Annotated in this window: 64 protein-coding genes, 2 tRNA genes, 1 other RNA gene and 4 pseudogenes (1 of these 71 cut by a window edge); 37 read left to right on the forward strand and 34 right to left on the reverse strand. The window is 52.1% G+C overall.

Annotated features, from left to right (window positions below; translation table 11 throughout):
- Positions 1–1,250, forward strand: the 3' portion of a protein-coding gene (locus TON_RS06120; RefSeq protein WP_012572168.1) for a hypothetical protein. 289 nt of this gene lie to the left of the window's left edge; the window shows 1,250 of its 1,539 coding nt (coding positions 290–1,539); its start codon lies beyond the left edge, outside the window; the stop codon is at positions 1,248–1,250.
- 4 nt (positions 1,251–1,254) lie between these two features.
- Positions 1,255–1,659, forward strand: a complete 405-nt coding sequence (locus tag TON_RS06125; RefSeq protein ID WP_012572169.1) for a ribonuclease P protein component 4 — start codon at positions 1,255–1,257, stop codon at positions 1,657–1,659.
- A gap of 4 nt (positions 1,660–1,663) precedes the next feature.
- On the opposite strand, the gene TON_RS06130 is transcribed toward TON_RS06125, so the two are convergent.
- Entirely contained in the window at positions 1,664–2,812 is a 1,149-nt protein-coding gene (locus TON_RS06130) for a cell wall-binding repeat-containing protein (RefSeq protein WP_012572170.1), read from the reverse strand.
- A gap of 229 nt (positions 2,813–3,041) precedes the next feature.
- Complete coding sequence (locus TON_RS06135; protein ID WP_012572171.1) at positions 3,042–3,611, reverse strand: cyclase family protein; 570 nt, start codon at positions 3,609–3,611, stop codon at positions 3,042–3,044.
- 54 nt (positions 3,612–3,665) lie between these two features.
- On the opposite strand from TON_RS06135, the gene TON_RS06140 reads away from it, so the two are divergent.
- From TON_RS06140 to tsaA, 3 genes are all read left to right on the forward strand, one after another.
- The gene (locus TON_RS06140) at positions 3,666–4,931 is read left to right on the forward strand and encodes an adenosylhomocysteinase (protein ID WP_012572172.1); all 1,266 of its coding nucleotides are present in this window, start codon (positions 3,666–3,668) and stop codon (positions 4,929–4,931) included.
- Between the two features lie 167 nt (positions 4,932–5,098).
- Positions 5,099–6,037 carry a caspase family protein gene (locus TON_RS06145; RefSeq protein ID WP_012572173.1) on the forward strand — a complete coding sequence of 313 codons (939 nt, stop codon included), beginning with the start codon at positions 5,099–5,101 and terminating at the stop codon, positions 6,035–6,037.
- Between the two features lie 41 nt (positions 6,038–6,078).
- Entirely contained in the window at positions 6,079–6,738 is a 660-nt protein-coding gene (tsaA, locus tag TON_RS06150; RefSeq protein ID WP_012572174.1) for a tRNA (N6-threonylcarbamoyladenosine(37)-N6)-methyltransferase TrmO, read from the forward strand.
- 154 nt (positions 6,739–6,892) lie between these two features.
- Here tsaA and TON_RS06155 read toward each other — a convergent pair whose 3' ends face one another.
- Positions 6,893–7,447 (reverse strand): HD domain-containing protein, encoded by a 555-nt coding sequence (locus tag TON_RS06155; protein ID WP_048055081.1) that lies wholly within the window; start codon positions 7,445–7,447, stop codon positions 6,893–6,895.
- 2 nt (positions 7,448–7,449) lie between these two features.
- Positions 7,450–7,764, reverse strand: a complete 315-nt coding sequence (locus tag TON_RS06160) for a hypothetical protein (RefSeq protein ID WP_012572176.1) — start codon at positions 7,762–7,764, stop codon at positions 7,450–7,452.
- Between the two features lie 51 nt (positions 7,765–7,815).
- On the opposite strand from TON_RS06160, the gene TON_RS06165 reads away from it, so the two are divergent.
- Positions 7,816–8,373: an Era-like GTP-binding protein gene (locus tag TON_RS06165; protein ID WP_012572177.1), complete on the forward strand. Its 558-nt coding sequence runs from the start codon at positions 7,816–7,818 to the stop codon at positions 8,371–8,373.
- On the opposite strand, the gene TON_RS06170 is transcribed toward TON_RS06165, so the two are convergent.
- From TON_RS06170 to TON_RS06180, 3 genes are read right to left on the reverse strand one after another with little or no spacing between them, the layout of a single operon-like run.
- Positions 8,374–8,778, reverse strand: coding sequence for a secondary thiamine-phosphate synthase enzyme YjbQ (locus tag TON_RS06170; protein WP_012572178.1), 405 nt, complete (start codon positions 8,776–8,778; stop codon positions 8,374–8,376).
- On the reverse strand, positions 8,779–9,072 hold the full coding sequence (locus TON_RS06175; RefSeq protein WP_012572179.1) for a hypothetical protein: 294 nt from the start codon (positions 9,070–9,072) through the stop codon (positions 8,779–8,781).
- Positions 9,051–10,334: a hypothetical protein gene (locus tag TON_RS06180; protein ID WP_012572180.1), complete on the reverse strand. Its 1,284-nt coding sequence runs from the start codon at positions 10,332–10,334 to the stop codon at positions 9,051–9,053. Before TON_RS06180 ends, TON_RS06175 begins: the two co-directional genes overlap by 22 nt.
- 115 nt (positions 10,335–10,449) lie before the next feature.
- Here TON_RS06180 and TON_RS06185 point away from each other — a divergent pair, with 115 nt between their 5' ends.
- Positions 10,450–11,544 carry a TRM11 family SAM-dependent methyltransferase gene (locus tag TON_RS06185; RefSeq protein ID WP_012572181.1) on the forward strand — a complete coding sequence of 365 codons (1,095 nt, stop codon included), beginning with the start codon at positions 10,450–10,452 and terminating at the stop codon, positions 11,542–11,544.
- Here TON_RS06185 and TON_RS06190 read toward each other — a convergent pair.
- Positions 11,541–11,848 (reverse strand): annotated as a pseudogene (locus TON_RS06190) (CoA-binding protein). The gene TON_RS06185 and the pseudogene TON_RS06190 overlap by 4 nt on opposite strands.
- Positions 11,849–12,038: 190 nt before the next feature.
- Between TON_RS06190 and TON_RS06195 the strand changes: the two are divergent.
- Complete coding sequence (locus TON_RS06195; RefSeq protein WP_012572183.1) at positions 12,039–12,476, forward strand: hypothetical protein; 438 nt, start codon at positions 12,039–12,041, stop codon at positions 12,474–12,476.
- On the opposite strand, the gene TON_RS06200 is transcribed toward TON_RS06195, so the two are convergent.
- Positions 12,448–12,831, reverse strand: coding sequence for an NfeD family protein (locus tag TON_RS06200; RefSeq protein ID WP_012572184.1), 384 nt, complete (start codon positions 12,829–12,831; stop codon positions 12,448–12,450). The genes TON_RS06195 and TON_RS06200 overlap by 29 nt on opposite strands.
- Positions 12,828–13,475: a M48 family metallopeptidase gene (locus tag TON_RS06205; RefSeq protein ID WP_012572185.1), complete on the reverse strand. Its 648-nt coding sequence runs from the start codon at positions 13,473–13,475 to the stop codon at positions 12,828–12,830. Before TON_RS06205 ends, TON_RS06200 begins: the two co-directional genes overlap by 4 nt.
- Before the next feature lie 37 nt (positions 13,476–13,512).
- Here TON_RS06205 and TON_RS06210 point away from each other — a divergent pair.
- Positions 13,513–14,312: pseudogene (locus tag TON_RS06210) on the forward strand (radical SAM protein).
- Here the strand turns inward: TON_RS06210 and TON_RS06215 are convergent.
- The 4 genes and pseudogenes from TON_RS06215 to TON_RS06225 form a co-directional block, all read right to left on the reverse strand.
- Positions 14,313–14,945 (reverse strand): diacylglycerol/polyprenol kinase family protein, encoded by a 633-nt coding sequence (locus TON_RS06215; protein WP_012572187.1) that lies wholly within the window; start codon positions 14,943–14,945, stop codon positions 14,313–14,315.
- A 41-nt stretch (positions 14,946–14,986) separates the two neighbouring features.
- Positions 14,987–16,267 (reverse strand): glycerate kinase type-2 family protein, encoded by a 1,281-nt coding sequence (locus tag TON_RS06220; protein WP_394295145.1) that lies wholly within the window; start codon positions 16,265–16,267, stop codon positions 14,987–14,989.
- 3 nt (positions 16,268–16,270) lie between these two features.
- A pseudogene (locus tag TON_RS10475) lies at positions 16,271–16,470 on the reverse strand (UPF0128 family protein); the annotation flags it as partial.
- Between the two features lie 89 nt (positions 16,471–16,559).
- Positions 16,560–16,979, reverse strand: coding sequence for a DUF371 domain-containing protein (locus TON_RS06225; protein ID WP_012572189.1), 420 nt, complete (start codon positions 16,977–16,979; stop codon positions 16,560–16,562).
- Positions 16,980–17,089: 110 nt separating this feature from the next.
- Between TON_RS06225 and TON_RS06230 the strand changes: the two genes are divergently transcribed.
- The gene (locus tag TON_RS06230; protein ID WP_012572190.1) at positions 17,090–17,293 is read left to right on the forward strand and encodes a 30S ribosomal protein S17e; all 204 of its coding nucleotides are present in this window, start codon (positions 17,090–17,092) and stop codon (positions 17,291–17,293) included.
- Positions 17,294–17,347: 54 nt separating this feature from the next.
- On the opposite strand, the gene TON_RS06235 is transcribed toward TON_RS06230, so the two are convergent.
- The gene (locus TON_RS06235) at positions 17,348–17,944 is read right to left on the reverse strand and encodes an ArsR/SmtB family transcription factor (RefSeq protein WP_012572191.1); all 597 of its coding nucleotides are present in this window, start codon (positions 17,942–17,944) and stop codon (positions 17,348–17,350) included.
- Between the two features lie 113 nt (positions 17,945–18,057).
- Here TON_RS06235 and thrC point away from each other — a divergent pair, with 113 nt between their 5' ends.
- Positions 18,058–19,227 (forward strand): threonine synthase, encoded by a 1,170-nt coding sequence (gene thrC / locus TON_RS06240; protein ID WP_012572192.1) that lies wholly within the window; start codon positions 18,058–18,060, stop codon positions 19,225–19,227.
- Here thrC and TON_RS06245 read toward each other — a convergent pair.
- Together TON_RS06245 and rbcL are read right to left on the reverse strand one after the other, a co-directional pair.
- Positions 19,224–19,802 (reverse strand): thymidine kinase, encoded by a 579-nt coding sequence (locus TON_RS06245; RefSeq protein WP_012572193.1) that lies wholly within the window; start codon positions 19,800–19,802, stop codon positions 19,224–19,226. The genes thrC and TON_RS06245 overlap by 4 nt on opposite strands.
- A gap of 97 nt (positions 19,803–19,899) precedes the next feature.
- On the reverse strand, positions 19,900–21,234 hold the full coding sequence (rbcL, locus tag TON_RS06250; RefSeq protein WP_012572194.1) for a type III ribulose-bisphosphate carboxylase: 1,335 nt from the start codon (positions 21,232–21,234) through the stop codon (positions 19,900–19,902).
- A 391-nt stretch (positions 21,235–21,625) separates the two neighbouring features.
- Here rbcL and hpkB point away from each other — a divergent pair, with 391 nt between their 5' ends.
- A complete protein-coding gene (gene hpkB, locus TON_RS06255) occupies positions 21,626–21,829 on the forward strand; it encodes an archaeal histone HpkB (RefSeq protein WP_012572195.1) in 204 nt (67 codons plus the stop codon).
- Positions 21,830–21,857: 28 nt separating this feature from the next.
- Here hpkB and TON_RS06260 read toward each other — a convergent pair whose 3' ends face one another.
- The 3 genes from TON_RS06260 to TON_RS06270 are packed head-to-tail and all read right to left on the reverse strand — an operon-like array spanning position 21,858 to position 23,591.
- A complete protein-coding gene (locus tag TON_RS06260; protein ID WP_012572196.1) occupies positions 21,858–22,352 on the reverse strand; it encodes a metallophosphoesterase in 495 nt (164 codons plus the stop codon).
- A gap of 9 nt (positions 22,353–22,361) precedes the next feature.
- Positions 22,362–23,273: a transcription initiation factor IIB gene (locus TON_RS06265; RefSeq protein ID WP_012572197.1), complete on the reverse strand. Its 912-nt coding sequence runs from the start codon at positions 23,271–23,273 to the stop codon at positions 22,362–22,364.
- Between the two features lie 6 nt (positions 23,274–23,279).
- On the reverse strand, positions 23,280–23,591 hold the full coding sequence (locus tag TON_RS06270) for a Gar1/Naf1 family protein (protein ID WP_012572198.1): 312 nt from the start codon (positions 23,589–23,591) through the stop codon (positions 23,280–23,282).
- A gap of 123 nt (positions 23,592–23,714) precedes the next feature.
- On the opposite strand from TON_RS06270, the gene TON_RS06275 reads away from it, so the two are divergent.
- The 3 genes from TON_RS06275 to TON_RS06285 all read left to right on the forward strand — a co-directional run bounded on the left by TON_RS06275 (position 23,715) and on the right by TON_RS06285 (position 25,522).
- The gene (locus TON_RS06275) at positions 23,715–24,554 is read left to right on the forward strand and encodes a carbohydrate kinase family protein (protein WP_012572199.1); all 840 of its coding nucleotides are present in this window, start codon (positions 23,715–23,717) and stop codon (positions 24,552–24,554) included.
- Between the two features lie 100 nt (positions 24,555–24,654).
- Positions 24,655–25,164 (forward strand): NUDIX domain-containing protein, encoded by a 510-nt coding sequence (locus TON_RS06280; protein WP_012572200.1) that lies wholly within the window; start codon positions 24,655–24,657, stop codon positions 25,162–25,164.
- Positions 25,165–25,168: 4 nt separating this feature from the next.
- On the forward strand, positions 25,169–25,522 hold the full coding sequence (locus tag TON_RS06285; protein WP_012572201.1) for an Mth938-like domain-containing protein: 354 nt from the start codon (positions 25,169–25,171) through the stop codon (positions 25,520–25,522).
- Here TON_RS06285 and TON_RS06290 read toward each other — a convergent pair.
- The 4 genes from TON_RS06290 to TON_RS10480 form a co-directional block, all read right to left on the reverse strand.
- Positions 25,512–26,975: a membrane protein gene (locus tag TON_RS06290; protein WP_012572202.1), complete on the reverse strand. Its 1,464-nt coding sequence runs from the start codon at positions 26,973–26,975 to the stop codon at positions 25,512–25,514. The genes TON_RS06285 and TON_RS06290 overlap by 11 nt on opposite strands.
- A gap of 8 nt (positions 26,976–26,983) precedes the next feature.
- The gene (locus TON_RS06295) at positions 26,984–27,745 is read right to left on the reverse strand and encodes an ABC transporter ATP-binding protein (protein WP_012572203.1); all 762 of its coding nucleotides are present in this window, start codon (positions 27,743–27,745) and stop codon (positions 26,984–26,986) included.
- An 84-nt stretch (positions 27,746–27,829) separates the two neighbouring features.
- Positions 27,830–29,140 carry an RNA-guided endonuclease InsQ/TnpB family protein gene (locus tag TON_RS06300; RefSeq protein WP_012572204.1) on the reverse strand — a complete coding sequence of 437 codons (1,311 nt, stop codon included), beginning with the start codon at positions 29,138–29,140 and terminating at the stop codon, positions 27,830–27,832.
- Entirely contained in the window at positions 29,137–29,292 is a 156-nt protein-coding gene (locus TON_RS10480; RefSeq protein WP_167899418.1) for a hypothetical protein, read from the reverse strand. Before TON_RS10480 ends, TON_RS06300 begins: the two co-directional genes overlap by 4 nt.
- Before the next feature lie 375 nt (positions 29,293–29,667).
- Between TON_RS10480 and TON_RS06305 the strand changes: the two genes are divergently transcribed.
- Entirely contained in the window at positions 29,668–29,970 is a 303-nt protein-coding gene (locus tag TON_RS06305; protein WP_012572206.1) for a hypothetical protein, read from the forward strand.
- Positions 29,971–30,008: 38 nt separating this feature from the next.
- Here the strand turns inward: TON_RS06305 and TON_RS06310 are convergent, their stop codons facing one another.
- Entirely contained in the window at positions 30,009–30,686 is a 678-nt protein-coding gene (locus TON_RS06310) for a diphthine--ammonia ligase (protein ID WP_012572207.1), read from the reverse strand.
- 93 nt (positions 30,687–30,779) lie between these two features.
- Between TON_RS06310 and TON_RS06315 the strand changes: the two genes are divergently transcribed.
- The 6 genes from TON_RS06315 (at position 30,780) to TON_RS06340 (ending at position 35,560) form a co-directional block, all read left to right on the forward strand.
- Positions 30,780–32,057, forward strand: a complete 1,278-nt coding sequence (locus tag TON_RS06315) for a bifunctional L-myo-inositol-1-phosphate cytidylyltransferase/CDP-L-myo-inositol myo-inositolphosphotransferase (RefSeq protein WP_012572208.1) — start codon at positions 30,780–30,782, stop codon at positions 32,055–32,057.
- 60 nt (positions 32,058–32,117) lie between these two features.
- The gene (locus tag TON_RS06320) at positions 32,118–33,266 is read left to right on the forward strand and encodes an inositol-3-phosphate synthase (protein ID WP_012572209.1); all 1,149 of its coding nucleotides are present in this window, start codon (positions 32,118–32,120) and stop codon (positions 33,264–33,266) included.
- A gap of 64 nt (positions 33,267–33,330) precedes the next feature.
- Positions 33,331–33,933 (forward strand): DUF4443 domain-containing protein, encoded by a 603-nt coding sequence (locus tag TON_RS06325; RefSeq protein WP_012572210.1) that lies wholly within the window; start codon positions 33,331–33,333, stop codon positions 33,931–33,933.
- A gap of 4 nt (positions 33,934–33,937) precedes the next feature.
- On the forward strand, positions 33,938–34,585 hold the full coding sequence (pyrF, locus tag TON_RS06330; protein WP_012572211.1) for an orotidine-5'-phosphate decarboxylase: 648 nt from the start codon (positions 33,938–33,940) through the stop codon (positions 34,583–34,585).
- A 2-nt stretch (positions 34,586–34,587) separates the two neighbouring features.
- Positions 34,588–35,106 (forward strand): RNA-binding protein, encoded by a 519-nt coding sequence (locus TON_RS06335; protein ID WP_012572212.1) that lies wholly within the window; start codon positions 34,588–34,590, stop codon positions 35,104–35,106.
- A gap of 1 nt (position 35,107) precedes the next feature.
- Positions 35,108–35,560 carry an adenylyltransferase/cytidyltransferase family protein gene (locus tag TON_RS06340; protein ID WP_012572213.1) on the forward strand — a complete coding sequence of 151 codons (453 nt, stop codon included), beginning with the start codon at positions 35,108–35,110 and terminating at the stop codon, positions 35,558–35,560.
- Positions 35,561–35,656: 96 nt separating this feature from the next.
- On the opposite strand, the gene TON_RS06345 is transcribed toward TON_RS06340, so the two are convergent.
- The 4 genes from TON_RS06345 to TON_RS06360 all read right to left on the reverse strand — a co-directional run bounded on the left by TON_RS06345 (position 35,657) and on the right by TON_RS06360 (position 38,299).
- Entirely contained in the window at positions 35,657–36,001 is a 345-nt protein-coding gene (locus TON_RS06345; protein WP_012572214.1) for a hypothetical protein, read from the reverse strand.
- Positions 35,988–36,758, reverse strand: a complete 771-nt coding sequence (locus tag TON_RS06350; RefSeq protein WP_012572215.1) for a ParA family protein — start codon at positions 36,756–36,758, stop codon at positions 35,988–35,990. The genes TON_RS06345 and TON_RS06350 overlap by 14 nt, the downstream gene beginning before the upstream one ends.
- Positions 36,759–36,791: 33 nt before the next feature.
- Positions 36,792–38,042, reverse strand: a complete 1,251-nt coding sequence (ftsZ, locus tag TON_RS06355; RefSeq protein WP_012572216.1) for a cell division protein FtsZ — start codon at positions 38,040–38,042, stop codon at positions 36,792–36,794.
- Between the two features lie 65 nt (positions 38,043–38,107).
- Positions 38,108–38,299, reverse strand: a complete 192-nt coding sequence (locus TON_RS06360; protein WP_012572217.1) for a ribbon-helix-helix domain-containing protein — start codon at positions 38,297–38,299, stop codon at positions 38,108–38,110.
- A gap of 209 nt (positions 38,300–38,508) precedes the next feature.
- Here TON_RS06360 and cgi121 point away from each other — a divergent pair, with 209 nt between their 5' ends.
- The 5 genes from cgi121 (at position 38,509) to TON_RS06385 (ending at position 41,991) form a co-directional block, all read left to right on the forward strand.
- On the forward strand, positions 38,509–38,916 hold the full coding sequence (gene cgi121 / locus TON_RS06365; protein WP_012572218.1) for a KEOPS complex subunit Cgi121: 408 nt from the start codon (positions 38,509–38,511) through the stop codon (positions 38,914–38,916).
- 85 nt (positions 38,917–39,001) lie between these two features.
- Entirely contained in the window at positions 39,002–40,180 is a 1,179-nt protein-coding gene (locus TON_RS06370) for a pyridoxal phosphate-dependent aminotransferase (protein WP_012572219.1), read from the forward strand.
- 13 nt (positions 40,181–40,193) lie between these two features.
- Positions 40,194–40,457, forward strand: coding sequence for a TMEM165/GDT1 family protein (locus TON_RS06375; protein ID WP_012572220.1), 264 nt, complete (start codon positions 40,194–40,196; stop codon positions 40,455–40,457).
- Positions 40,458–40,469: 12 nt separating this feature from the next.
- Complete coding sequence (locus TON_RS06380) at positions 40,470–41,675, forward strand: MFS transporter (protein WP_012572221.1); 1,206 nt, start codon at positions 40,470–40,472, stop codon at positions 41,673–41,675.
- Complete coding sequence (locus TON_RS06385) at positions 41,665–41,991, forward strand: hypothetical protein (protein WP_012572222.1); 327 nt, start codon at positions 41,665–41,667, stop codon at positions 41,989–41,991. The genes TON_RS06380 and TON_RS06385 overlap by 11 nt, the downstream gene beginning before the upstream one ends.
- A 518-nt stretch (positions 41,992–42,509) precedes the next feature.
- Here TON_RS06385 and TON_RS06390 read toward each other — a convergent pair.
- From TON_RS06390 to ffs, 5 genes are all read right to left on the reverse strand, one after another.
- Positions 42,510–42,587 (reverse strand) — tRNA-Gly (locus TON_RS06390).
- A 12-nt stretch (positions 42,588–42,599) separates the two neighbouring features.
- Positions 42,600–42,676 (reverse strand) — tRNA-Phe (locus TON_RS06395).
- A 93-nt stretch (positions 42,677–42,769) separates the two neighbouring features.
- The gene (gene queC / locus TON_RS06400; protein ID WP_012572223.1) at positions 42,770–43,489 is read right to left on the reverse strand and encodes a 7-cyano-7-deazaguanine synthase QueC; all 720 of its coding nucleotides are present in this window, start codon (positions 43,487–43,489) and stop codon (positions 42,770–42,772) included.
- Positions 43,490–43,534: 45 nt separating this feature from the next.
- On the reverse strand, positions 43,535–44,437 hold the full coding sequence (locus TON_RS06405) for a dihydroorotate dehydrogenase (RefSeq protein WP_012572224.1): 903 nt from the start codon (positions 44,435–44,437) through the stop codon (positions 43,535–43,537).
- A 63-nt stretch (positions 44,438–44,500) separates the two neighbouring features.
- An RNA gene (ffs, locus tag TON_RS10290) (signal recognition particle sRNA) lies at positions 44,501–44,814 on the reverse strand.
- Between the two features lie 124 nt (positions 44,815–44,938).
- Here ffs and TON_RS06410 point away from each other — a divergent pair.
- The 10 genes and pseudogenes from TON_RS06410 to TON_RS10640 all read left to right on the forward strand — a co-directional run.
- A complete protein-coding gene (locus TON_RS06410; protein ID WP_012572225.1) occupies positions 44,939–46,375 on the forward strand; it encodes an FAD-dependent oxidoreductase in 1,437 nt (478 codons plus the stop codon).
- A complete protein-coding gene (locus TON_RS06415) occupies positions 46,372–46,878 on the forward strand; it encodes a 4Fe-4S dicluster domain-containing protein (RefSeq protein WP_012572226.1) in 507 nt (168 codons plus the stop codon). Before TON_RS06410 ends, TON_RS06415 begins: the two co-directional genes overlap by 4 nt.
- 205 nt (positions 46,879–47,083) lie before the next feature.
- On the forward strand, positions 47,084–47,356 hold the full coding sequence (locus tag TON_RS06425; RefSeq protein ID WP_012572227.1) for a (2Fe-2S)-binding protein: 273 nt from the start codon (positions 47,084–47,086) through the stop codon (positions 47,354–47,356).
- A complete protein-coding gene (locus tag TON_RS06430) occupies positions 47,349–48,515 on the forward strand; it encodes an NAD(P)/FAD-dependent oxidoreductase (RefSeq protein WP_012572228.1) in 1,167 nt (388 codons plus the stop codon). Before TON_RS06425 ends, TON_RS06430 begins: the two co-directional genes overlap by 8 nt.
- 162 nt (positions 48,516–48,677) lie before the next feature.
- Complete coding sequence (locus tag TON_RS06435) at positions 48,678–50,588, forward strand: KamA family radical SAM protein (RefSeq protein WP_012572229.1); 1,911 nt, start codon at positions 48,678–48,680, stop codon at positions 50,586–50,588.
- A 78-nt stretch (positions 50,589–50,666) separates the two neighbouring features.
- Positions 50,667–51,344: a UMP kinase gene (pyrH, locus tag TON_RS06440; RefSeq protein WP_012572230.1), complete on the forward strand. Its 678-nt coding sequence runs from the start codon at positions 50,667–50,669 to the stop codon at positions 51,342–51,344.
- A 143-nt stretch (positions 51,345–51,487) separates the two neighbouring features.
- Positions 51,488–52,807 (forward strand): NAD(P)/FAD-dependent oxidoreductase, encoded by a 1,320-nt coding sequence (locus TON_RS06445; protein WP_012572231.1) that lies wholly within the window; start codon positions 51,488–51,490, stop codon positions 52,805–52,807.
- A gap of 65 nt (positions 52,808–52,872) precedes the next feature.
- The gene (locus tag TON_RS10630) at positions 52,873–53,067 is read left to right on the forward strand and encodes a hypothetical protein (protein ID WP_012572232.1); all 195 of its coding nucleotides are present in this window, start codon (positions 52,873–52,875) and stop codon (positions 53,065–53,067) included.
- Entirely contained in the window at positions 53,064–53,393 is a 330-nt protein-coding gene (locus TON_RS10635; protein ID WP_238516381.1) for a hypothetical protein, read from the forward strand. Before TON_RS10630 ends, TON_RS10635 begins: the two co-directional genes overlap by 4 nt.
- Before the next feature lie 115 nt (positions 53,394–53,508).
- Positions 53,509–53,922: pseudogene (locus tag TON_RS10640) on the forward strand (endonuclease/exonuclease/phosphatase family protein); the annotation flags it as partial.
- Positions 53,923–53,925: the final 3 nt, after the last annotated feature.

Consider the following 53,925-nt stretch of genomic DNA (forward strand, 5'->3'; position numbering starts at 1 on the left):
AAGTCAGGCCCGGGAGTTATGTGCTTGTCAGAGGCGTCATGGACGCGTATCCTCTGGGCAACCTAAGGATGATCCACGCGAGCTCCATTGAGGGAAAAGACTACTCGGACTACTGGAAGGACTACCGCGAGTTCGCCCTCAGCAGGCGCGAGGTCGTTGAGCTTTTTGAAAGGACGATCTACGTCCGTGACGACATGAGGAAGGCCCTCATATACTCCCTCTACGGTGTCCCCTACATCCTCTGGGGAAGCGGAGTATCCCAGTGGGGCGAGGGCTTTGAGTACACGGTCTACAAGCACAGGGAGAACATGGGGCTCCTGGCCCTCTGGAAGGCCCTCAAGTACCTCCAGTCGAGCCTGCCCTGGGAGCTCAGGCTCGGAAAAGAAACCTCCCTCGAGATAATCGACCCCATGCTGGACATAGACTTTCGAACCCGCAACCCCAACAGGAGCGATATGAAATACTATACTCCCCCATCGAAGAGGGGCCTGGTCAGGATTCCGAAGTGGACTGAGAAGTACCTTATGAACAAGAGGGCGATCGGTCTTCTCCCCCAGGACGTGGAGGCAGACCCCACCGACGCACTGGCCAAGATCTCCGAGACGCCTTTTGTCCTCATGCCCTGGGAGGAGAAGCCGTACTTCGAAGAGAACAGGGAGTTCAGGCAGCTGATCCCCAATCTGCTCGTGACGATCTTCATCAACAGGGAGCGCTTTCGCTCCATGAGCCACGATGAGCTCGGCAGGCTGAGGGAGGAGCACCTAAAATGGCGTCGGTGGGGCAGGGAGGAGTACAGCGAGACCTTTGGAAAGCTGACGACGCCGAGCGGGGTGTTCCACCTCGGAATGAGGTTCTACCTCGACGCCAGGCTCTTCGGGGCCATCACAAGGTTCTACGGAAAAATCACAGACAAGGCTGTAAAGGACGTTAGGGAGATCGACGACACCATACTGAATGAATGGAACGTGGTTCTCGACGAGATTATCAGGAAACGGCCTGAGGTCATAATGAAGCTTGAGAAAGAGTACGAGCATTACATCCCCCGTGACGTCAGGGCCCAAAAGGCCCTCCAGATTTTCCATGACCTGGCATCAACAAGCCCGAACGGCGAGGTTACCAGGGAGGAGTTCCTGAGGGAGATGATGAGGGGCGGCTTCAACGAGCGGGACGCCCTCGACATGATTGAAAGGTTTATAGCCACCGGCTACATTTACGAGCCATTTCCCGGAAAGCTGAGGCTGGTACGGTGATACCATGTCAAAAAAGAAGTTCATACGCCAGAGAGAGCAGCGGGAGAAGAAGAGAATAGCGAGGGAGAGAGTCAACATTCTCTTCACACTCGCCGAGCGCGTCTTTCCCTACGAGCCTGAATTAGCCAACCGCTACGTCGAAATAGCCCTGGCCGTCCAGCAGAAGGCCAAGATAAGGATGCCAAAGAAATGGAAGAGACGCTACTGCAAGAAATGCCATTCCTTCCTCGTTCCCGGCGTCAACGCTCGTGTGAGACTGAGGAGGAAAAGGATGCCTCACGTTGTGGTTAAATGCCTCAACTGCGGGCACATCATGAGGTATCCCTACCTGAAGGAGCAGAAGGAAAAACGAAGGAAAAATACCGAGAAAAGGAAACTGTTGATGGTGGTGCCCAACGTTAAACAATGAAAGTTCAAGGCCTTCGAGGCCTCTCTCTTGGGGCATTCCTTATGGCGTCCCTGCCGTTCCTGTAGGCTTCCTGGATCATGCTCTTTATCTGGTTCATAAGCTGCTTTGCCACGTCATACTGGCCGTTCTGGATGGCAATCCTGAGCTGCTCCATGAGGGGATTGACCTGGCTTACATCAATGCCTGCATTCTCCATAACCCGTATCTGAGCTTCAAGCTTCACGAGCTCCCTCTCGAGGGCCATCTTCTCGCTGTTCTTTATTGCTATCCTCATCTCGCCGGTCGCTGCCTTGAGGCTGAACTGGGTCCTGACCTGGAGCTCGAGCATAAGCTGATAGGCGTAGGTGTAGTTGCCGGCCTGAAGGGCCTGGTTGGCCTTCTCCATGGCCATCTCCATGACGCGAACCTGCTCCATGAGCTGGGTGGCGTTGGTGGCATTGGCGATCTCCTCAATGGCCCTGAGTCTCTCCCTGACCTGAATCATCAGCTGGAGCACGGTCTCCTTGGTAACGTTGACCTGGACTTCGTTTGTGGTGCAGTTGCACTCCTTGAGCTGCTTCCTAACCAGCTCCATGGTCATTTCAGAGGCATGGGTGTGAACCATGGTCATGTTCCTTATCTGGAACCTCTCCATCAGCAGGGTAATGTTCGTGGTCTTGTTAACGTAGAGTATTATAGCCCTGTTCTGAACCGCTATCCTGAGGGCGTTCTGAATTGCCAGGCTGTCGTTTCCAGCTACCACAACGCTTCCATTGAACTTAAGGCCGAACTTGATTTGGGCTTGGGTCATGACCATGAGGTTTGTCTCGTACCTGTTTTGACCACCCCAGCGCTCCACCGTAATACCCAGCTCTTGAAGATCATTAACGTACTCCTCCACCACTGCCTCAGGACCACCTATTATTATGACCTCATCCGGAGCGTAGCTCATAATCTCAGCAGTTACGTTCGGATCGTAAACACCCCACGTAGTCATCACAACAACCGCACCCGTCTCGTTGGCCAAGTACTCCGCTATACACTTATCTGCAGCGTTGTCGCTGACGAGTATCACTGTGACGCTTTCGGTGGCCGCGCTGACGCCTGTGAAGCTTACTGGCATTGCTAACATCAGCAATCCGAACAGGATTGCAAGGACTTTCTTTCCTATCATAACACTTCACCCCAGTTATCTTTATGAAAAAGGATATATTTAAGCTTTTTTAAGGAAATCGTCCAGTTGTGTTACCCATTGTTTAGAAAAAAGTGTTGAGATCAGATTTTTATCCAGTAACCGTTAACAAAGGTTTCTCAATGTTTAGCTGCGTTTAAAAATCAAGGATTCACCGCCAAATCTAGAAAACGGCTGAGATGTGGAAGGCCAAACAGATATCAGCATGGACTTATTTGGTTATAGCAACTGCTCGGACTGGACTACCCGAACCCGTCCTAACTTTCAGTGGAAATGCTATGAATGTGAACTCTTCCCCCACCAAAAGCTCGAGATTGGTAAGGTTCTCGAAGATAGGTACCTCCTCACTGAGGAGTATCCTGTGCACGGCATCATCCCCTATGCTCATGGCATCTGTTCCAACAGCTCTAGCCCCCTCCGCAACAAGGAACAGGGCGACTTCAGGTGATAATTCCCTTCCTCCAGTGAGAAACAGAACGATCCTCCCCAGGAATCCAGAGTCAGGCACCTCTTCAAGCCCTACCAGTCCTTCACCGCTCCGGACATCGATAACGAGACCGGGGCCCATAAACTTCTCAAGGGGAAGCTCATCAACTGTTTTTCCCCCGGGTATGAAGTGCGCCGGCGCATCGACATGGGTCCCGCTGTGCTCACCCAGCTTTAAGACGTTCATGTAGTAGCCGTCACGTTCTATAACCGCCCAGGGCTTTATCCGTACCTCCGGGTCTCCAGGATAAACCCGGGTCTCCTCGGAGAGGGAAAGGGAAAGGTCGATTATCATGGAACCACCAATGGACTTTTAACGTTAAAGGATTAAAACCCTGCGGTGATAACGATGGACTGCACGAAGGATTACTGCGTCAAGGACATCAACCTGGCACCCAGCGGGGAGAAGAAGATAGACTGGGTATCCCGCTTTATGCCGGTTCTCCAGAATATAAGGAATGATTTCGAGAAGAGGCAGCCCTTCAAAGGGGTTAGAATCGCGGCAACACTCCACCTCGAAATGAAAACGGCATTTTTACTGCTCACCCTCAAGGCAGCCGGTGCAGAAGTTTCGGCCGCGGCGAGCAATCCACTTTCAACCCAAGACGACGTTGTTGCGGCTTTGGCCAAGGCTGGCGTTAAGGTCTACGCGGTGAGGGGCGAGAGCCGGGAGGAGTACTACGAGAACATGCATAGAGCGCTGGATATTAGGCCGAACATAATAATAGACGATGGGGCAGACATGATAAGCGTTGTCCACCGCGAAAGGACGGAGCTGATAGACGAGGTTTGGGGTGCCAGTGAAGAGACTACGACCGGCGTTATAAGACTCCGCGCAATGGAGAAGGACGGCGTGCTGAGGTTCCCGATAATAGCTGTGAACGATAGCTACACCAAATATCTCTTCGACAACCGCTACGGAACGGGCCAGTCCACGTGGGATGGCATACTAAGAACTACCAACCTACTTATAGCCGGGAAAAATGTCGTCGTTGTCGGCTATGGCTGGTGCGGAAGAGGCATAGCTATGAGAGCCCGGGGACTCGGAGCAACCGTTATCGTTGTCGAAGTTGACCCGATCAGGGCTCTCGAGGCAAGAATGGACGGCTTCATGGTCACGAACATGCTCGAGGCTGCAAAAATTGGCGATATCTTCATTACGGCAACCGGAGACATCAACTGTATCCGCAAAGAACACTTCGAACTCATGAAGGACGGTGTTATCCTTGCCAACGCCGGCCATTTCGACGTTGAGATAAGCAAACCCGACCTAGAGGCACTGGCTGTAGAGATAAACCAGCCGAGGCCAAACATCACCGAGTACAAGCTCGCCGATGGAAGAAGGCTCTATCTCCTCGCGGAGGGTAGACTCGTCAATCTGGCTGCGGCAGATGGCCACCCTGCCGAGATAATGGATATGAGCTTTGCTCTGCAAGCTAAGGCGGCCGAATATATCAGAAATAACCACAAGAAGCTTGAGCCCAAAGTCTATGTGCTCCCAAGAGAGATAGATGAGATGGTAGCAAGGATTAAACTCAAGGCAATGGGCATCGAGATTGAAAAACTCACGCAGGAGCAGAGAAAGTACCTTGAGAGCTGGGAACACGGCACATAAGGGGCAACGTTGATTTTTACTCACACAGATAATACAGAAGCCCTGCCGAATTTTATTCATTTTTGAAAACTCTTTTGTTGCTACTTGTAACGATAAGGGCTGCCATCAAGGCAAAATCTGAGGAAAATCTTTTATACATAAATCCATATTCCGCTGCGGTGGTACCCATGAAGAAGTTTTCAACCATATTCGTGGTGTTAGTAGTACTGCTTAGTCTACCCATGGCTGCCTCTGTCCAGCAGAGGCACGGCATAGACTACTCCAAGCCACTCTATGCAGAGGACGTAAAGATAGGATATAAAATGACCGTAGACTATATTCCAAGGGCCGCAGGATTCCGGGGCGGACAAGGCGGTGGAACCAGTGTCACAACGACAGCTACGGGCATTCTTGGAGCCCCCGTCGAGGGAGAGAAGTACGCGATAGTCATAGGCATCGCCGATTACCCAGGTACTTCAAGCGACCTTCAGTATACTGACGATGACGCTCAGCTTGTCTATGACACTCTGATTAACGTCTATGGGTTCAAACCAGAGAACATAATATTACTTCTAAACATGGACGCTAGCTTCTACAACATATATAACGCAGTCATGGAGCTTAAATCAAAGGTTCAGCCTGGCGATGAGGTTGTCTTCTACTTCAGCGGACACGGTTCAAACGGAAGGGCAGAGGATGGAGATGATGAAATAATCGACGAAGCACTCGTTACCCATGACGGCAATCCAGACGGAAGCTTCATCCTTATATGGGACGGCCAGCTCAAAGCGTGGTTCGAGGACTTCCCAACCGACAGGATAATATTCATCTTCGACAGCTGCTACTCCGGAGGAATGACCGACCTAGCTGCCGAGGGTAGGATTGTGGTCATGGCTTCCGGAGAGAGGGAGTTCTCACTTGAGAGCTCTGAATGGCAGCACGGCCAGTTCACGTACTACTTCTTCCTTGAGGGCATAAACTACGGCTACGCTGATGTCTACGACCACGATGGAGACCCCACCACCCCGGACGTCACCGTCGAGGAGGCCTTTGACTACACCCTAGCCAACTGCGAGCAACAGACACCAGTCATCGTGGACGGCTTTACCAACGATCTCCTTCCGTAAAGCGTTTTAACTCCCTCTTCTTTTCTTATTCTGGTGGTGTTATGGACTTTGGGTCCCTTAAGATTATTCCCGTTGGCAGAGTCAGGAAAGAAAACGAGAAAACTTGGCTTGAACTCTATCCCGAGTTCAGCGAAGCCGTAGAAGGGCTTCGAGAGGGAGATTGGATAAAGCTCATCCTCTGGTTCCATGAAAGCGACACGCCCGAACGGAAGAGCGTCTTGAAAGTTCATCCCTACAACAACACTAAAAATCCCCTCAAGGGCGTCTTCGCCACCCGCTCTCCCATTAGGCCAAACCCTCTGGCAATTTATGCGGTCAAAATCCATAGAATAAAAGGAAACAGGCTGTACATAGACTGGATTGACGCCCACGACGGAACGCCAATAGCCGACATCAAAATACTCGTCGAGAGGCTCGACTGTCCAAAGGAAATGCCCATCGAGGAGTGGGAACTCGACATCAAGAAATCGCGACAGGTGGGAGAGATAAACCTGATTCCGAGGAAGGACGAGCACCTCGACGAGCTGGAGGAAGTTTCTCCGGATGAATACGACGCTCTTGTGGTCGAAATCGGACCGAAGACGACGGTTCTAACTGCGGAAGAACTCGTAAAGCTCATTGAAGTGTTGGAGGAGTTCTACGATAAACTGCCCGTGGAAATTAAAGACAAGCTCAGAAGACACGAAGGGCGCTCTCATTGAGGCTCACGTAGATCTCTTTCCTTTTTTTCAATTCCTATCACCAACATACAAAGAGCTTAAAGATAGAACTCTTCAACTGGACTCCGTATTTCACTGAAACTATCAGAGGAATGCCTAAAAGCGATTATTTAAAATGTTTAAGCAAACAGAGACGTTAAAGTTTTTGTTTGTGCAGCCTTGCAAGCCCTTCCACCAACTCCTTGAAGTACTCGTAAAACTCGCTCTCCCTCAACTTTTCAAGAGCGCTCCAGAACTCGTCGAGATTCTTAAAGCCCGTCTGCTCGTATTCCAGTGCCTGAATCAACATCTCCAGCTTGTCGGCGAACTTAACGAGTCTGCCCTCAAGGCTGAGCCCTTCCTCGTACTCGCGCCAGAGCCTGAAGTACTCCTTTGCCAAGGATCCGGCCTTAATGAACATCTCCATTGCAGCTTTCTTCTCAGCTTTTCCCTTATCAAGGTAGTACTGGGCAGTTAGGGGAACGTCCGTTATTCTTGCCTCTGCCAGATCGTGGAGTATTGCTATCTTGAGGGCCCGCTCAACATCTATCTCAATCCCATTTTCCTTCAAAGAATCTGCCAGGAAAAGGGTTATCAGGGCCACACGGTAGCTGTGGTCAGCTATGCTCTCCGGGTTTGAAACACCCCTCAGAAGCCAGCCCGTTCTCGGCAGCTTCTTGAGGTTCCCTGCTTCAAAAAACAGATCGAGCATGCTCACTCCTCCGTGATGAAAACGGCTTTTTCGGTCTCTATCGCGCTCGCCATTATGCAGTCGCCCAAGAACCTTCCGTAAACCCTCACCCACTCCCCTTTACCCAGACATGGGCTTCCGGAGAACTCGACCCTGATGCCGGAAACTTTAAACGTGGCTCTGTATCCAGGAAGTTCCATGGGGAGGAACTCAATCAAAGGCTTGTCCTCAATAGTACCCTCGATGACAACGTTCTTGCCCCTGAAACCCCTGGCATGGAGCTCATCAACCGTAACGATGTAATAATAATGATGACCGAGTTTCATCCTCTTGGGCATACTTCATCACCTTTATAGCCCGACTTCGAGTACTATCTGTGGGGTGAGGATATGATAAAGGTTGCGATTATAGGAGCCGAAAACGTCGGTAAATCAACGCTCATGAACGCCCTCATTGGGGGCAAAATTTCAGAGGTGGAGAACCTTCCGGGAACTACAAAGGGAACCATAAGGCGGCGCTTCGGCAAGCTGAAGATACCGAAGAGCATGAAGAACCCGATGGGCGGTGCAGATGAGTTTGTCCTCATAGACACGGCCGGACTCTTCGATCCACAGAGGGAGCTCAGAGGGAAGGTCCTCAGTGAGGAAAAGTTCAGGGAGATTATAGAGGAGATAATATCATCGGACATCGTCATCCACATGGTTGATGCGACGGTCGGCCTCCACAGGGGTATGGAAAAGCTCCACCACATGCTCAAGTTCAGATACGAGAAGCCAATAATAGTGGTCATCAACAAGACAGACCTTGTCCCAAGGGAGCGGGTCGAGGAGCTGAGAAGGATAATAAAGAAGCGCCTTGAACAGGAGGCCATCCCTCTCTCGCTGGTCACCTACGAAGGCTTCAACGACCTGCTGAAGGCGTTAGCCTATTACGCCCAGTACGTCTGATCAGCACTTGCATATCTTTACCAGAACTTTTCTGTGCCTCGGCCCATCGAGTTCGACGAAGAGTATCCTCTGCCAAGTTCCAAGCAGAAGTTCTCCCTCGTCTACAGGCACGACGATCTCTGGGCTGAGGAAGAGGCTCGCCCTTATATGGGAGTGGGCGTTGCTGTCTATTGAGTCATGACCGTAGCCGGCCCCTTTGGGAACAAGTTCCTTCATCTTGGCCTTTATATCCTGGAGGAGCCTCTCCTCATTCTCATTTATTAAGAGGCCCGTCGTCGTGTGCTTGGTAAAAACAACGACGATGCCGCTCGTGACGTCACTCCTCCAGACGAGGTGCTGAATCTCCTTCGTTATGTCTATTATCTGAAATCTCTCCTTCGTGGGCACCTCAATCTCGAAGAGCATTTACTTCACCACGCGGAGGTTCTTCCGGATATCAATAAGGACTTCCTCCGGACTTTTAATATCCCCAGAGACTATGGCCCTTAAAAGGACTGCCTTCTCATAAGCCCTAACGAGCTCGATTCTGCCGTTATCAATAACCTCCGAGCGCAGCGTGTTGTATATCTCCTCGACGGCGTCCCTGAACAGAAGTTCGTCCGAGTAAACATCATTGTCGGTTAGGAGAAGGGTTATGAAGTCGCCTATGAACTCAACTTTACTCTCCTTCCGCCCGATCAGTGCTTTGAGCCGTTCCATGACCTAACCCTCCCCGGAAGCTCACGCTCAAGCGCTTTGATGAGTATCTCCGAGATGAGTACTGAAGAGAACTTTGGATCCCTGACTTCAACGGCGGCGTCAATGGCCTTCTCAACCTCACCATTCTTGACCAGATGATGGGCTATGTCCGCCATCACTATTGAGCGAAGCTTTCTGTCCTGGATGAGTGTCCCAACTTTCATTGCTCCCTCGAGCTTCCCAACGAGGACGTAGTAACGGGCTATCTTGGCCCATACTTCTTCGCTTGGTGTGCTCTTCCCTATTGCATTAACGATTTCCCAGCTCCCCTTTTCCGGCCTCTCGAGGATCCTGTTCATCACAGCCTTACCAACAGCATCCGCTTCCTCTTCATTCAGCGCGGATATGAACTTAGGAAGGACGTCATGGTCTCTTTCCAGAAGTTCCAGAGCCATCTTCACGAGAAGCGACTCACTGTCCTCGAGACGCCTGATGAGCTTGACAGCCGGAATACCCTCACCGGTGAGGGCAAAAGCAAGGGCAAGCTCCACAGTGAACTCCTTCCCAAAGCGGTCTATGAGCTCGTTGGCCACCTCCTCGAGAGAATCTATGTAATGGCCAAGAACCTCCTTATCCTTCAGGTAGAAGGAAACCTCCTTAAAGGCCTGTCTAGCCCACTCTTTAACACTGATTCCTCTGATGAGGGTTATCCCGTTCTCATAGCTTCCAAGAATCATATAGGCCTTAATCAGCTCAAGAAGGGCCTTGGAGCGATAGGGTTCAGAATCAATATACTCCAGGGCAAGCTTACTTCTCCTGAGGCGGTAAGCGACTTTCAGCTGCTCTTTTCCAATCATCCGGGTGTTAGTGCGTATTATTTCTAGTAAAACCTCGTTCCTAAGCTTCCTATTACTGATTTCGAGGGCATACGTCACGGCCTCACCTATTTCGCCGAGGAAAAGCATGTAAGTGGCAGCGCTCTGCATTATTAAATCCCGCTGAGGAGCTGGAAGAACGCGGGAATCCTCGAGGACCTCTTGGTATATCCTCTTGGCGGATTTGAGGCCAGCCTTGCTGAGAGAGTAGCCAACCGAGAGAAGTGCTCGGAACATTTTAACAGGCTCGTCGATTTCCTTTGTAGTCTCCACGGCCCTCAAAAAGGCAGTCTTGTAGTTGTTGTCCTTCGCCTTTGCCAGCCTCTCGCCGATTTTAGCGTAGGTAATCGATTTGATATAGGGATCCTGAATTATTTCAACAGAGTCGAGTATCTCCTTAACTAGCATATCCTTCACCCGTAAGAGTAAATTACCCGGGGCTCATTTCACCAAAAATACACGTTCGATGTTATTAAACCTAACCCTCGGAACTTTTTTAAGAGTTTGACTCCATGAAGAGACCATGTACGCAGTAATATTCGGTAAGAATCCCCGTCTCAGCGAGGCAGAGTTTCACTCCTTCGCGAGGAGGTTTCATCTAAAGGTTAGGCCAGTCGAGAGCGGGAGGGACTGGCTGGTTTTCGAGGCTGATCCCAACGTAGAAAGATATTTTAGGTGGCTCGGAGGCTCGCTGAAGCTGGTTAAGATACTTGGTGAGGGAGAGGGAACTATACGGGAGTTTGAATACTCAAAGCTTTTCACAGTGAGCCTCTACGGGAAGAGCGACTGGAAGCTCTGGCGGAAGCTTGGGAGCGAGATAAAGAAGGAGTTCAAAGTCGAAGGTCCCTCAAAGTTCTTCAAACCGGCCAAAGTTTACGCCATGCCGGCCGAGCTCATCCTCAAGGGATTTCCAGAAACTAAGGACTTTGTATTCCTCTTCGGCGAGAGTCTCTGGGTTGGAGAGACGATTAAGGTCACTGACCCCTTTGAGCTGAAAAAGCTTGACGTCGAAAGGCCGATTCAGAGGCCGATACTATCCATTCCACCCAGACTGGCGAGGATAATGGTGAACCTGAGCGGGGTGAGAAAAGGCAACTTCCTCGATCCCTTCTGTGGCATAGGAACGATAGTCCAGGAGTTCGTCCTCCAGGGGCTTTCAGCTTACGGAAGCGACAGGGACGAGAAAGCCATTAGAGACGCCAAGAAAAACTTAACGTGGCTTAGGAAGGAGTTCCACCTTAAGAACTCGGCCCACCTTGAGGTCTGTGACGCTAGGAAGCTGAGGAGGTGCCTCAGGACAAGGTTTGACGCCATAGTCACAGAACCCTACCTCGGCAAGCCTCTCAAGAGGAACCCGAGCAGAGGGGAGGCGATAAAGCTCACCAACGAGCTTGATCGCTTCTATTATCCGGTCTTCGAGAGCTTCAGTGAGGTTCTCAAGAGGAATGGAAAGGTTGTCTTCGTCTTCCCAGCATACAGGCTTTCCAGCGGTGGAATCTATAGAAAAGACAGGAAGTGGCTCGGGAAACTCGGCTTTGAGGTCCTGGGCAAATACACCGACTATGAAGAGAGGCACAAACTGGTCAGAGACATTCACGTGCTGAGATACAGAGGTTAATCCCCAAGCAGCCTCACGTGCTCCTGCTTTATGTAACGGTGGGCAACTGCTATAAGTCCCGCTTCTTTCGCCTTTTTGAAGGCATCCCTGTTGTAGGTTCTAAACTGGAACCAGACGACCTTGGCGCCCTTCTCTATCGCCTGCTCAACGTAGTCCATCGTGAACTCCGGTCTGACGAAGAGGTCGACGATTTCAATATCATCGGGAATGTCAAGAACGCTCGGATAGCACTTTCTGCCGAGACCTCCTCGTAGCGCGGGTTCACCGGATAGACCTCGTAGCCACGTTCAAGCAGATAGCGCATGACGTCGTTCGCATCGCGCCCCGGCCCCGGAGAAACTCCAACGAGAGCTATCCTCCTTTACTTGGTAAGTATCTCCTTAATGTCGTCATCAGTCAGTCTGTCGACGGGCATTACCCTTACCATGCTACCACCGGAGAAACCTAGAAGTGAACCTTTAAAGGGGTAGTGGGAAAGTTCCTTTGGTGGGAAGATGTCCCTTTACGAAGAAACTGTATCGAGCAGGATGTTCCAGCTCCTGATGATCCTCCCCATGGCGGCAATGCTCTGGGGAACGTACCAGACGTACCAAGCCGGGGAAGGGTTCGAGATAATGGCGGCCTCCACCATCGGGGCTCTTATAATCCTGCTGGACGTCATGGCAATTAGGATTGAGATAGACGACCGTGAGCTGAGGATACGTGGTGTTCTGGGGCTCTTGGTCAGAAAGACGATCTCATTGGAGAACATCGCGAGCTTTAGAGTTGGTAAGAGCTGGACCCTGTGCTACGGAATGATACACTTCAACCTTCCCGCCAAAGGCTGCGTTACGATACGCCAGAAACATGGCTGGAGCGTTTCCTTCACAACGAACAGACCAGAGGAAGTCGCGATGGTTCTCTCTACTCTGGGCATTCCACGAGAACCTTAGTGCCCTCAACGGCAACGACTTTCACTTCCTCACCCCTCCTAGCAGTTCCATTTATGCATTCTGCCTTCCAGAGCCCGCCTTCGAGCTTGACAAGACCTTCGGACGTTAAATCCTCAACAACCACTGCAGTCCTGCCTATCAACACCTCAACGCCGACTTCCACCTTTCTGTCGAAGGTATTGAGAAGGAACGGGGCGATGACTATGTCCTTGATCAGGAGTACTCCCAAGATAACCAGCACACCCCTGGTGGGAACGTTTATGCCCATTGCGGGGAGGACGATTAAGAGCAGAACGGCCACAATAAGTTCGTCCGCCATCAATGCGAGAAGCTTGAGAATATTTCCCTTTTTCATTCCCTTCCCTCCAGCCAGCGCCAGTATTCGTTCAGCTCAACCACGCGCCACCAGTGTTTGAGCTCCCTTCTGGCGGTTTTGTAGTCAGGATAAAACCTTCCGACGAGTTCCCAGAAGGCCTTTGAGTGGTTGAGATACCTCAGGTGAGCAAGCTCGTGAACAACAACGTATCGCTTCAGATTTTCTGGAACGACTATGAGACGGAGGTTGAAGCTCAGGTTTTTCCTCGAAGAGCAGCTTCCCCACTTGCTCCTGCCGAGCCTCACGTAGATCTTTCCGGGTTCGACGCCCATCTTCCGGGAGTACTCACCGATAAGCTCGTGGAGTTCCCTCCTGAGGCGCTCTCTGAGGAGCGAGATCATCTGTTCGGGCATCGGAGGGAGGACGACCGTCCCGAACCGGTCGTGTATCTTCGGCTTTCTACCATGGATGACGTGGTAGAACCTGCCATCGAGGGGAAAACCCTTTTCCGCCTCTTTCCGGGCTTTTTCAACCCCAGCAAGTTTTTTCTCAAGCCACTTCCTGTGATTCTCAATAAAGGAATCAACGTCAAAGCCGAACGGGGCCGTAACAACTACCTTTCCATCCGGCCTGACCTCAAGCCGGGCGTACTTTACCGGCCTCACGCGGAGCTCGTAGTCCATCCCGCTCACCTTTAAGGAAAAGTAAGAAGCTGAGCTTATGAAAGTTGAGGTTCTCAAGAGAAAAGCCAAGAGCATCTACACCCGCTCGAAGATTCCAGGAGTTAACTGGACGGTGAACCAGTACGTCGGCTGTGCCTTCGCCTGCAGGTACTGCTACGCCAAGTTTCTGTGCCGGTGGAGGGACTATGGGGAGTGGGGAAGCTGGGTGGAGGTAAAGACCAACGCACCGGAGCTCACCAAGAAGCGGGTGCGAGGGAGCGTTGTGATGTCAACCGTCAGCGACCCCTACCAGCCAATAGAAGCTGAACTGAAGCTAACTAGGCGGGTTCTCCGCTACATGGACAAGAGAAACGAGCTGTCCATATTGACGAGGTCACCGTTGGTCACCCGCGACATAGACTTATTCCGGGAGTTCCGCTCGATAGAAGTTGGCCTGACGATTAACGGCGTTGATGGGAGGGAAAAGAGGCTCTTTGAACCGCTGGCACCTCTGCATAAGGCGAGAGTAAACGCGCTCCAGACGCTTTACGATGAGAGCGTAAGAACCTACGTCTTCGTGAGCCCAATAATCCCAGGAGTTACCGATGTCAGAACCATCGTAGAGGAGACACGGGGCTTGGCTGACTACTACTTCTTCGAAGTTCTCAACCTCCGCGCTGCCGGGAGGGAGTTTGAGAGACTTTTGATGGAGGAGTATTCCGAGAGCTATGAGGTCCTGACCGACAACGAGAAGTTTGAGAGCTTCATAGGAGCGCTGAAAAAGGAGATAAAGGCGCTGAAGGTTCGAGCGGAGGGGTAGAGACCCACAGGAAGGGGTGGGAGTTCGTCCCGCTATGATCACCACGTCACACCAAGCAGTTCTCCACCATAGGCGAGCCATATCAGGAGGGCAGTTGCAAATGGAACCGTGAACTCGTCGTAGGCCGACGGGATGGGAAGGCTCTCCAGAAATACCGCAATCATGGCCACCAATCCCAGGAACGGGAGGGAATACTGCATACCAAGGACTCTGTGGGCAAAAACCAGCATGACCAGAGATACACCGAACATTGTGGCACTTCCAATGATGGTCTTTCTTTTATTCCACGGAATCTTCGGGCCACCAACCGCCTGGCCGATTATTGCATTGAAGCAGTCGCCGAAGGTCGAGACCCACAGTGCCGAGAGGGCGGCTATCTTCGGAAAGATTGAACATATCATTGCCATCGTAACCCAGAAGAGGAAGCTCCCCAGATAGTTGTCGACTTCGTCCTCCCTCGCCATCTGGCGGTAGCTTATATCGGCTATCGGAACCGTGAATTTCCAGCCGCGCCTCAGCTTGAGATGCTGGAGAGTGTAGAGGAATGCTAAACCCCACACCACCAAGAGCGTTACCCACCTTGGCGTGAAGACTATTATTGGAGCACCAAGTATTCCCGGTGAGATATGCCAAGCCTTTCTTATCAGCTCCCTTCGAGATATACGGTTCATGATTTCACCCTTCTAGAGTTCAGCAGAAGGATTTATATCTTCTACGGAATCACCGCTATCACCAGCGAGTTGACGTTCGTTCCGGTCGGGCCGGTTTTGAGGAGCGCACCTACTTTTTCGAGGGCCCTGTAGACGTCGTGTTTCTTAAGGACTTCCTCCACACCTATTCCAGCCGTTTTGAGATTTTCAAGGGTGGATCCGTCAACAATTCCCCCGGAGGCATCGGTGGGACCGTCGGTTCCGTCGGTGTCAAGAGCCAAAACTACGGCGTTTAAGCCAGCTATCTTCCTCGCTATGCTCAGCGCGAACTCCTGGTTCGGGCCGCCGAGACCAGCTTCCCCTTCAATCGTGACTGTCCACTCACCACCGGCTATCAGAACAGCGGGCCTCTCAAAGGGCCGGTTTCTCGAGGCTATCTCCTGAATCAGCGAGCCGATTGCGAGCGCTACCTCCCTTGCCTTGCCTTCAAGGGTGGTCGTCAGGATGTGGGCATTAAAACCGAGCTCTTCGGCCTTTCTCTTTGCGGCCTCACACGCTATAGCCCCGCTCCCCACTATGAAGTTGTGAACGTTGGGCAGATCTTCTTTGAGGGTCTCCTCTGCTTCCCCCCGGAGGCCTTTTTCTATGTGCTTCCTAACACTCTCCGGGAGCTTGTCCCACACACCGTAGAGCCTCAGAACCCTGTGAGCGTCTTCAAAGGTTGTGGGGTCACTCACAGTTGGTCCAGAGGCTATGGCCTCCAAGGGGTCACCGACGACATCCGAGAGGATTAAACTTACAACCGTCCCCTTCACAAGCTTTGCCAGTTTTCCGCCCTTCACCTTTGAGATGTGCTTCCTAACGGTGTTTATCTCGTAAATCTTCGCCCCACTTTTCAAAAGAAGCTCGTTCGTCTGTATCTTGTCGTCAAGGCTTATGCCGTCCTCGGGTAGAGTAAAGAGAGCCGAACCTCCACCTGAAATCAGGACAAGAAGTAAATCCTCTTCCCCAACTTTTTCCGCGAGCTCAACGCCAGCCAGTGCGCCTCTCATAGAGTTCTCGTCGGGAACTGGATGACCCGCCTCGATTACCGTAATTTTCGAGTCGTCCACGCAATTTGCAGCGTATCCATATTTTGTGACGATGAGGCCTTCTGCTATCTTCTCACCGAGAACCTCATAAGCAGCTTTAGCCATCGCACAGGCAGCCTTGCCGAAAGCGAGGAGGTAAATTTTTCCAGAAACCCTAAATTTCTCCTCTTTAACAATCAGCCACTCCCCATCAAAGCCGAAGGAGTTTTTCACTGCCATATAAGGATCAGCCGCTTTGAGGGCGGCGTTCATTATTTCGAAGGCGATGGTCTTGGTGTCTCCAATCATCATTTCCTTCCCCCGCAACCGGCCAGCCTTTGAGACAAAGTAAGCACTTTCGCCTTCTATCGTTCCGAGGTGGAGGTCGTAACCCCAGGCCTTGAGATCCTTAAAGCGGAACCTCCTTTCGGCAGGACAACGCCAGAGTTTTCAACTATGTAGTACCCTTCGAGCATTTTCATCACCAAAAGTTAATAAAATAGCCAAGAGTATTTAAAGGTTTATTCCCAGTGCTAGAGCATGGAGAAAGAAGCACAGGATACCCTCAGTCGAGGATAATCAGCTCTATCTCAGCAACAGTTTTTGGGTTCTTTAGAAGCTCAACGATGCGCCTGTCTATGTCTCTAGCGGCTTTGTTCGCTTTTATCGCAAGGGTTCTTCCATCGATGTAGTCGCTCTTCCTGACGACCATGGAGTAGGGATGTTCGAGAATCAGCCTGGGGCTCCCCTCGGCGAGAACTTCGTCGATAAGGTCAGCGATTTTTATCCTTATGAGGAGCCTCTTTCCTTCTTTCAGCGCTCGCTTAAACTCCTCACTCAGGTCGTTTATTCCTTTGTCAGCTTCAATACAGAGTATGCAATCTCCTCTCGGGGTCAGGTAGTCCTCCTTTGTAAACTCAAGCGTGGACTTGTGAGTGGCCCTAACGTTCTCGTGACCCCGGCAGCGGATGATTTCCCTGAGCATGGTTCAGGTTTTGAGAGAGGGTTTATAAGCCTGAGCCGGGGAAAAGTTTTAAAACAGCTTTCGAGATTGGGCATATGGTTGTCAAACTCAAGCTAACGGGGGGATTGATGATGGGAAACATCAGGCAGACGTTCATTAAGAGGGTTGCAAGGGAGCTCTTTGACCGCTATCCAGACCAGTTCACCAAGGACTTCGAGCACAACAAGAAGAAGGTCGGGGAGCTGACCAACGTTACCAGTAAGACCATCAGGAACAGGATAGCGGGCTACATCACCAGGCTCGTGAGAATGAAAGAAGAGGGCAAGATGCTCTGAATGCCCTATCCCTCGTTTTTCTGAGCTTTAACTTTCTCCTTCTCCAGCCGCTTTCTAAAAGTCGTCGAGGTCTTCCAGTATCTTCCTAGGGAGCCTCGGGCCAAACTCGCGCATGAGTCTCTCGAATTCGCGCTCGTTCTCCTGGGCTATTCTCCGCAGGAGATTCTCTATGTAGGTCTCGGTGATAAGGCGGACCTCTTCAAGCTCCTGCTTTGTCATTATGAGCTCCTCAATCCTTTCCTGAATCTCGGCGAGGAACATCACGAGCTCTCTAATCTTGTCCTCCACTGGCTCGGTAGACTTTATCAGCGCCCTCGCCTGAGCATACTCGCGGGTGGGCCTTGGCGCCTTTGGCTCGTACATCTCTGTTCCAAAGGCATACGGCGTCAGGAGAACCTCTAAACGGAAGCCGCGCTTTATCGTGTAGTACTTCCTCGGTCTGCCACGCGGGATCTTCTCCACCCTACCTTCAATCAGTCCCGCACTCTCAAGTATTCTGAGGTGCTCCAAAACGGCCTTCTGGCCAACACCAAGCTCCTGACTAAGCTCGCTCACAAAGTACGGCCTCCTGGTGAGCAGGATGAGTATCCTTCTTCGCGTCTCGTTTCCTAGTATGTCAAGCAATCGTCCCATGTTCTTATTTGACTCCATGCTCTCACCCCCTTATCTTTCCCTAACTTAATGTAAGAAAAGGCCACTTTAAGCTTTTCGGTTTGGATGCCCAACTTTAAAAGGCATCGAAAGAATTACCAGCGGTGGTCCCAATGTTCGCAGCGAAGCTGGTCTGCACAAAGTGTGGTGAGGAGTACTCCCTAGCATGTGGAGTTTATAAGTGCACCAAATGTGGTTCACCCCTAGATGTTCGCTATCATTACGACGATATAGCAGACCTCATCCAGGATAACGACCCCTGGTTCAGGGAGCATCCGCACGTCTGGAAGTACTGGATGTTCCTTCCAGTCTCCAATCTTAAAAAAGCGGTTACGCTCAATGAAGGCGGTACAAGACTTTACAGGGCAAAAAGGCTTGAGGAAAAAATAGGCATCTCGAAGCTGTACATCAAGAACGAAGGCGAGAACCCGACTGGGGCTTTTAAAGACAGAGGCTCAAGTGTCGAAATTACAAAAGCCCTCGAGTTTCACGCGCAGAAAGTGATAGTAGCTTCAACCGGCAACATGGCGGCGTCAATAAGTGCATACGGGGCAAAAGCTGGCCTCAAAGTCACTATAGTAGTTCCCGAGGGAACCCCAGAGGGCAAGCTCGTCCAGGCCAAGATGTATGGAGCAAACGTTGAGGTTTTCGGAAAGACGTACGATGAAGCGCTGGCAGAGGCAGAGAGAAGGGCGCTTGAGGATGGCTACTACCTGACCGGCAACTACCACTACCGTGTCGAGGGACAGAAGACGACGGGCTTTGAAATCATCGATCAGCTCCACTTCAACGTCCCCGACTGGATAGTAGTGCCCATAGGAGCCGGAACACACCTCAGGGCAATCTGGAAGGGCCTAAAAGAGTTTTATCGGATTGGCCTCATCAGTGAGCTTCCAAGGATAGCGGGCGTCCAAATTGAGGGCTATGACTCAATAGTTAGAGCTTGGAAGACCAGCAAACCCATTGAAAAGATAACAAAAAAGGTCCCAACAATCGCCAGTGCAATAGCCGTCAAGGCCCCAGTTGATGGAGAGAACGTTCTCAAGGCAGTAAAGGAGAGCAACGGATACCTCGATACAGTTACCAATGAAGAAACAGCCGCTGCTGGCCTTCTCCTCGGAAGGGAAGGACTCTTTGTTGAGCCCTCCTCCGCAACCTCCCTGGCCCTTGCTCAGAAAATGAGGGAAGAGGGAATAATAGACAAAGGCGAAAGCGTAGTTATCATCGCAACCGGCCACGGACTCAAAGACATCAACACCTGGAGCAAAGTGCTGACGAGCTAAGGCACCTCGTGATGGAGCCTGCATCTAGCCTCGTAGCTCTCCCTTCCTCCAACTAGGATTACCGGGGAATCCCTGGGAGCAGGCTTTCCATCGATAAGCCTCTGACTTCGGGTCGCAGGCCTCCCACAGACAGTGCAGACAGCGGTTAGGTAGACTATGTTGTCAGCCCTGACAAGAAGTTCCCTAGTTACAGGGAACGGGTCTCCCTTGAAGTCGAGATTCAGGCCACTCGCTATGACGTAAACACCATCATCGGCAAGCCTGTCGAGTGTTTCAACGATGCTCATCGGAAAGAACTGCACCTCGTCAATTCCTATGACCTCAAAGTTCTCTCTCTTGGTTATTTCTCCTATCGTTCTCACACCCTCTTCATCCGTCGGTATGACAAAAGCTTCGTAGCGCAGCCCGTTGTGGGCAACGATCTCATCCTCGCTGTACCTGTTGTCTATGGCAGGTTTGAAGAGCGCTGCCTTTCTTTTTGCAAACATCTGGCGTTCTATGCGCTTAATCAGCTCCGTTGTTTTACCCGCAAACATTGGACCCGTGATGACTTCCAAGAACCCTCCCGGATGCATGGTCTCACCGAAGAACCAAGAACCTTGGGGTTAAAATTACCTGCGGAAGAAAAGTTGAACGGAAGACGAAAATGGGAAGAAAAAGCCGTCAGAGCGGTCAGATTGGGGTGACGTGGCCCCACTTCTCCAATGCCCTTGCGAGCTCCTTGTGGGTCTTGGCGTACTCGTCGAGCGGTATACCCTGGACGAGGGCATCGATAGCCTGCCTCACTGCTCTCGCTCCAGCGGCAGGCCCGTCCGGATGGCCGAGGGTTCCACCGCCGAGCTGGAGGACTATGTCGGTTCCAAGGGCGTCTATGACTATCGGCAGGTTGCCCGGGTGCAGGCCGCCTGAGCTGGTCGGGAAGGCTGGCTTTATGCTGTAGAACTTCTGCTCCAGGTGGAAGACGTCGTTCTCGTCGGGCTTGTAGTGCTCCTCCCTAAGGATTCTGGCGTTCTGTATGACGTCCCACTTGCCACCCTCAAGCTTGCCAGCTCCAGCGGTTCCAACGTGGAGCTGGTCGATACCGATGAGCCTGTAGAGCTTCGCCAGGACGAACATCGAGATGCCGTGGTAGGGGTTCCTGGTGAAGGTCGCGTGCATTGCCCTGTGGCCGTGAATGGCCAGACCGTAGTCTGCCGCGAGGTCGCGGATGTATTCAAGGGCTCCCCAACCGGTTATGACGACGTCAACCATCGCGTGCTTGAGGCCGAGGTCAGCCAAGATTTCCAGCCTGCGCTCCATCTCCCTAACGTCAGCTGTTATGTTGGCGAACCAAGTCTTCTTCTCGCCGGTCTCGCTCTCAACCTTCTCGATGATCTTGGCGATGGTCTCAGCCCTCTCCTCAAAGCGGTTGTACCATGGGCTGGTGAGGTTCTCGTCGTCCTTCATGTAGTCGGCCCCATTGAGAAGAAGCTCATAGGAAAGCTTCTCAAACTCCTCCGGGGAGTAGCCGACCTTCGGCTTGGGAACGACACCGTAGATGGGCCGGTCCTTGATCTCAAGCATCTTCCTGACGCCCTCGATACCAAAAGCCGGACCGCTGAACTCTCTGATGAGCTTCTCCGGGAAGTACATGTCCTCAAGGCGCAGCCCCTTGGCACGCCTCATTCCAAAGACGTTTCCGGCTATGCTCGCGAGAAGTCCCGGAAGGTTGGCCTCCTCGAAGGCGTGGAACGGATAAGCGATCTTAACTATCCATGAGCCGTCACCCATGTCAATGAAGTCATAGGCCTTAGCTGAAAGGTCGGCCCAGCGCTCCTCCTCGTACCAGTTGTAGAGCGTCGTCCAAGTTCCCGTCGAGCTTTCGGCGGCCACACCTCCGGCCACCTGCTCGATGGTATATCCCTCAGCAGGGGTTATGCGGAATACGGCTATGATGTCCCTCTTCTTGTTGGGTTCGTAGCTCTTGTCCACGTAGTAGTCATATATCTTGTCAAACTTCTCTACCATCCTTTCACCTCCTTGGTAACCTAAAGGTTGCATAAATCCCTATAAAAATGCTATGGTTCAATTTTGGGACATTGATGCCTCTATGTGCGTATTAAGGGCGCTTTTCCTTCGCCAGCGACCCAAACTCCCATCCCCTTTTGGGAAATCAGAACAACAAGCAGTAGGTAAACCTGATTTAAAGGCCTAAAATCGACTTTCGAAACTTCGCCCTGAAGTTAGTATTGAGCCGTTTATAAGTCACAGACCCAATGATGCCCAATTTCTCAATACCCCACTGAAAAATGGCCGAGTATTGCCTCCAGAGTGCCCCATTTCCGAAAAGTTTATATAGCTCCTTGTTCTTAGAATAGAACGCAGATGCCTGCAAAACAACGTTTAGGAGGTTGGGAAAATGGCTGAGTTGCCGATTGCCCCAGTTGACAGGTTGATAAGGAAGGCTGGCGCTGCCCGCGTCAGCGAGGACGCTGCCAAGCTCCTCGCCGAGCACCTTGAGGAGAAGGCTCTTGAGATCGCCAAGAAGGCGGTCGACCTTGCCCACCACGCTGGCAGGAAGACCGTCAAGGCCGAAGACATCAAGCTTGCCATCAAGGCCTGAAGGCCTTTCTTCTTGCTTTTCGACTTTTCTACCAGAACTTAACGCGCTCCACCGAGACTTTATTGCCCTCCACTTTGATAAAGGCAAAACCTGCCGAGTCCATTCTCGGGAAAGTCGGAGAACCCGGATTGAGAAGGACAACCTTCTGGCCGTGAATCGAGTATGTGTCATAATAATACATATGAGTATGACCAAAAATAAGTACATCAGCCTCCATGTCAAGGGCCTTAAGGGTCAAGAACTGTGCATTGAGACTGAAGAATTGATGACCATGCAGAAGGCCGATTTTAACGTCCTCGGCATCAACGACCTGCTCCTCAGGCAGTCCTAGGTGGTCGGCATTTCCCCTGACTGCAATTACAGGGGCAAACTCCTCCAGCCTTTCGAGGAATCCCGGAGAAGTAACGTCGCCAGCGTGAAGAATAAGGTCTGGCCCTCTCTTCTCAAGCTCTCGGAAAAGAAGGGAAGGGAAATTTCTTGTCTTGTCGCCGTAGTGTGTGTCGCTCATCACCGCTATCAGCAAGGCCATCCCTCAGATCGGGACGTTTATGCCGAGCTTCTCGACGAGCTCCTTGTAGCGGTTCCTGACAGTAACTTCGGTCACGTGGGCTACCTCGGCTACCTCGCGCTGGGTCTTCTTCTCCCCCTCGAGGAGTGAGGCAACGTACAGAGCCGCGGCAGCTAAACCAGTTGGTCCTTTTCCACTTGTTATTCCCCTCTTGATGGCCTCCTGAAGTATCTCCTTGGCGCGCTTCTTGGTTCTCTGACTCACGTCGAGGGAATCGCCGAAGCGGTCAATGTACTCGATCGGACTCGTCGGCCTAAGGTTCAGCCCAAGGCCTCTAGCCAAGAAGCGGTAGCTCCTTCCTATCTCCTTCTTGGTTACCTTCGAAACTGCAGCAATCTCGTCGAGCGTCCTTGGAATGCCCTCCATCCTGCAGGCGGCATAGAGGGCAGCCGAGACCATTCCCTCGATTGACCTTCCGCGGATGAGCTTCTTCATGACGGCTTTCCTGTAGAGCGAGGCGGCCACCTCCTTAACGCGCCTCGGCAGCATCATCTGGGCAGCCATCCTGTCAAGCTCGCTCAGGGCGAATGCCAAGTTACGCTCGGCGGCGTCGTTTATTCTCATCCTGCGCTGCCACATCCTGAGCCTGCGCATCTTGGTACGATACATTCCCGTAATCTGGTTGCCGTGAATGTCCCTATCGCGCCAGTCTATATCGGTGGAGAGGCCCTTATCGTGGATCATCAATGTCATGGGCGCGCCGGTCCTGGCGCGCTTTGTCCTTTGATCGGGGTCAAAGGCGCGCCATTCGGGACCCTCATCGATAACATTCTGCTGAACGACATAACCGCAGACAGAACAGACGATCTCGCCCCTCCGCGGATCGTAGAACAGCTTATCGGAACCACAAACCGGACAGATGTTCTTATCAGCCAAAAGTTCTCACCCCCTTTTTCTGGGGGCAGGGCGTCTACCCGTTCCGCCCTTAGCTCTTCGCTTCTTCCCGTGATTCGGCTTGGTCTTTTTGCGCTTGGTATCGACGTAGAGCAAAGCCCCAACGTACTCCCCAGGGTTCTTGACACGCGGTTTAACAGCCACGTATGGCCTTTTAACCGGCCCGAAAACATCCTTCACTACCCCGACCATGGTGAGATTCTTATCCACAACCGGTTCATTGAGCGATGGAACCCAGTCTGTACGCAGAATTAAGAACCCCTGCTTTGCATAGTGAGAAACCTTGCCCAGGCGCTTCATAGCCCCACCCCAAAAGGATATATCCTTTTAAGCTTTTCGCTTTTACACTTATAAACTTTTCGGTGAATTTCCAAAAGGTTTTTATTTAAGGCGCTCTCTATATCCAGAGTTAGGCGGGGTAAAATGAAGTGCCTTCTCGTGGGTCACATTGTCATTGACATCGTGGTCAGAGGTTTGAAGTCCGAAATCCGAATTGGGGGAGGAGCCTACTACTCAGCCCTCGCGTTGGCGAAGTTCTGCGACGTTGAGATTCTCACGAGCGTGGGGAAAGACTTTCCAGAGAAATGGCTCGAGGAACTCGAGGAGATGGGAATAAAACTCAACGTCGTTTCCTCAAAAACCAGTACGGCCTACGAGCTCAGATACCTGGACGGAAACACGAGAACGCTGAGGCTTCTCGCTAGGGCCGAGCAAATAACAGAAGTCCCAGATAAGCGCTATGACATGGTGATCCTCAACCCCGTTGCCAACGAGATTCCTCCCGAAACGGTCGCAGCGTTCAAGGAAAGAACAGACTTTCTGGCGGCCGACGTCCAGGGGTTCATTCGAAAACCTCGGCCCGGGATGGTAGAACTTATCGAGAGGAAAACCTCCTTCCTCAAGGGCCTCAAGGTGCTCCACGCTGACCTATCAGAGCTTCCGTACCTTCAGAACCTTCAGCCCGAGGACGTTGAGGTTCTCCTCGCTTCCAACGGACCGGAACCTGGAAGGGCATATCTGAGAGGCAGGGAGTACATCTACCGGCCGGTTAGGGTTGAGGTCGAGGAATCCACCGGTGCAGGGGACGTTTTTCTCGCCGCGTTCAGCTACTTCTACAAGAGCTGTCCGTTCATTCAGGCGCTCAAGAGGGCAAATGCATTCACTGGGCTGTTCCTGGAGAGGAGGAGCTTCGACTTCTCCATGGAAGATGTGGACGAGCTGGCGATGAGGGTGAAAGTCGAAAGGAGCGAGGACGCTTCTTAACATTGAAAACTATAAAAGCCCCAGCGGAAACTATTATCGACCGATGATGAAACGTCAGCATGCTGAAGATTATGAGAAGGGACTTCCCTGAGGTGGTGATATGGACAGGTACGTTCTCCTCGTTAAAGCTCCAAAGGGGGTGGATATCTCCCCCATAAAGGAGGAGCTGAAGGAGTTCCTCAGCGAGAGGCATCCTGAACTCAAGGTCGAGCTTCACAGATGCATAGGCCTCACTGTTGATTTGGTAATTCTCTATCGTGAGGGCGTTGTGCTCATAAAGAGGAAGCATGAGCCGTTTAAGGATCACTTTGCCCTGCCGGGGGGCTTCGTTGAGTACGGTGAGCCCGTTGAGGATGCTGCAGTAAGAGAAGCGAAGGAGGAAACGGGGCTCGACGTCAGACTATTGCGGCTGATTGGAGTTTACTCAGACCCCAACAGGGACCCGAGAGGACACACGGTAACTGTGGCGTTTCTTGCTCTGGGAACCGGTGAGCTGAAGGCAGGAGACGACGCCAAGGACGTCATGGTAGTCCCGATAGATGAGGTTAATGAAATCCCATTGGCGTTTGATCATGAGAAAATCTTGAGAGACGCCCTTGAACTGAGGTGAGGATATGATAGAAGTCCCCGAGTTCGGTCGGATAATCGTTGATGAAAAGGAGTACGCTCACGACATCGTGATCTATCCCAGTGGAAAGATAGAGACGAGAAAGAAGTGGATAAGCAAGGAGAAGCACGGGACAAGCCACAAGCTCGATCCAGAGGAGCTAAGGAAGTACCTGAGAGAGGACTTTGACGTTCTCGTTGTTGGGACTGGCCTCTGGGGTATGCTCTCCCTTCTGCCGGAGAGCAAGGAGCTGGTCAAGGACAAAGAAATCATCGAAATACCAACGCCAGAGGCGGCCGAGCTCTTCGAGAAGCTAAGAAAGGAGAAAAGAGTCCTTGGGATATTCCACGTCACCTGCTAACCGCTTTCAGGAAAACAAAAACTCCTAAAATAGAAAGCCCCATGGCGTAGGGATAGCCTAGGAGGAACCAGACTCCTGCAACGATTCCGAGGGTTATTCCGTTGAGTATCATCAGGGCTATGACATGCCCAAAGTTCGTCTCCGGGAGGGATAGCTCTTTTTCCCCGTGATAGAAGAAGGTCATCGCCAGTGATGACGTCAGAAGAGGCAGAACTATTGCAGCGGGAACTAGTTTCAGGAGGTAGGGGTTGAGATAGGAAGCAACGAGCACGAGGACTACTCCAGCGGATATTGGAACTGCGTTCATAGTTATCAGCTTCCCCCTCACGAACTGACCAAGGGTTATCGGCAGGCTTCTTAGGAACTCGAACTCCAAGCCGTCTATTTTGAGAACAGTGTCAATTCCGACGGAGGCCATCCATGCTATCATGAAGAGAACCGAAACAACGGCCCATTCACTGACCTTTCTCGAACTCAGTACACTGATGGCTGTCGGAAGGACAATAAAGAGGGGAAGTAAAAGCCCAACGAACAGGGAGCTCTTCCTGAAAATTATCCTGAGGTCCTTCATTGTTAGCGCCAGCACCGGGGACAGGATTTTGGCCCTGAACTTGGAAACGACAGTGCGAGAGGTCTTGAGGTTCTCACCCATCCTTTCCCACAGCCTACGAATAACTACCAGGTATAAGGGAGCAAGGATGGCAATGTAGCCGAGCAGTATTAAAACCGAGATAATGGGTTCGAGTATTGACGTCACAGAGAACGGGTATGCTATGGAATAGCGCGAAAAAACCGGGATAAGCTCCTTATAGTGTTCAGAAACGTAGGCCTGGATGTAGTTGAGGGCGTAAAACATGCTGATGAATAGCAGTACCCCCATCGTTCTCGCAAGGGTCTTCAGGCTTGAGAACCTTCCGTCGACACTGGCGGAGCCGAAGAATCTGAATATCACCAGGCCCAGAACGTGGCCGAGGAACGCACCAATGGTTATCCAGAGGAGACCCAGGATGCCTGTGAGGCCGTAGTTGAGAGCCAAAACCCCGACTGACGGAAGCATGGCGACCAGGGCCGGAACGTTGTCAATCATGAGAAGCAGGCTGAGATATTTGGCCCCGGTTTTTATTGGGAGCGGCTTCAACGGCTCAAAAATTCCCATAGAGGTAGTGTAGGAAGCGTTGACTGCAGTTGTGTAGAGAGCCATCACAAAGGGAAGCATTGCGTATGTTGAGAACATTATAACTGCCTTGGTTTTGTCTCCGGTTGATTTTATGGCCATCGCCATCATGAAACCAAAGAAGAGGAACGCAATGGACTGGAAAAGAATGCCCCGGATTATGTCCCCGCTGGTTTTAAGCTGCTTCTCGAACTTTTTGGGATCGCTTGCTATCTGAGGGTTACTTTTGAGCCGTCTGTAGTGCAGCTCCCGGTAGAGTATCCTCACAACCTCGAACATGCTCCCACCTAAAGCCTCTCCTTCAGTGCCTGAACTACGGCAAAAATCTCGTCCTGGCTCTCGGTCAGTTTGAGGAAGACATCCTCCAAGCTCTCCTCATGGGCGAACTTCTTGAGTTCGTCAACCGTTCCCTCGGCAATTATTTCGCCGTTGTAGATAACGCCAACACGATCGCAGATCATCTCCGCCAGCTGGAGCACGTGGGTGGAGAATACAATGCTCCTGCCCTCCCCTTTGAACTGAAGGAGAAGTTCCCTGAGAATGCGAGCGCTTTTAGGGTCGAGGCCGTTCATGGCCTCATCAAGGATAAGGACTTTTGGATCATGGAGGAGGGCGCTTATGAGGGAAACCTTCTGCTTGGTTCCGAAGCTGAGGGAGCCTATCAGCTCACCGAGGTATTTCTCTATCCCAAAGGCCTTCACAAGGGTCTCGACCATCTCATTGAGCCTTTCTCCTGGAATCCGTCTCACACTCCCGATGAAGTTGAAGAACTCGATTGGGGTGAGGCTTTCATAGAGAACGGGAGTTTCGGGGACGTAGCCGGTGATCTCTTTCACTTTGATTGGATTTTCCGATACATTAACACCATCAACGAGAACCCTCCCGGAGGTGGGTCTCAGGATCCCCGCAAGGATTTTCATCGTCGTTGACTTTCCACTACCGTTGGGACCAAGAAGGCCGTATATCTCGCCATTTTTTACCGTGAAGCTGATTCCCCTAAGGGCGTGAGTGGAACCAAAGGTCTTGACGAGGTTCTCGGCTTCAATCACCCTACCACCCGGGATAAAATTTCACCCACCGCTAATAAGTCTTGTCCATTGACTGACCTCCCTCCCTGCATTGAAGGGCGAGGATTAACCCCTCGCCAGTGACAGGGAGGTTTGGGGGGCTTCATTCAAACCCACTAAAAAGTGGGTTTTCAACCCCTCGGGGAGAGCCTTCCCCCCATTACCCCTCACCCGGAAGGCTCTCAAACCCTCAAGGCTCGGGGTTATCGTTTTTACCTTCTTCAAAATATTAAATGCCCCAACCAAGTCGGCATTAAACACAAGCCCCGTTGTGGGACACGAATAAAGACCACGAACAAATCTCGCCCCTTTATGAGGCTTCCCGCAAACGGGGCAGGTTTTAGAAGTGAAAGCCTCATCAACGACCTCAACAAGGATACCATACTCTTCGGCAACTTCCTTAAGACGTTTGATAACATAATTAAACCGCCAGACGTGAGAGAGGAGAAAATTTTGCTTCCTTCTCTTCTCAGAGTTTCTTGCTATTCCCTTTGGGTAACCAACGACGATTTTAGAAACACCCAAATCGTAAAGCCTCCTAACTGTTTGTCTTACCACCGTGTTAATGTAGTGCTTCGCCTGAAGTTTGGCCTTTTCATGCATTCTTTTGAGTTTCCTGCTCTTTTTAGCCCCGCTTTTGCTGAGTTTCGACTGATAATCCGCAATCCTCCTCTGCCAGTAGAAGGCTATTGATTTTAGTGGTTTTCCATTCACCAAGAAGCTTTCCCCGTTCTCGACATAAACGGCCATTAAGTTGTTCACTCCTAAGTCAATCCCTGCTGTGAGTCTTCCTTTTGGTGTTCTTGGAACGCTGATCCATTCGTTTTTGATTAGCTTTTTCTCAACGGTGAAGCTGACATGAGCATACCATTTTTGCTTAGCATTATCATAGATGATTTCTAATCTTCCCTGCTTGCCCCTCAAGTGTATTCTCCCCTTAAACTGTATTTCGAGGCGTTTGAATTTGCCGAGACCCATTAAAATAAGCTTATTTCCTTCAATGCGGTATTGAGTGTTTCTCAGAACGATGAAGAGCTTTCTCTTCCCGTTTTCTTTGAGGTAGTTTGGTGGTTTTGGTTTTAACCAAGTGGGGAGTTCTCCGTTCCTCTTCTTCCTGAGGAGGGAGAAGAAGCCCCGCCAAGCTTCAGCGTTTTTCCTCGCTATTGTTTGGACGGTTGCAGAACCGATTTCTTTCTTGAACTCTTCGTAAACGATTTTCTGAGTTTTCAAAAAGTCTATTGGTTTTCCTTGGAAGTATTCCTGCCGTCTAAGGTAGTTTACTCTATTCCATGCTCTGGAACTTAGGTCAGCCAACTGAAAGAGAGCCTTTTCTTGCTCTTTTGAGGGCTGGAGTTTGAGTGTCAATGTTCTCTTCATTTTTCCTCGCTTTCTACTTTTTTAATCCAGAGTTTCATGGCTTCAGTTACTGCAACGCCTAAAGCTCCCCTGATTTTCCCGTATTTCTTTTCCACGAGTTCCCTGAATTTTCTTTCGACTTCATCATCAACGGAAATTGTCATGACCCCCAAGCTCTCACCATTAATTATTAGCATTGCTTAGTATTTAAGCTTTTCTTTGAGTGCTTTCTCGGTATGAGGGTCATTGGGTGGTTTATTGAATCCTCGCCCTAAGGAGCGAAGTTTTCAAAAGAAAAAAGATAAACCATCCAGAAACTCTTAAATATGAAGAGGGCCAAATTATAAAAAATCCAAACCCTTGTATTGGGCCTAATTTCGTTTCTTGCCTCCAAGGGTTTGGATTTGGAGGCGCCTTCATGAGAGAGACATCAAAGGTTCTAATTTTTGTATTCCTGACGTTATTAGTCATTATCAGCGGATGTGCGAGTAATACCCCCACATCAACATCAACGGGAACGAGTCGGGGCGAACGACCACAGCAGGCTTTTGTATCACGACGATAGGGCGATAAGCGTAAACTGGCCCTACATCAACGGCTATCCTGTCTTTGTGATGCCGCTCGACGAGGCCCGGAAGTACAGGAGGATTCTGATCAAAACCACCGGGTGGGACAACGACGACCCGGTGGGCATCGTGGGGATAACGATCCTGCTCGACGACGACTACTTCGACTGGGACGTTTTCTCCGGAATCCCGACCAAGGAGTGGGGCCTGGATTTCAACGTCTGCGGCGTCAGCGGAGGCTGCGGTAAGGCTTGGCTGTGGGTAAGGGTGAAGCCAGAGGGCTAAGGCTTTCCCTTCTTTTCCAAATTTTAAAAGGTGAAGAATCACTCTTTTGGCTCCAGATGCGCCCTCTTAACCTCAAGAACGCCGGAATAGCTGCACTCGTCCCACCGCTTTTCTACCTCATCGAAGACTATCCTGGCTTTGAAGAAGGGCGCATCGCGAACGAAGGTCTCAAACTCGCCACCCTCGCCAGCGACGTGAATGCTGTACTTTTCGTGAATTTTGATAAGCTCTTCTAAAGCTTTCTCGTCTATCCTCCTTCCGAGCCACTTCTGGTCGAGGCCGTAAGCGGAAACGCCGACCATCACGATGTCAAAGATGTTTATCAGCTCGCGCATGTAGTCAACCGGATCGCGATGCCAGGCGGGAGCGAAGCTCTCAAGTCCGAGCTCTTCTGCAACCCTATCAACCCTCTTCTTCTGGTACTCGCTCGCTAAAGCTCCAGCAACGATGCCGTCTACCTTCAGCCCCTCAAGGACGGCCTTCATGTCTTCGACTTCCTTCTCCTTCTCGCCGCTGGTGAAGCCCTTAATGAGGGGTATTCCAATCGCTTTGGCCTGAAGCTCGGTCAGGTGAATGTTCGGCACGTGGTACATGTAGCTCTCGTCGCTCTCGCTAACCATGCTGACAAGATATTTGACCTCAAAGCCCTGCTTCAGAGCCCAGTATAGGGCATAGTTCGAATCCTTACCGCCGGAGTAGAGCACTGCAACGCGCATCTCTCTCACCCGAAAGTTTTAAATCACCTTCAGTTAATTTAATTTCAGACTTCTAATCCAACGCACTTGAAATGCCTTAAAAAGGTGATGCCCATGGTTCCAACTACGGCAGTGATTCTGGCAGCTGGCCTCGGGACAAGGATCGGCGGAAGGCCCAAAGGACTGCTCAAGGTAGCAGGAAGAGAAATACTCTACCGCACCATGAAGCTTCTGAGCAATGAGGGAGTCAAGAGGTTTGTTATAGTCACCAACGAGCACTATGTCGAGCTTTACAGAGAGTTCATCGAAAAACACGGCTTCAATGCAGAGTTCGTGACAAACCCCACCCCGAAGCGAGGAAACGGCTACTCCCTTCATCTCGCGAGGGGAAGGGTTAGTGGAAGGTTTGTCCTCGTAATGAGCGACCACGTATATTCGGAAGCCTTCGTCAGGGGAGCAGTGAAGGGTAAAGGACTCATAGCGGATAGGAAACCAGAATGGGCCGACGTTGAAGAGGCCACCAAGGTAAAGGTCGAGAACGGAAAAGTGACGAGAATCGGGAAGGATCTCCCGAGGTGGGATGCCGTAGATACCGGTTTCTTCGTCCTCGAGGAGGATATCTTTGAAGTCACATCCTCACTAGTCATGGAGAAGGACAGCTTTGAGCTTAGGGAGGTTGTTGAAAGGGCAAAGCTGAAAGTTACCTTCGTTGACGGCCTTCCATGGATCGATGTGGACACTCCAGAGGACGTCAAGCGCGCCAGGAGGATGCTTATTAAGAGCGCTGTTAAAGAAACTGGCGATGGTTTCATCAGCAGGCATCTGAACAGGAAGATTTCAACCGAGATGAGCATACTGCTGATCGAGTACGTCAGCCCAAACTTAATGACCGTCGTTACGTTCCTCTTTGGCCTGCTCTCGGCACTGCTAAACCTCTGGAATCCAGCGGTAGCTGGAATTCTGTACCAGCTCAGTTCAATCCTTGACGGGATGGACGGTGAACTGGCTCGAGCGAGACTGCAGACAAGCCGCTTTGGGGGCTATGTTGATTCCCTCCTCGACCGCTACGTGGATGGAGCATTTTTGGCCCTACTCGCATACTCAACGCTAAGCGAACCAGTCTGGTGGCTCGTAGCTCTGTTGGCCTTGTTAGGCTCAGTGATGGTGAGCTACTCCACAGAGCGCTTTAAAGCGGCCTACTGCAAGGATGCTTACAGAGCCGTTCCAACGCTTCGATATCTGCCGGGCAAGAGAGATGAGAGGATATTTTTAACGATGATCCTGCTCCTTCCCGGCCAGGTTAAGGCTCTCTTTGCTCTCCTGGCAGTTTTGACGAACCTCCGGGTTGCACTTACCCTCTACCTCGTTAAGAAAAACCTCCCAAGAATTTAACGGGCGAAAACTATTTAACTGCCATAAAATATCTCATAAACAAGCAAAGGAGGTGGAAGGATGGTTAGGGTTGTAATCCTCGGACAGGGCTACGTTGCCAGCATCTTTGCGAGCGGTCTTGAGAAGATAAAGGCCGGAAAGCTTGAGCCCTACGGCGTCCCCCTGGCCGACGAGCTTCCAATTAAGATAAAGGACATTGAAATAGTTGGCTCCTACGACGTCGATGCCTCTAAGGTTGGCAAGGACCTCTACGAGGTCGTCAAGGCCTACGATCCAGAGGCGCCAGAGAGCCTCAGAGGAATAACCGTGAGGAAGGGAATCCACCTGAGGAGCCTCAAGAACCTGCCGATTGAGGCCGTTGGTCTGGAGGACGAGATGAGCCTTAAGGACGCCATTGAACACCTCGTAAACGAGTGGAAGGAGCTCAGGGCTGAGGTCTTCATCAACGTCTGCACCACCGAGGCCTTCGTTCCCTTCGAGAGCAGGGAGGAGCTTGAGAAGGCCATCGAGGAAGACAACAGGGACAGGCTCACGGCAACGCAGGTCTACGCCTACGCCATTGCCCAGTACGCCAAGGAGGTCGGCGGCGCTGCCTTTGTCAACGCTATTCCGACCCTCATCGCCAACGACCCGGTCTTTGTAGAACTCGCCAAGGATAGCAACATGGTCATCTTTGGTGACGACGGTGCCACCGGTGCAACCCCATTCACCGCCGACGTACTCAGCCACCTCGCCCAGAGGAACCGCTACGTTCTCGACATAGCCCAGTTCAACATCGGTGGAAACAACGACTTCCTGGCCCTCACCGACAAGGAGAGGAACAAGAGCAAGGAGTTCACCAAGAGCTCCATCGTCAAGGATCTGCTCGGCTACGACGCGCCGCACTACATCAAGCCGACCGGCTTCCTCGAACCGCTCGGCGACAAGAAGTTCATCGCCATGCACATCGAGTACGTCAGCTTCAACGGCGCCCATGACGAGCTCGTCATAACTGGAAGGATAAACGACAGCCCTGCTCTGGCCGGCCTGCTCGTTGACCTCGCCAGGCTCGGCAAGATAGCCCTCGACAAGAAGGCCTACGGAACCGTCTACGAGGTCAACGCCTTCTACATGAAGAACCCGGGACCGAAGGAGAAGGGCAACATCCCGAGGATCATCGCCCACGAGAAGATGCGCATGTGGGCCGGTCTCGAACCCAAGTGGCTCTGAGCCTTTCTCCCTTTTTCCAATAAAGTTTTAATCCCCTTGCCCTACTTTTCTCGGAGGGAAGCCGATGAGCTGGAAGAGGGGAGCCTATCCAGAGTTCACGCTCGAGGATGTCATTGCGGTTCTGTTTATGCTGAGAAATCCAGCGGGTAGAAAAACTATCTCGGAGGTTCTCGACCTCGGTGAGGGGAGTGTTAGAACTCTCTTGAAGAAGCTTGCCGGTCTCGAAGTCATTGAGTCGACTCAGAGAGGGCACTCACTAAATGATAAGGGCCTGAAACTCCTCGAAAGAATCTCCAAGAGCTTCTCAGAAGTTCAAAAAATAGGGAAAGTTGAAGATTATCCAGCCTATGCTCTTATCGTGAAGGATCCGCCAGAGTTCAAAAGTATAGAGCTCCGCGACGAGGCAATAAGGTTCTTCGCGAAGGGAGCGATGATACTCGTCGTTAAGAAGGGTGAGCCAGTCTTTCCAGAGGATAGTAGGCCACTTAGTGACACAATGCCTGAACTGGCAGAAAAGCTCAAGAAGGCATTTCAACTGGAAGAGAGCGATCTTATCGTGGTTACCTGGGCTGAGAAGGAGCCCGAGGCCATGAAGAGCGCCTATCATGTAGCCTTGTTCTTGAAAGGGGAGGAGCTTCCAGAGGACATCCAGTGCCTTGTGAGGTGACTGCATGACATCCCACAAAGAGCGCAAGCTTATACTGGCGTTAGATGTCTACGAACAAGACAGGGCGTTGGAGATAGCCAAATGCACAGCTGATTATCTCTGGGCTATCAAGGTAAACTGGCCGCTTATAATCGGCTCGGGTTTGAGAATCATCACGGAGCTGAAGCAGGTTACGGGTCTCCCCATAATAGCGGACTTAAAGCTGGCGGACATTCCAAACACGAACAGGCTCATAGCAAGCAGAGTTTTCGAAGCGGGGGCAGATTACGTAATTGCTCATGGTTTTGTTGGCAAAGACAGCGTTAAGGCCACCATGGATCTCGGGAAGACGATAATCGTCGTCGAGATGAGTCACCTAGGGGCAAAAGAGTTCATTCAGCCTGCAGCAGACAAGCTCATCAAGATGGCAAACGAGCTCGAGCCTTTCGGTGTTATCGCCCCAGCAACGAGGCCCAAGCGCGTCGCTTACATCCGTGAGAGGCTCAAAAAGGAGGTTAAAATCCTGACCCCCGGTGTCGGGGCACAGGGAGGAAAGGCTTGGGAAGTTTTAAAGGCCGGCGCCGACTACATCATCGTCGGGAGGAGCATCTACGCAAGTGAGAACCCAAGGGAGAGTGCGAGAAAGCTCCACGATGAAATAATGGGGGTGTGAAGATGGAGCTGAAAGTCAAGCACCCGCTCAGCAAGAAGGAGGTAAAAGAGATAATTCGTGAGATGAGCGAGATCTTTGGAGAAGAGGTCGCCCAAAAGCTAATCAAGAAAAAGGACAGAGTCGAGCTAGCCGAGTTCGACAAGACTACCGAGATAATCATCGTGAACGGGAAGCCGACATTCATAAGGCGGAAGGACCTAATCTTCCCGCTCGTTATAGCGCTCTACGAACTGTCCAATGAGGAAGACCTGAGAACCTGGAAGCGCAGGGTTGTCGTCGATGCCGGGGCGGTGCCCTTCATTCTTAAGGGCGCCGATGTAATGGCGGCTGGAATAACCGACGCCGATGAGGGAATTAAAGAAGGTGATTTCGTCTTCGTCGTCGAGGAGGACTACGGCAGACCTCTCGCAATTGGGATAGCCCTAATGAGCGGAAAGGATATGAAGGAGAAGCCCAAAGGCAAAGCCGTCAAGGTCATACACCACGCAAAGGACAGGATATGGGAGCTAACGGTGGGATGATATGGAAAAAAGGGAGAGAAAGAAGATTAGAGTCCTCGCCGGCGGAGTCTTTGACCTCCTCCACGTTGGCCACATCCACTTTTTGAGCCAGGCAAAGAGCCTTGGAGATGAGCTGGTGGTCATAGTCGCCCACGATGAGACGGTTAGAATGCAGAAGCGCCGCGAGCCGGTGAACCCAGCTGAAGACAGAGCCGAGCTTTTGAGAGCACTCAAGATGGTGGACGAGGTATACATTGGCTCTCCAGGGACGATAGACTACGAGCTTGTCAGGAAAATAAATCCGGATATTGTTGCAATAGGGCCCGATCAGAGATTCAGCTGCGAGAGGCTGAAGGAGGAACTGAGAAAGCACGGAATAAACTCCGAGGTCATAAGGATCCCATACCTCTACAAAGAGGATAGGGCAAAGACGAGCAAAATAATTCAAAGGATAGTGGAAACATACTGTGAGTGATTCCAGCTCTGATTTCAGTCCTTATTTCATCACGGATCCTTCCCAACGGGAGTTGGAGCCGATTCCGACACTTATTTCGCTTGTCCTAGATTAACGTTAGAGCTTAAAACGTCCCATGTACTCCCTCAGGAACTCGGGGTCTTCCCTCTTAACGGCACTCATTAACTCGTTGAATTTCTTTTCGCCAAGGGCCAGCTTGAGATAGTAGTAGAGGTTAACTGCATCCTCCACGATGGCGCTCTGCCTCCTGCCCTCTTCTCCGTAGAGCTCGATGAGCTTCCTGTTCATGTCGAGGCTTATGTAGAGGGTCTTCTGCTTCTTCTCCTTCTTCAGGTCTTTTGATTTCAATTTGACCTTCTCCTCCAGCTTCTTTGGCCTGGAAGGCTTGGTAAGCTCGTTAACGGAACCGTCAAAAAGTCTCGGGATTTTATCCTTCGACAATCTCAACCACCTCTCTGGCGAGCTTTAAGAGGGCCTTTGCGGCCCGTCCGTCACCCTCAAACTCGAATATGCTCAGCCCCTGGCTCTGGGCCTTCTCGAGTGCTATGGCCTTTGGGATCGTCGTCAGAATCGGCGCATCTGGATAGGTTTCCTTCAGCTCCCTGAGGCGCATCTTGGGAACCTTAGTCTGGCGCGTGAACTTGTTGGGAACTAAACCAAGCAGCTTGAGGTTCTCGTTGGTCTCTTCCCTTATCATGCGCATCAGGTTGAACATGAGCTGCATTCCGATGACACCGAAGTAGCTGAGCTCGAGTGGGATTAGAACGTAATCTGACGCCGTGAGTGAGTTAACCAAGAAGATTCCCATGCTCGGCGGGTTGTCTATTAGCACGTAGTCGTAGTCGGGCAGTATAGGGGTTAAAGCCTTTTCAAGTCTCCTCTCGCGGTTGTAGGCGTTGATTATCTCTATTTCCTTGGCCGAGAGGTTGAGGTGGCTCGGTATCAGGTGGAGATTCTCCCTGACCTCGACGATGGTTTCTTCGACACTGCTCTCTCTCGTCATCAGCGTTCCGACGTTGTTTTCCCCGTATTCGAGCACATCCATGCCGATCAGGCCGAAGGTGAGGTTGAACTGAGGGTCGATGTCCACGAGAAGAACGCGCTTGCCCATCGAGGCCAGCGCGTGACCGAGGTTCATAGTGATCGTCGTTTTTCCAACTCCACCCTTTTGGTTGGCTACGCTAATCACCACTGTCATAGAATCACCTGCTCAAAGTTAAAGATGAAGAAGTCAGGTAAAGTCGATAAAGTCGTCGAGAACCCTCTTCGCGTAGGGGGGAAGCTCCTTTTTGTTCTTCTTGTTCCCTGAGATAGCCCTCCAGATTTTGTCCGCTCCATCGCCATCCGACTTGAAGGGCTTTATCGGCTCTGGGGCTATCAGGTTCTCCTTGAATGATGAGCCCATCTGGAGGGCGTGCTCCCCGCCAAGTATGTGCGGTGATTTAACTCCGGTCATGATTACCATCGCACGAACGACTTTACCCATGTCCTCGTCTATCCTAGCGCCCCACTTTATCTCCGACTTTTCACCGAGCTTCTCATAGACAATGTCCATAGCGGCGTTTATCTCGCCCAGGCTGACGTCCGGACCAACGGTGAAGTGAACCAGAGCCTTATCACCGCTGCCAAACTCAACTTCAAGCATCTTGTTCTCAAGGGCGTTCTTGACGGCATCCACTGCCCTGTTGCTGGAGTCACTCTCACCTATCCCGATGAGGGCAGCTCCACCGTTGTGCATGACGCTGTAAACGTCGGCGAAGTCAATGTTAACCATAGAGGGCAGCTTTATGGTCTCGGTGATGCCTTTGACCATCCTTGCTATTATCTCATCCGCAAAGCGGAAGGCGGCATTGATGGGCAGCTTCGGAACGAGCTTGAGGAGCTTGTCGTTCTCGATAATTATGACGGTGTCCGAGTAGTACATGAGGGCTTTTATACCCGCCCTGGCTTTCTCTATCCTTATCTTACCCTCGTTCCTAAACGGAAACGTGACAACGCTAACAACGAGCGGCTCCCTAAAGCGACCGTTGTGCCTAGCGCGCTCCTTGATAACTTTAGCGACGACTGGAGCGGCGCCCGTACCTGTGCCATTGCCCATACCTGCTGTTATGAAAACCAAATCAGCGTCACCTATGGTCTCGGCAATCTCGTGGGCGCTCGCCTCGGCTGCCCGGTAGCCTATCTCAGGGTTCCCGCCGGAACCCTTGCCGTGAGTTATCTCTCTACCAAGGAGAAGCTTCTTATGAGCCTTCGTCCTAGCAAGGTGCTGAGCATCGGTGTTCATGGCTATCAGCTCAGCACCCTGGACACCAAGTTCGTAGAGTCTAGTTATGGTGTTGTTTCCAGAACCGCCAACGCCAACTATTACAATCCTTATCAGGTCGTCTAAATTATCCTCTGAAAATCCATCTAGCTTTGCCGTCTTCGGCTCGTCGTCCAAATCGAGTTTAATTCCGGCCTGTTCCAAGAGCTTAAATACCATTGGCCCCAACCCCCTCAGTCCATCAGCCATTAGAGGATAGTGATTTTAACGTTGATTTTAGCGGCTTATTTCATGATGTAGTCGGGCGTTGAGCGTTCCTCAGCCTCAAACTGATAGAGTTCCTTCTTCAGGAGCTCACGAATGGCTTCTCTGATAATCTCGCTTCTGTTAGGATAGACTCCCTTCCTAACGAGTTGATCCATGGCGTTAATCAGTCCCCGGGGGAGCTGTACACTGATGATACGCATCTTGCTCATCGTTGCACCACCCAGTCCAGCAAGCCGCTGAAATAAGTAGTGCTTTAATTAGTTAAATACTTTGCGCTTGCTTAATATTACTAGCATATTATGATTTTCAAAAAATTTTTTGAAAAAACCGAAAAAACAAAAAATAGTCCAACCCAAGAAAAATTGGAGGGGAGAAAGGGTTTTAACTTCAGAAATTTCAGCTAACTCTGGGTGGCTCGATGAGAAAAATACTAGATCGCCTTCACATCGCAAAGGTCCGTGTAGACAATGCCGAGGAGCTCATCCCAAAGCTGGGTGGGGACTTTCAGATAGTGAACGTTGAATGTTGGGAGGCCGCAGCATTTGCAGCACTCTTAGCCCTTCGTTCATTTGAGAGGGGAACAAACCACGCGAGAACCGTGGGCGGCGAGCTGCTTCTCCGTCTTGCCGGGACACTTCAGATAAAGGATGCAATAGCCCAACATGGAATAAGAAATGGAGAGAACTACCTGGTTGTCTTTGGGGGCCGTGAGCGGGCAGGATCAATACTCCAGGAACTAGGTCTCAAGGAGTTACCAATGAACGATTGTGATAAGGAAAAAGTGAAAACTTTTTTTGAAAAGGCTGCCCTCGTTGAAGTTTTATAGGCATTAGATGCCCATTTTTGTACTTCATTGAGGATAGGTTTATAAAATTCCGTCCTCATTTTCGGACTGCCCGAGGTGATGCTCGATGAGATATAAAAAGCGCAAGTACTTCCTTGCAGGGCGTATAAACCTCATCCAGCGCTCAAAAATCAGAGAACTTTTTGAGAAAGCCAGAAAAATGGAGGATGTCATTTCCCTTGGAATAGGGGAGCCCGATTTCGACACGCCCGATGTCGTTAAGGATGCTGCGAAGAGAGCCATTGACGAAGGTTACACCCACTACACACCCAACGCAGGCATTCCAGAGTTCAGGGAGGCCATAGCTGAGTACTACAAGACCCACTACAAGGTTGACGTTTCTCCCGACGATATAATCGTTACCGCTGGCGCTTATGAAGCAACTTACCTCGCCTTCCAGACGCTTCTCGAAGGGGATGACGACGTTATAATCCCCGATCCTGCTTTTGTCTGCTATGTTGAAGATGCCAAAATCGCCGAGGCGGGGATAATAAGAATCCCCCTCCGCGAGGAGAACGAGTTCCAGATTGATCCTGATGAACTTGTCGAGGCTATAACCAAACGTACCAGGATGTTAGTTATCAACTACCCCAACAACCCCACAGGTGCAGTCCTCAAGAAGAAAACCGTGAAAGCCATAGCTGATATAGCCGAGGACTACAACCTTTACATCCTTAGCGACGAACCTTATGAGCACTTCCTCTATGAGGGGGCCAAACACTACCCCATGATCAAGTACGCCCCTGACAACACAATCCTCGCGAACAGCTTCTCGAAGACTTTCGCCATGACCGGCTGGCGTTTGGGCTTTGCCATAGCGCCGACCCAGGTAATCAGGGATATGATAAAGCTCCACGCCTATGTCGTTGGAAACGTTACCTCCTTCGTTCAGATAGCGGGAATAACGGCCCTGAGAGACAAGCGCAGCTGGGAAGCAGTTGAAAGGATGCGCCAGACCTACGCCGAAAGGAGAAGGCTCGTTCTTAAGTACCTCAACAAGATGCCCCACATAACGCCGTTCAGACCGAAGGGCGCCTTCTATATCTGGGCCAAAATTGACCCAGAGCTCGATATGAGCAGCGAGGACTTTGCCGAGTGGCTGCTCGAGAACGCGAGGGTTGTCGTTATTCCAGGAACCGCCTTCGGCAAGGCCGGTGAGGGATGGATAAGGATAAGCTACGCCACTAAGAAGAGTCAGCTCCTAGAGGCGCTGGAAAGAATGAATGAGGCACTATCAAAGCTCTAACGGTGAACAAGACATGGATGGTATCCTCACCATCTTCATTGCAATATTTCTTGCCGAGCTGGGGGATAAAACCCAGCTCGCAACGATAGCCTTTGCTTCCAAATACGGCTGGAAGACAGCCTTCATTGGAGCGATCTTGGGCCTGGCGGCGGTCAATCTTATCGGCGCATTTCTGGGGGACAAGCTTGGCGACGTACTGCCCCTGGACGTTGTTCACAAGCTTGCTGGAGGACTTTTCATTATTTTCGGCGTGCTAATGATACTCGGAAAGCTTTAGGGAGGAGATATCATGGACAAACGGTGGAGGTCAGTCCTGCTCGACACGCTGGTTATGACTGCCGGTTTTGGAACTCTCACCATGATGGCCGTTGCGAAGCCCGACGTCATGGCGCACTTCGGAATCGACAGTGCCGCCTACGAGTGGCAGCATATCGCTTATGTTTTCGGTCTCTTCATAGCCTTCCTTCTCGGCCATACCAAAATCTACGAGGGCAGCTTTAAGAGGAGCGTTGCAATAGCTTTGAGCTGGGCTGCTGTAACCCAGGCGCTCATCCCACTCGCTCCCAATTGGCACGTTGTCGTTTTCCTGAGATTCATTCAGGGATTCGTCGTCACGCTCGTTCCGCTCTTTAGCACCCAGATAGCTCACTTCTTCGTGGCTGAAAGGCCCTTCGCCAAGGGTATAATCCTCTCGGGCATCTTCTGGGGCGGCGTGTTTGGAAGCATAAGCGCAAAGTACGCTGTTGAGGCTTTCGGCTGGAAAGGCGGCTTCTGGAGCACAGTCGTTATCATGTACACTGTCCTGGCCATATGGTGGCTGTTCACCGAGGACTTTGAGATAAGCCACAGAAATGAGGCCAGCACAAAGATCAACGTCTGGAAGATGCCGTTCACCTGGATTCTTGGCCTGACTTTCTTCCCAGCTCTGTGGATAATCTTCACCATCGTCGGTTTCTCAGCTTCGCTCGGCTATGAGATTGGCTGGACTAAGGAGCACGTGGCAACCCTAAGTACCAGCCTGAACATATCAAAGGCCCTCTGGAGCATAGGTATGGGCTACGTGGGCTACCTGCTCTCAAGAAAGAACCCGACAGCCAGGGGACTCTTCAAGGCCATTGTTCAGGTCATGATATTCTCCTACGCGGTGGCCTTTGTCGGTCTGCTCGTGTATGGGAAGGCCATGCTGGCGGGCAACTACACCCTCGCACTTGCTTCCGTTGTCCTCATCGGCGCCCTCCAGGGAACGGGACCGGCGTTCTGGACCAGCGCTCCAGCCACCTACCCGAAGAGCATCTTCCCCAAGGCCAGCTTTGCCCTTGGACTCATCTCCAACTCTGCCAACATCATAGCCCCGGGCCTTACTGATGCGCTGGCAAGGCAGAGTACTGCCCTTGCCCTAGGGGAGCTGGCGATAATGCCCCTTCTCGGAATCCTGACGCTGGTGATTGTTTCGAGGATGAAACTCCCCGTGGAGGAACTCGGCGATGAGGTCTAAGCCCATCGTCATTTCCTTCTTTCTGATTTTGGCAGCTTACTTCTACGGAATGGCAGCGATAAGCTTTGGAGATAGGTACACCTTCGGGGGCTTTATCGTAATAGCGACGATCCATCTCCTATTCGCTTATGGAATCAAAACTGGCCGCGATCTCGTAGTCGATGTCGCTCCCCATATAGCACTCCTTGACTTTCTCTTCGGCCTGCTGTGGGTTCTCATCGGCCTTTCAATTCCAGCGGTAAGCTTAACGCTGCTCTCAGCACTGGCGCTTTTCATACTGCTGGATGAGGAAGTCAGAATGGAGCTGAAGAGCTGAACAATACCTCTGCCTGTGCATCCTGAGACTGTCGTTTCAGTTCCTCCCGCTCCACCGGAGGAAGTTTGATTAAAGAGTTAACTTCTCACTAAACTGGCTGGCACGCTTTCACGTCTTATCAAACTCGCGAGTTTAACACAGGTTTAACTCAAAAGTCAGCGAATGAAGAGCCTGCGAAGTTAGTATGTGAAGAAAAATGCACGAACCCCATCAAATTCCTCCAGCAAAGCGGACTTCACCTTAAATCCGCTGGAATGAGTTTGCATGTCTTTTTCAAAAACAGCAAATTCCAGGGGTTTAACTTGAAAACCTCTGAATTGAAATGTTTCACTTTCCTCTTAACGCCCGAAGGGCGTTATTCCTGCAGTGAAACGATATAAAACTGGCAAAATGCGAAGTAAACCACTCAAAACTACCAGTTTGAGAAGACATGCGAGCCTTGATCAAACTCAACGGGACGATAGTCCCGTGCGTTGAAGCTTCGCTTCAACGTCGCGCAGGCGAAGTTTGTTAGAATGTGGTGCGGTGGCCGGGATTTGAACCCGGGTCACCGGCTTGGAAGGCCGGTGTCCTAGACCAGGCTAGACTACCACCGCATTGAGAGAAAGTGGTGGGGCGAGGGGGATTTGAACCCCCGACACCCGGATCTTCAGTCCGGCGCTCTCCCAGGCTGAGCTACCGCCCCACGCCCAATGGATAGGGTAGAGAGCGTATTTATAAATCTTGCGGTGGTATGGCCAGAGGTCTTTAAAAATCTAAAGAGGATGGAGAAAGGCAGTTATATCTTCGGTTCAACGGCATAAACGGTTCTGTCCTCTCCAAGTGCTTCCATCAGACCGCGATGCCTCCTGACGCAGCTCTCGCACTCGCCGCAGTGTATAGGCTTGCCATCCTCCGTGAAGCCCTTAGGCATGTAGCAAGAGTTAGAGTACTCGTACTTTGCATCTAGTTCTTTCAAGAGTTCTGCGATTCCCTTCTTGTCGAGGTCTATGAGCGGGGCAACGACCCTAACTTCCGCCATCGCTCCGTACTTCAGCATCTCGTTCATCCTCTCGACGAACTCGGGCGTGTTGTCAGGGAACGTTGCTCCCTCTTCAGCGTTGAAGCCGACTATTATATCGCCTCCACCAAGCGCATCAAGGAGCGAAGCAGCGACGCTGATGAGAACGACATTCCTTGCTGGAACCCAGACGCTTTTCGCGGTTTCCTGTGCAACGCCCATATCTTCGAGCTCTTCAGCGGTCACCTTTGGAGTCTCGCCGCCGACCAAGGTCGTCCCCCTCAGCTTCGAGAACTCCTCGAGAAAGTCAAGCCTAACTATTTTCAGCGGAACGTCCAGCTCCTTCGAGAAGAATTCCGCGACCCTATTAGTGACCTTCTCTTCATTGCTGCCGTAGTTTACTGTCAGCATTATCACCTCGTCGTAGTTCCTCTTCGCCCAGTAGAGGCAGGCCGTCGAGTCGAGCCCCCCGGAAAATAACACAACTGCGCGCTTCATGTTATCACCTCGCTTAGATTAAAAGGAGGACTGAAGGTTAAAAATCTACTCCAGCGCCAGCCCAACTATTTCCTCAATACTCTCAAAGCCTTCCTCCTCGAGATACCTCGCTATTCCCTCGTTTATCTCCCTGAAGACCTTCCAGCCCCGTAGAGCCACTGCAGTTCCTATCTGGAGCGCTCTTGCTCCAGCGAGGAAAAACTCCAGGGCATCCCGCCACGTAGTTATGCCGCCTATCCCGATGACCGGGATATTAAGGGCCTTGGCCAAATCGTAGACCGCCCTCAAGGCAACGGGCTTGACCCCAGGACCAGAGTAGCCGCCGACTCTGTTGCTCAGTATCGGCCTCCTCGCGTAGACGTCTATCGCTATCGCCTTCAGCGTGTTTATGGCTGCGACCGCATCTGCACCGGCCTTTTCAGCGGCCAGACCGAGCTTCGTTATGTCGTCTATGTTTGGCGTGAGCTTCGCTATAACGGGCTTGTCCGTCACATCCTTAACGGCTTTGACGACCTCGTAGACCATCTCCGGTCTCTGGCCTATCTCCATGCCGTAGCCCTTCGCATGGGGACAGCTGAGGTTGAGCTCGAAGGCATTGGCCACTTCGCTCAGCTTTTCAGCGAGAAAGGCAAACTCCTCCGGCGTTCCGCCGAATATCGATACTATCAGCGGAAAGTCAAAGGTGTAGCCTTCAACCATCTCCAGAAAGCCCTTCCAGCCGGGATTCGGAAGGCCCATCGCGTTTATCAGTCCATAGGGGAGCTCCACGATAGTGGGGTTGTCGTAGCCATTTCTCGGCTCGATTCCGATGGACTTGGTAACGACGCCGCCAGCACCTTCCTCATGAGCGCGTATCCACTGTTCAGGGGTCTTATCGTTTACTCCCGAGGCGAGAATAAGTGGATTTTCAAGCTTAAGACCGGCGACCTCAACGAAAAGCCTCACCACATTTAACACCCCGGAGGCAAAAGAGGTGGTTTGCTATTAAGGTTTTTGCCAGAATTTTAACGGCGGCGGGCGCGCCCGGGGGTGGGAACCCTCCACCGTCCGCTTCCATCGGGGCTCGCTCACCCCCGCTACCCCACGAGCGCCGAACGTCCCGCCTACCGCTGCTCCCTTCCGGGCCTGGCGGGGTTCGGCGGGCAAAGGGCGTTAGTCCGGCCCTCCAGCCAGACCCCGCCCACCGTCGGCCCCGTGGGACGAGGGATCATCGTTGTGCCCCGACTTCCGCAGGCGGCTTTGGGAACCGCCCCCCGGGCTTCGGCCCCGGCATATCGGCGGTTTCCGGTTACAGGGGACGCCGAACCCCCCGGCCTAGCCCGCCGCCAGCTAACTTATCCGCTCTTAGATATATAAAGCTTTGGTAGGTTCACAAACCAAAGGTTGCCCACCATTGGATTGAAAAATTTTCATAAGTTCCTGCACGGATGGGTGCACAGGTGATACATCATGCGCCTAACTGAACACCCTGTTCTGCGTTTTGAACGCGGAAGAGAAGTTATCATATACTTTGAAGGACAGCCAATCAAGGCCTACGAGGACGAAACCATCGCCGCTGCACTTCACGCTAATGGAATCAGAGTCCTGAACTACTCGGCCAACGAAAAGCGTCCAAGAGGCCTCTTCTGTGCCATTGGAAAGTGCTCCTCCTGTTTGATGGTCGTTAACGGAATCCCCAACGTCAGGACGTGCATAACCCTCGTCGAGGACGGCATGACCATAGAGCGCCAGAGAGGAAAGGCCGAGCTCCCGAAGGACGTCAAGCCGCCGGAGTGGAAGGATGCCAAGGTCGTGAAGGCAGACATCGTCATCATTGGAGGTGGGCCCGCCGGACTGATGGCGGCAATCCATGCGGCCGACGCAGGAGCAAAGATCGTTCTTCTCGACGAGAATCCGATGCTCGGCGGTCAGCTCGTCAAGCAGACCCACAAGTTCTTTGGCAAACGCGAGCAGTTCGCTGGAGTGAGGGGCGTCGAGATAGCTAGGATTCTGGAGGATGAGGTCAGAAAAAGGGAGAACGTCGAGGTCTTCCTCGAAACTTCGGCGGTGGGAATATTCCAAGATGGAGATGAGAAGCTCGTTCTGGCCGTCAAAAACAACCGCGAGCTGATAGAGTTCCGTGGAAGGGCTGTCATCGTCGCCACCGGTGCGATGGAGAAGATGATTCCCTTCGAGAACAACGATCTGCCCGGAATCTACGGTGCTGGAGCCATTCAGACCCTCATGAACACCTACGGGGTGAAGCCGGGCGACAAGGTTCTAATCGTTGGTGCGGGCAACGTGGGACTTATTCTGGCGTATCAACTCATTCAGGCCGGAGTTGAAGTCAAGGCTATAGTCGAGGCGATGCCGAAGGTGGGAGGCTACTTCGTTCACGCGGCCAAGGTTAGACGCTTGGGCGTTCCGATACTGACCAGGCACACTATTCTTCGCGCTGAAGGAAGGGAGAGGGTCGAAAAAGCAATTGTTGCTCAGCTCGACGAGAACTGGAACGTTATTCCCGGAACGGAGAAGGTCTTCGAGGTCGATGTGATAGCCCTCGCGGTTGGCCTGAGGCCGAGCATAGAGCTCCTCCACCAGGTAGGCTGCCAGATAAAGTACATCCGGGAGCTCAGCGGCCATGTGGCAGTTCGCGACGAGTGGATGGAGACAACCGTGAGAGGCATCTTCGTGGCCGGCGATTCTGCCGGAATAGAGGAGGCTACCACTGCGATGCTGGAGGGCAAGATAGCAGGAATAGCCGCTGCCCTGAGGCTCGGCATAGCCGACGAGAGCTGGGTCAAAGAGATAGAGAAGGCACAGAGAGACTTGGACGAGTTCCGCTCCGGACCCTTCGGCAGGCATGTTATGGAAGGTGTTAAGAAAGCTCTGGTGGTGAGAGAATGAGCGAGATTCCTGAGTACCTGAGAACCGGCTACATAACGCCCGAGGAGCTTCAGAAGTTCATCCCGCTTCCGAGCGAGGAGAGGCTGAGGAAAAGGCCAGTAGCAATTCCAGAGTGTCCGCAGGAGATACCCTGCGCCCCCTGCAGGGAGATATGTCCTACTGGAGCCATAAGCATGCCCACGCCGAACGATTTGCCCATCGTTGACTATGACAAGTGCATAGGCTGCTCTCTCTGTGTCCAGATATGCCCCGGCCTAGCATTCTTCATGATGCACTACGTTGGAGACAAGGCGAGGATAACGATGCCTCACGAGCTTCTGCCAGTTCCGGAGAGGGGCGAGGAGGTCGTTCTCCTTAACCGCGTCGGGGAGCCTGTTGGCAAGGGGAAAGTCCTCACGGTAGTCCCGAGGGAGAGAAGCAAGGGGGACACGCCGATAATCACTGTGGAGGTTCCAATAGAACTCGCCTGGGAGGTCAGAGCGGTTAAGGTGGTGAGAGAATGACGGCCACCGAGATTGTATCTGATGGGTGCCAAAAGATGGGACACCTCTGTAAGGTTCACAGTCATCTCGCGCCCGAAGGGCGCATTTCAGGGGTGAACAACAGAATGGCATCAATTGCGCGGGCACCCAATATCGTTGAAGCTAGTTTGGGAGTCAGAAACATTCCGCCAGCGCTTTCATCAGAAAGAGCTGTGGTGGTGAAAGAATGAGCGGGAAGAAAATCATCTGCCGCTGCAACGACGTCACGGTTGAAGGCGTCGAGAGGCTCATCGACTCGGGCATCACGGACATCGAGGAAATCAAGCGGCTTCTCAGGATAGGCATGGGGCCCTGCCAGGGAAGGACGTGCATCCCGATTGTAATCTCAATCCTCGCGAGGAAGACGGGAAAGAGACAGGAGGATATACCGCTCCCGAAGTCGAGGGTTCCGATAATGCCCGTCCGCGTCGAGGTTCTGGTGGGTGGTGCCGATGAGTAAGATAGCGATCATCGGCGGCGGAATAATAGGCGTCGCGACGGCCTATGAGCTGGCAAAGCTCGGAGAAGAGGTAATCCTCTTCGAGAAGAACTACTTCGGCTCAGGTTCGACCTTCCGCTGTGCAACGGGAATACGGGCGCAGTTCACGGACGAGGCCAACATCAGGCTCATGAAGTACGCCATCGAGCGCTGGGAGAGACTTGAAGAGGAGCTCGGGGCCGAGATAGGCTTCCGGCACTCCGGTTACCTCTTCCTGGCGACGAGTGAGGAGGAGGTTGAAGCCTTTAAAAACAACATAAAGCTCCAGAACAGCTTTGGCGTTCCCACGAGGCTCATAGATATGGATGAGGCAAAGGAAATAGTCCCGCCACTCAACACGGAACCGTTCTTGGCCGGGGCCTGGAACCCGATGGACGGAAAGGCCAACCCCTTCAAGACGCTCTTTGCATATCTCACGAAAGCCAAGGAGATGGGCGTTGACGCGAGGGAGCACACCGAAGTTGTGGCTCTGGAGCGCGAGGGGGACAAGATAATCGCGGTGAAGTTCAGAAGCAACGGAAAGGTGGAGAGCGTTAAGGTTGACGCCCTTCTCAACGCGGCCAACGCATGGGCACCGCTGATTAACGAGATGGCAGGCCTGAGCAGGGAACTCGTTCCAATAACCGCGTACAAGCACCAGCTCGTGAAGACGGAGCCCCTCAAGCCGGGTCAGGTCGAACCCCTCGTCTGTCCGCCAAGCTGGAACGACAGCTACCTCATCCAGGACGGCGAGGACGGTGGAATAATCTGTGGCTCGGGAATAGAGCACAAAGCCAAAAGCCTCGACGACTACGAGCCGACCTACGACTTTCTGAGGGGTGTGCTGAAATACGCCGTTCAGATAATTCCCGCCATCAGACACGCCCATATCGTCCGCCAGTGGGCCGGCTTCTACGCTAAAACGCCTGACAAGAACCCTGCCATAGGAAGGCTCCTCGACAACTTCTACATTGCGGCAGGCTTCAGCGGCCACGGCTTCATGATGGCTCCAGCGGTTGCCCAAGCGATGGCGGAGTTCATGACCAAAGGAAAAAGCAAAGTGCCCCTCGACTGGGAGTGGTACGACCCGTACAGATTCGAGCGCGGCGAACTGAGGAGCTCGGCCTTTCAGATAGGCTAATATATCCCAAAAGTCTGCCAAATATTCTTTTGTTTTCTACACTATGTGACGCAGGTTATTCGAGAATGGGAGTAAAATTTAAATAGGTATTCTCAGAATTAATGCACGCATACGTACTTCCACGCCTCTTTCTGTCCTCTTCAAGGTCAGGAGGTGATCACCGTGATTAGGGTTGAGAGTGCCCTTTCAGCCTTTGGGGTTGAGAAGTCTCCATGGGGTCTTGAACAGGGGGTGGGGCACGGAGAATTCATGGAAATCTTCGAGCCACTTCCAGAAATAGGCGAAATTCTCCAGAAGAGCGAGAGTCTTGAGGAGGCAAGGGAGAAGCTCCTGGAATTCACGAAGAACCTGGGGTGGAAGTTCAAAAGCGGCGAGATAGAGGTAAGCCCCCTAGATAGGTGGCTCGCCATCTATGCCTGCGACGTCTTTGAGAACATTCTCTCGCCATACAACGAAAAGGCAGCAGGCTTCTCAACGCTGGAATATCTCTGGAAAGCCGCCAAGGGCGACGAAAAGACTCTCAGTGTTCTCACTAAGGGATTCCTCGAGGAGTTCAGGCACCTCTTCCTTGCCATGTCTGGTAAGGCCAACTACTCCAAGGGCTGGCTTGGGCCGAAGCTGGAAAAAGCAGGCATAGTTTCACCCGACTTCAGTAAGGTTCACGGCAGGGAGGCAGGGAAGCTGCGCTCCGACTACCTCGATAAGGTCTACGAGTACATAAAGGCCTGGCTCGACCGCTATCCGAGTGGACTCGACGAGAGGATAATCAAGAAGAGGGAGGAGCAGAGGAAGCAGCTCGAGGAGTACTGGGGCATAGACGATGAGGAGTGGTTCGACTACAGGTGGCAGTTCAGCCATGTCCTCAAGGGCAGGAAGGGCCTTGAAATCCTCAGAGAGCTCAACGAACTTGGCATCGTCAAGGTTCCAGAGGAGGATCTGGAAGAAGTCGAGAGGGCAGTCAAGTATCGCATTCCCTGGGGAATAACACCTTACTACCTCCACCTCTGGGACTTTAAGGAGCCCTACAAGGAGGACAGGCACGTCAGAAGGCAGGTGATGCCGCCCAAGTGGTACATGGACAACATGATACTCCACCGCAAGGACAGAGAGTACGCCTTCGACTTCATGGGCGAGCACGACACCTCTCCGATAGACCTCGTCACGAGGAGGTACGTGATGATAGCGATCCTCAAGGCCTTCGACACCTGCCCGCAGATATGCGTCTACTGCCAGAGGAACTGGGAGGTCCTTGAACCCTTTATGGCAGGCTCGTTCCCGGGATGGGACAAGATAGAGAAGGCTATAGAGTGGTTCGGCGAGCGCGAGTCGATGATAGACGTGCTCATAACCGGAGGAGACCCCTTCGCCCTGAGCAACAAGATTATAGACAAGATAATGTCCCGTCTGAGCGAGTTCGACCACGTCATTAACATCCGCTGGGGAACAAGGATTCCAGTGACCGTCCCAATGCGCGTAACTGAAGAGCTGGCCGAGATACTCGGATCGTACATCGAACCAGGCAAGAGGAACGTGGCCGTCTCGACCCATGTAGAAACGGCCTACGAGGTAACCCCAGAGATGGCCAGGGCAGTCTACAACCTTAGGAGGCAGGGAATATACGTCTACAACCAGCTGGTCTACCAGAGAAACGTCAGCAGGCGCTTCGAGAACGTTGCACTTAGAATAGCCCTCAAGAAGATCGGCATCGATCCATACTACACCTTCTATCCCAAAGGTAAGATCGAGCAGAGAGACTACCTCGTGCCGATAGCGAGGGTCATCCAGGAGAGGAAAGAGGAGGCAAGGCTCCTACCGGGCCAGTTCAGGACTGACGAGCCAATCTTTAACGTGCCGAGGATGGGCAAGAACCACCTGAGGGCTTGGCAGGACAGGGAGCTCATAGCCATAAAGCCCGACGGAAGCAGGGTGTACCTCTTCCACCCGTGGGAGAAAGGCATCAGCGAGACGAAACTCTACACATACACGGACGTCCCAATAGAGGAGTATCTCCGCTATCTGGAGAGCATCGGGGAGAAGAGGGAAGACTACGAGACCATCTGGTACTACTACTGAGGGCTTTCTACTCTTTTTGATATTTTACTGGCAAGAAAAGGTTATAAAGGGGCCCCGATTAGCATCGTGAGGGTCATCATGAGGATAGTTTTTGACATAGGCGGTTCAGTTCTCGTTCCGGACGATCCCGACATCGATTTTATCAAGGCCATCGCGTATGAGCTCACCAAGATAAGCGAGGACCATGAGGTGGCTGTGGTAGTCGGCGGCGGCAAAGTGGCGCGCAAGTACATCAAGGCTGCGAAGACCTTCACGCCCAACGAGACCTTCAAGGACTACATAGGAATTCACATCACCAGGGCCAACGCAATGCTTCTAATAGCTGCGCTCGGCGAGAAAGCTTATCCCTTCGTCGTCCAGGACTTCAGGAAGGCCTGGGAGGTCATACAGCTCAAGAAGATACCCATAATGGGCGGAACTCACCCAGGACACACGACCGATGCGGTCGCTGCCCTTCTCGCCGAGTACCTGCAGGCCGACCTTCTGATCGTGGTCACCAACGTTGACGGTGTCTACGACAGCGATCCGAGGAAGAATCCTAACGCAAAGAAGCTCGACAGGATAACCGTGGATCAGCTCGTCGACATAGCAATGGAGGGCGAAAGCAAGGCCGGTGGAAGCGGCGTCGTCGATGCCCTTGCTGCGAAGTTCATCCAGCGCGGCAAGATAAGGACGTACATCGTGGGCAAGAAGGACGCTTACAGCCTCTTCGATGTGATAAAGGGTAAGCACAGCGGGACGGTTGTGGAGCCCTGATTTCCTAATATCAATTTATCATTTGTTAAGGCGTTTGAATAAGGGCACCGTCCCAGCCATAGCTCGCAAATGGATGCGCTAACCAACCTTCGGTTAAGGGCAGATTTTTATATCCCTCCCTCCTCTTTTCTCCGGTGGTGTCTATGAAAATCGTGGTCATCGGTTCTGGAACTGCCGGAAGCAACTTCGCCCTTTTCATGAGGAAGCTTGACAGGAAAGCTGAGATAACCGTCATCGGAAAGGAGGAGACGATGCAGTACTCCCCATGCGCCCTGCCGCACGTGATAAGCGGCACGATAGAGAAGCCCGAGGACGTTATCGTCTTCCCTAACGAGTTCTACGAGAAGCAGAAAATAACCCTCATGCTTGGCACCGAGGCTAAAGCAATAGATCGCGAGAGGAAAGTTGTCATTACAGACAAGGGCAAAGTTTCCTACGACAAGCTCGTTCTGGCAGTCGGCTCAAAGACTTTCGTCCCACCAATTAAGGGCGTCGAAAACGAAGGCGTCTTCACGCTCAAGAGCCTCGACGACGTGAGGAAGATAAAGGCATACATAGCCGAGAGGAAGCCGAAGAAGGCTGTCGTCATTGGCGCCGGCCTGATCGGTCTTGAAGGGGCTGAAGCATTCGCAAAGCTCGGCATGGAGGTCCTCGTCGTCGAGCTACTAGACAGGCTTCTGCCCACGATGCTGGACAAGGATACCGCCAAGCTCGTTCAAACGGAGATGGAGAAGCACGGTGTTTCCTTCCGCTTTGGCGTCGGTGTGAGCGAGATAATAGGCAGCCCCGTCAAGGCCGTCAAAATTGGTGACGAGGAAGTCGAGGCTGATTTGGTTCTCGTTGCCACCGGTGTGAGGGCCAACGTTGACCTCGCTAAAAAAGCGGGCCTCGAAGTTAACCGCGGAATAGTCGTCAACGAGCACCTCCAGACGAGCGACCCTGACATATACGCGATAGGCGACTGTGCGGAAGTTATTGACGCCGTTACCGGAGGGAGAATCCTCAGCCAGCTGGGAACTTCTGCAGTGAGGATGGCGAAAGTGGCAGCGGAGCACATAGCAGGAAAGGACGTCTCCTTCAGGCCCGTCTTCAACACGGCAATAACCGAGCTCTTCGGCCTTGAGATCGGCACCTTCGGCATAACGGAGGATAGGGCGAAGAAAGAGGGCATCGCGATAGCCGTCGGTAAGTTCAAAGGCTCCACCAAGCCCGAGTACTATCCCGGCGGCAAGCCGATAACCGTGAAGGTTATCTTCAGGAAAGACGATAGAAAGCTCATTGGCGCGCAGATAGTCGGCGGCGAGCGTGTCTGGGGCAGGATAATGACGCTCTCTGCCCTAGCACAGAAAGGTGCAACTGTCGAGGACGTTGTTTACTTAGAGACCGCCTACGCCCCGCCGATAAGCCCGACGATAGATCCGATAAGCGTTGCAGCCGAGATGGCTTTGAGGAAGTTCAAGTGACACCTCTTTTCTCTTCACATTTTAGCAAACTTTAAGTCCATTCTGGCAAACTTGGGTTTTAGATGATGCTAGTGAAGGTTAGCGATAGGAATAAGATACTGCTTGGAATCGGGACCGGAGTGCTGCTGGCGTCGAGCCTGAGGATCTTCGTTGCCGGCGCTTATTCCAGCCTTGAGAAGACGTTCTTCTACGGCGTGAACTTCCCATCGGGACTTGATATAATACTCCTCATACTCGCCTCCATCTTGTTGGCAAAATGAGCAGAAAAGCTGGAGCGGCCCTAATGGCAGCCTACGCGGTGGCTTCCCTTGCCTTTGCATCAGCCATAGCTCTCGTCGAGAGCACTAAGGGCAGCAGGGGTGGGGTAATCGGCGCTGCGTACCTCTTTCTCGTGGCAACTTTGGCTTTGGGTGCCTACGTCGGTATGGACATCGGTTTGGCGTTCATGGAGAACAACCTTGAAGCCCTAATTCTAGCCGCCTCCGTGATCTACGCCCTCGCGAGCTACGGTGGAAGTGCTGAGGTTAGGCTTCCAAACGCGAAAGAAATAGCGGCCCGCTTCTCGGCCTCGCAGTGGTTTCGGTAATAGTTCTCGCCCTCTTCAACGTGGTCCAACTTACGTTGAAGCCAAGAAGGACGTCCTCATCTGGAGCTACAACGTCCACCAGGACTTTGGACCTTAACAGGGGACGTTCAACGGCTACGAGCTGATTAACCTCCTGAAGGAGCAGAAGCCCGATATCTGGGCGGCGCAGGAGGTCGTCGGTGGAATGATCAGCAACGGCTACCAGGATATTCCCCTGATGATCTCCGCATACCTCGGCTACGCCTACGAGTACAAACCGGCCGTTGAAGGAACCCACGGCATAGCGGTCTTCTCGCACTGGCACATGAAGACGGAGAGTGAACTCAACCCCGAGAGCCTCGGACAGGCGAGGTCAGCCCAGAAGGTAACCATCGATGAGCTCGGATTAACCCTCGTCAACGTGCACATGGGGCTGAACGAGACAGAGAGAGCAATGCAGGCGGGAGAGCTCCTCAAGTTCGCGGAGAGCGAGCCGGTAGCCCATATAATAGCAGGCGACACTAACGTCGAACCGGACGAGAGGCGATAGCAA

This window comes from Thermococcus onnurineus NA1, assembly GCF_000018365.1.
GTDB lineage: Archaea > Methanobacteriota_B > Thermococci > Thermococcales > Thermococcaceae > Thermococcus > Thermococcus onnurineus.

Coding starts and splice junctions, on each gene's coding strand:
- TON_RS06320 (WP_012572209.1), top strand. CDS start 32,118: ATGGTTAGGGTTGTAATCCTCGGACAGGGCTACGTTGCCAGCATCTTT.
- TON_RS06160 (WP_012572176.1), bottom strand. CDS start 7,764: ATGCCCAAGAGGATGAAACTCGGTCATCATTATTATTACATCGTTACG.
- TON_RS06340 (WP_012572213.1), top strand. CDS start 35,108: ATGGAAAAAAGGGAGAGAAAGAAGATTAGAGTCCTCGCCGGCGGAGTC.
- rbcL (WP_012572194.1), bottom strand. CDS start 21,234: ATGGTAGAGAAGTTTGACAAGATATATGACTACTACGTGGACAAGAGC.
- TON_RS06180 (WP_012572180.1), bottom strand. CDS start 10,334: ATGCTAGTTAAGGAGATACTCGACTCTGTTGAAATAATTCAGGATCCC.
- TON_RS06200 (WP_012572184.1), bottom strand. CDS start 12,831: ATGAAAAAGGGAAATATTCTCAAGCTTCTCGCATTGATGGCGGACGAA.
- TON_RS10630 (WP_012572232.1), top strand. CDS start 52,873: ATGCTAGTGAAGGTTAGCGATAGGAATAAGATACTGCTTGGAATCGGG.
- queC (WP_012572223.1), bottom strand. CDS start 43,489: ATGAAGCGCGCAGTTGTGTTATTTTCCGGGGGGCTCGACTCGACGGCC.
- TON_RS06350 (WP_012572215.1), bottom strand. CDS start 36,758: ATGACAGTGGTGATTAGCGTAGCCAACCAAAAGGGTGGAGTTGGAAAA.
- TON_RS06385 (WP_012572222.1), top strand. CDS start 41,665: ATGAGGTCTAAGCCCATCGTCATTTCCTTCTTTCTGATTTTGGCAGCT.
- TON_RS06280 (WP_012572200.1), top strand. CDS start 24,655: ATGGACAGGTACGTTCTCCTCGTTAAAGCTCCAAAGGGGGTGGATATC.
- TON_RS06185 (WP_012572181.1), top strand. CDS start 10,450: ATGTACGCAGTAATATTCGGTAAGAATCCCCGTCTCAGCGAGGCAGAG.
- pyrF (WP_012572211.1), top strand. CDS start 33,938: ATGACATCCCACAAAGAGCGCAAGCTTATACTGGCGTTAGATGTCTAC.
- TON_RS06235 (WP_012572191.1), bottom strand. CDS start 17,944: ATGGAGTCAAATAAGAACATGGGACGATTGCTTGACATACTAGGAAAC.
- TON_RS10635 (WP_238516381.1), top strand. CDS start 53,064: ATGAGCAGAAAAGCTGGAGCGGCCCTAATGGCAGCCTACGCGGTGGCT.
- TON_RS06145 (WP_012572173.1), top strand. CDS start 5,099: ATGAAGAAGTTTTCAACCATATTCGTGGTGTTAGTAGTACTGCTTAGT.
- TON_RS06155 (WP_048055081.1), bottom strand. CDS start 7,447: ATGCTCGATCTGTTTTTTGAAGCAGGGAACCTCAAGAAGCTGCCGAGA.
- TON_RS06270 (WP_012572198.1), bottom strand. CDS start 23,591: ATGAAGCGCCTGGGCAAGGTTTCTCACTATGCAAAGCAGGGGTTCTTA.
- TON_RS06310 (WP_012572207.1), bottom strand. CDS start 30,686: ATGCGCGTTGCAGTGCTCTACTCCGGCGGTAAGGATTCGAACTATGCC.
- TON_RS06175 (WP_012572179.1), bottom strand. CDS start 9,072: ATGGAACGGCTCAAAGCACTGATCGGGCGGAAGGAGAGTAAAGTTGAG.
- TON_RS06125 (WP_012572169.1), top strand. CDS start 1,255: ATGTCAAAAAAGAAGTTCATACGCCAGAGAGAGCAGCGGGAGAAGAAG.
- TON_RS06135 (WP_012572171.1), bottom strand. CDS start 3,611: ATGATAATCGACCTTTCCCTTTCCCTCTCCGAGGAGACCCGGGTTTAT.
- TON_RS06215 (WP_012572187.1), bottom strand. CDS start 14,945: ATGAACCGTATATCTCGAAGGGAGCTGATAAGAAAGGCTTGGCATATC.
- thrC (WP_012572192.1), top strand. CDS start 18,058: ATGTTCGCAGCGAAGCTGGTCTGCACAAAGTGTGGTGAGGAGTACTCC.
- TON_RS06315 (WP_012572208.1), top strand. CDS start 30,780: ATGGTTCCAACTACGGCAGTGATTCTGGCAGCTGGCCTCGGGACAAGG.
- ftsZ (WP_012572216.1), bottom strand. CDS start 38,042: ATGGTATTTAAGCTCTTGGAACAGGCCGGAATTAAACTCGATTTGGAC.
- TON_RS06360 (WP_012572217.1), bottom strand. CDS start 38,299: ATGAGCAAGATGCGTATCATCAGTGTACAGCTCCCCCGGGGACTGATT.
- TON_RS06445 (WP_012572231.1), top strand. CDS start 51,488: ATGAAAATCGTGGTCATCGGTTCTGGAACTGCCGGAAGCAACTTCGCC.
- TON_RS06205 (WP_012572185.1), bottom strand. CDS start 13,475: ATGGACTACGAGCTCCGCGTGAGGCCGGTAAAGTACGCCCGGCTTGAG.
- TON_RS06415 (WP_012572226.1), top strand. CDS start 46,372: ATGAGCGAGATTCCTGAGTACCTGAGAACCGGCTACATAACGCCCGAG.
- TON_RS06170 (WP_012572178.1), bottom strand. CDS start 8,778: ATGCTCTTCGAGATTGAGGTGCCCACGAAGGAGAGATTTCAGATAATA.
- TON_RS06290 (WP_012572202.1), bottom strand. CDS start 26,975: ATGTTCGAGGTTGTGAGGATACTCTACCGGGAGCTGCACTACAGACGG.
- TON_RS06275 (WP_012572199.1), top strand. CDS start 23,715: ATGAAGTGCCTTCTCGTGGGTCACATTGTCATTGACATCGTGGTCAGA.
- TON_RS06325 (WP_012572210.1), top strand. CDS start 33,331: ATGAGCTGGAAGAGGGGAGCCTATCCAGAGTTCACGCTCGAGGATGTC.
- TON_RS06425 (WP_012572227.1), top strand. CDS start 47,084: ATGAGCGGGAAGAAAATCATCTGCCGCTGCAACGACGTCACGGTTGAA.
- pyrH (WP_012572230.1), top strand. CDS start 50,667: ATGAGGATAGTTTTTGACATAGGCGGTTCAGTTCTCGTTCCGGACGAT.
- TON_RS06335 (WP_012572212.1), top strand. CDS start 34,588: ATGGAGCTGAAAGTCAAGCACCCGCTCAGCAAGAAGGAGGTAAAAGAG.
- TON_RS06195 (WP_012572183.1), top strand. CDS start 12,039: ATGTCCCTTTACGAAGAAACTGTATCGAGCAGGATGTTCCAGCTCCTG.
- TON_RS06375 (WP_012572220.1), top strand. CDS start 40,194: ATGGATGGTATCCTCACCATCTTCATTGCAATATTTCTTGCCGAGCTG.
- TON_RS06225 (WP_012572189.1), bottom strand. CDS start 16,979: ATGCTCAGGGAAATCATCCGCTGCCGGGGTCACGAGAACGTTAGGGCC.
- hpkB (WP_012572195.1), top strand. CDS start 21,626: ATGGCTGAGTTGCCGATTGCCCCAGTTGACAGGTTGATAAGGAAGGCT.
- TON_RS06410 (WP_012572225.1), top strand. CDS start 44,939: ATGCGCCTAACTGAACACCCTGTTCTGCGTTTTGAACGCGGAAGAGAA.
- TON_RS06140 (WP_012572172.1), top strand. CDS start 3,666: ATGGACTGCACGAAGGATTACTGCGTCAAGGACATCAACCTGGCACCC.
- tsaA (WP_012572174.1), top strand. CDS start 6,079: ATGGACTTTGGGTCCCTTAAGATTATTCCCGTTGGCAGAGTCAGGAAA.
- cgi121 (WP_012572218.1), top strand. CDS start 38,509: ATGAGAAAAATACTAGATCGCCTTCACATCGCAAAGGTCCGTGTAGAC.
- TON_RS06370 (WP_012572219.1), top strand. CDS start 39,002: ATGAGATATAAAAAGCGCAAGTACTTCCTTGCAGGGCGTATAAACCTC.
- TON_RS06300 (WP_012572204.1), bottom strand. CDS start 29,140: ATGAAGAGAACATTGACACTCAAACTCCAGCCCTCAAAAGAGCAAGAA.
- TON_RS06220 (WP_394295145.1), bottom strand. CDS start 16,267: ATGAACGCCGCCCTCAAAGCGGCTGATCCTTATATGGCAGTGAAAAAC.
- TON_RS06165 (WP_012572177.1), top strand. CDS start 7,816: ATGATAAAGGTTGCGATTATAGGAGCCGAAAACGTCGGTAAATCAACG.
- TON_RS06130 (WP_012572170.1), bottom strand. CDS start 2,812: ATGATAGGAAAGAAAGTCCTTGCAATCCTGTTCGGATTGCTGATGTTA.
- TON_RS06245 (WP_012572193.1), bottom strand. CDS start 19,802: ATGCATCCGGGAGGGTTCTTGGAAGTCATCACGGGTCCAATGTTTGCG.
- TON_RS06230 (WP_012572190.1), top strand. CDS start 17,090: ATGGGAAACATCAGGCAGACGTTCATTAAGAGGGTTGCAAGGGAGCTC.
- TON_RS06430 (WP_012572228.1), top strand. CDS start 47,349: ATGAGTAAGATAGCGATCATCGGCGGCGGAATAATAGGCGTCGCGACG.
- TON_RS06285 (WP_012572201.1), top strand. CDS start 25,169: ATGATAGAAGTCCCCGAGTTCGGTCGGATAATCGTTGATGAAAAGGAG.
- TON_RS06380 (WP_012572221.1), top strand. CDS start 40,470: ATGGACAAACGGTGGAGGTCAGTCCTGCTCGACACGCTGGTTATGACT.